This window comes from Lutispora saccharofermentans, from assembly GCF_024363565.1.
Lineage (GTDB): Bacteria > Bacillota > Clostridia > Lutisporales > Lutisporaceae > Lutispora > Lutispora saccharofermentans.
In genome coordinates this window covers 1-55916 of record NZ_JAJEKE010000016.1, presented here as the reverse complement: position 1 = coordinate 55916, position 55916 = coordinate 1, and the positions used below count along the sequence as shown (strand labels likewise).

The following is a 55916-nucleotide window of genomic DNA, read 5'->3' as shown; positions in this document are numbered from 1 at the left end:
GTAAAAGTGTTTACAAGAGAAAACGGCGATGAGCTGCCTCCTGGTGTAAATCAATTGGTGAGGGTTTATATAGCGCAGAAGAGAAAGATCTCCGTCGGAGATAAGATGGCCGGAAGACACGGAAACAAGGGCGTTATATCCAGAATCCTTCCCGAAGAGGATATGCCCTTCCTGCCCAACGGGACGCCTCTGGAGATCGTATTGAATCCTCTTGGAGTGCCATCGCGTATGAATATAGGACAGGTGCTGGAAGTCCATCTTGGTTTGGCTGCCAAGGCCTTGGGATGGAAGATAGCTACTCCTGTATTTGATGGTGCCAATGAGAATGATATAATGGATACTCTGGAAACTGCGAATAAATTCATTCAGGTTAAAAAGCAGCTGAAAGCTATAAAGAATAAAATAAGCTATACGGAAGACGAAGAACCAGGCGACTTCAATATAGATGAAAATGTAGAGATAATCAATGAATATTTGGCTGATCCCGTATTTGAACTGGATAAAAAGCTCAATCACTTTAAAGAAAAGATTAAGGATACCGACTTAAATAATATAAAAGACATGGAGAATTTATTAGGCGGCTTAGAGGATAATCCTCTTGTGGATGTAAATCTTGACAGAACAGGAAAGATCACATTGAGGGACGGCAGAACGGGAGAATACTTTGACAATGATGTTACGGTAGGCTACATGTATATACTCAAGCTCCTTCACCTGGTAGATGATAAGATTCACGCCAGATCCACAGGACCATACTCCCTTGTAACTCAGCAGCCATTAGGCGGAAAAGCCCAATTTGGCGGCCAGCGATTCGGGGAGATGGAGGTTTGGGCATTGGAGGCATACGGTGCGGCTCATACACTGCAAGAAATTCTTACCGTGAAGTCTGATGATGTAGTGGGCAGAGTGAAGACCTACGAATCCATCGTCAAGGGAGAAAATATCCCTGAGCCGGGAGTTCCGGAATCCTTTAAGGTATTGATAAAGGAGCTTCAGAGCCTTGCACTGGATGTAAAGGTGCTTTCTGAAGAAAATGAGGAAATCACAATAAAAGAATCTGTTGATGATGACTTGGAAGACCTCAGCAACGAAATGGAGACCCGCGAAGATGTCGACCTTTCAAATCTTCCCTACAAAGGTGGAGTTGAAGAGGAAAAAGACAATCTATATGATGACTATGATGAAGACGCAGAAGAAGAAGATTTCGAAATAGATTTGGATATAGATGATTTGATAAAGAATGAGACCCAAGAAGAAGAAGAAGAAGAGGAAGATTATTAAAGGAAGGGAGAGAAGAGCCCTTGTTGGAATTAAACAACTTCGAATCATTAAAGATTGGTTTGGCATCCCCGGAGAAAGTAAGGGAATGGTCAAGAGGAGAGGTAAAAAAACCTGAAACCATAAACTATAGAACCTTAAAACCGGAAAAGGAAGGTTTATTCTGCGAAAGGATATTCGGGCCTACCAAGGATTGGGAATGCCATTGCGGCAAGTACAAAAGAATCAGATATAAGGGCATAATCTGCGACAGATGCGGTGTTGAAGTAACAAAAGCTAAGGTGAGGAGAGAGAGGATGGGCCATATCGAGCTGGCTGCTCCTGTATCTCATATCTGGTATTTCAAGGGTATACCCAGCCGTATGGGTTTGTTATTGGATATGTCGCCAAGAGCATTGGAGAAGGTATTGTATTTTGCTTCTTATATTGTGATCGAACCGGGAGATACGGGTCTATCTGTAAAGCAGATACTGAACGAAAAGGAATTCAGAGAAGCTATTGAGAAATATGGCTCCAAATTCAGAGCAGGAATGGGTGCTGAAGCAATAAAAGAGCTTCTTGCCGTTTTGGATCTGGAACAACTGGCTAAAGAATTGAGACATGACCTAAAGGACAGCTCAGGACAAAAAAAGCTCAGAACTGTAAGAAGGCTTGAGGTGGTGGAAGCTTTCAGAAAATCCGGCAATAAGCCTGAGTGGATGATTCTGGATGTGATCCCTGTAATCCCGCCGGATTTAAGGCCAATGGTGCAGCTTGACGGAGGCAGATTTGCCACTTCGGATTTGAATGATCTATATAGAAGGGTTATAAACAGAAATAATAGGTTGAAAAGGCTTCTGGACCTTGGAGCTCCAGATATAATCGTCAGGAACGAGAAAAGAATGCTTCAGGAGGCCGTTGATGCCTTAATCGATAACGGCAGGCGCGGAAGACCTGTCACCGGCCCCGGCAATAGGCCGCTTAAATCCTTGAGCGATATGCTCAAAGGAAAGCAGGGAAGATTCAGGCAGAACCTTTTGGGCAAGCGTGTCGACTATTCCGGACGTTCCGTTATAGTTGTAGGGCCTCATTTGAAGCTCTATCAGTGCGGCCTTCCCAAGGAGATGGCCCTTGAGCTCTTCAAGCCCTTTGTGATGAAGAAGCTTGTAAAGGATGGCCTCGCCCATAATATTAAAAGCGCAAAGCGTATGGTGGAGAGGGTCAAGACAGAGGTATGGGATGTGCTTGAAGAGGTAATAAAAGAGCATCCGGTACTCTTAAACCGTGCACCGACACTCCATAGGCTGGGAATACAAGCCTTTGAACCTGTTTTGGTTGAAGGCAGGGCGCTTAAGCTCCATCCGCTGGTATGCACGGCATACAATGCGGACTTTGACGGAGACCAGATGGCGGTTCACGTTCCGCTATCTGTGGAAGCACAAGCCGAAGCCAGATTTCTGATGCTTTCGGCAAACAATATTTTGGCTCCGAAGGATGGAAGACCTGTAGTAAGCCCGACCCAGGACATGGTAATGGGAATTTACTATTTGACAATACATGTTCCCGGTGAAAAAGGAGAAGGAAAGATATTCTCCGATCTGGACGAGATGGTTATGGCATACCAATTGGATGAAGTAGGACTTCATGCCATGGTTAAAGCAAAGCTTGCCAGAACTATCAATGGAAAGACCGAATACAAGCTCGTTGAGAATACTGTAGGCCGCCTCATATTCAACGATTCCATGCCCCAAGATGTCGGCTTTGTGGATAGAACGGCTGAAGGAAATGAGTTTGTTCTCGAATATGATCCGAAAGATAAGGAAGGCAATCTCATACCGATAGATAAAAAAATGCTGGGCAAAATAGTAGATAAATGCTATAGAAGGCATGGTTCTGCTAAAACTGCCGTGGTGCTTGATGAAATCAAAGCATTTGGCTTCCATTATTCAACTAAGGGAGCAGTAACAATAGGAGTAAGCGATATTGACATACCCGAAGCAAAGAAAAGATTGCTTTCGGAAGCAGATTCTAAGGTTGATAATATTGAAAAGATGTATAGAAGGGGCCTCATATCAAATGAAGAAAGATATGAGCAGGTAATAGAAACCTGGAAGAATACCAAGGAAGAAGTCACTAAAGCCCTGATGGATAATCTTGACAGATTAAACCCCGTATACATGATGGCAAACTCGGGAGCCAGAGGAAGCGTCAACCAGATAAGTCAGCTGGCGGGCATGAGAGGACTTATGGCCGATACATCGGGAAGAATAATAGAGATCCCTATAAAAGCTAACTTCCGTGAAGGCCTTAACGTTTTGGAGTTCTTTACCTCTACCCATGGCGCCAGAAAAGGCTTGGCTGATACCGCTTTAAGAACGGCAGACTCGGGATATCTGACCAGACGTCTTGTTGATGTAAGTCAGGACGTTATAGTAAGGGAAGATGACTGCGGAACTGAAGAAGGTCTATGGGTAAGTGAAATAAAAGACGGCAGCGAGATAATCGAAAAATTGGAAGACAGACTTGCAGGAAGACTTACAATGGCGGATATCGTTCACCCGGAAACAGGTGAAGTTCTGGTTAAGAAAGGCGTCATGATAACCGATGACATGGCTTCAAAAATTGTTAAAACGGGAATAAAGAAGGTTTATATACGCTCGGTATTGACCTGTCACTCCAGATATGGCGTTTGTGCGAAATGCTATGGCATGAATCTGGCTACCGGAGATGCAGTAAATATTGGAGAAGCCGTAGGAATTATCGCCGCACAATCCATCGGCGAGCCGGGTACTCAGCTTACCATGAGAACCTTCCATACAGGCGGTGTTGCAGGAGATGACATAACTCAAGGTCTCCCCAGAGTCGAGGAGCTTTTTGAGGCAAGAAGGCCTAAGGGTCTGGCAACCATATCGGAAATACCCGGCATAGTGAAGGTCAATGACTCAAACAAGAAGAAAAAAGAAGTAATAGTCATCGCAGATGACGGAGATACAAGAACCTATGCAATACCTTACGGTTCAAGGCTTAAAGTCTATGATGGAGACAGGATCGAAGCCGGTGATGAAATAACCGAAGGTTCTGTTAACCCCCATGATATTTTGAAGATAAAAGGCATAGCAGGAGTTCAATCCTACCTGCTTCAGGAGGTTCAGAGGGTTTATAGGCTGCAGGGCGTTGATATAGCCGATAAGCATATAGAGGTAATAGTAAGACAGATGCTCAGAAAGGTAAAGATTGATGATGCGGGAGATACTGATCTGCTGCCCGGAGGCCTGTTTGACATCTTCAAGTTTGAAGAAGAAAACGAAGAGATAGCAAAGCAAGGCGGAGAAAAGGCAACAGGAAAGAGAACCCTGTTGGGTATCACCAAAGCATCTCTGGCTACGGACTCCTTCTTGTCTGCGGCATCCTTCCAGGAGACCACCAGGGTGCTCACGGAAGCAGCTATAAAGGGCAAGATAGATCCATTGGTAGGGCTTAAGGAAAATGTTATAATAGGTAAGCTCATACCTGCGGGAACAGGCATGAAGAGATATAAGGACGCCAATATAGCTTTGCCTGAGGAAGTTTCGGCAGAAAACATTGAGGAAAATGCCGAGGAGCAGCAAAATTTGATTTAACTGCAATCGTTATCAGTTAGCACAACATATTCAACAATGAGTTATTGCACTAAAATCAAAAATTAATATTGACAAAAAAATAAGCGTAATGCTAAAATGAAAAAGTATGCTAAAAAAGCCGTATTCTTTTTAATGATGAGGAGGCGATATGATATGGAAAGGTTGAAGTCCTCGAAGAAAAGGATAATTGGGTTGAAACAAACCATAAAAGCTATAAAAAATGGCAGTGCACATACAGTTTATATTGCAAACGATGTGGAAGAAAGCATAAAAAACAGCATATTAGAAGTATGCAGGGGAAAAGAAGTTGAAATTGTGTACATCGACACGATGAAGAAACTTGGAGAGGCATGCGGTATAGAGGTTAATGCTTCTTGCGCATCTCTATTGAACGACTAAAATATGCCCCTTCAATTGAAGGGGCATATTTTATATAAAAAGGCCTCCGATGGAAGCGTTTTAATAGCAAGGGAGCCTTTATCACACCCATAACGGGAAAGTCTATATTATGGAATTTAGCTTTCCTGTAGGTCAAAAAATATTTAAGGAGGTGTATTTGATGCCTACCATAAACCAGTTGGTTAGAAAGGGCAGACAGCAAGTAACTTACAAATCCACTGCGCCGGCACTAGAGGAGTCCCCGCAGAAGAGAGGAGTATGCACTGTAGTTAAGACAACTACTCCAAAGAAGCCTAACTCTGCTTTAAGAAAGATTGCCAGAGTAAGACTTACGAACGGAATAGAAGTATCAGGTTACATTCCTGGTATAGGTCATAACCTGCAGGAGCACTCTGTCGTGCTTATAAGAGGAGGCAGGGTAAAGGATTTGCCTGGCGTAAGATATCACATCGTCAGGGGAACATTGGATGCTGCCGGAGTTGCCAACAGAAAGCAAGGTAGATCCAAATACGGTGCCAAAAGACCTAAGAAATAATATTGTGCGGATATTATATCACGGCCATGCCGTGTAAATATATATTTTGCGCACAACGGCATCATGTTTTTATACATTGCCGAGTACCGATGAATAATTAAATGTTAAGGAGGGAAGCAAAGTGCCAAGAAAAGGATTTATTCCAAAGAGAGACGTTTTACCTGATCCATTGTACAATGACAAGGTAGTTTCTAAGCTCATAAATAATATTATGCTTGACGGAAAAAAAGGTGCGGCTGAAAAAATTATATATGAAGCTTTTGAAATAATAAGAAACAAGACAGGTAAAGATCCTTTAGAAGTATTTGAAACAGCTATGAACAATATAATGCCTGTTTTAGAAGTTAAAGCCAGAAGAATAGGTGGAGCTACTTATCAGGTACCTATTGAAGTTAGAGCTGACAGACGACAAGCATTGGGGATGAGATGGCTGGTTGACTACTCCAGAAAAAGAGGAGAAAGAACCATGAAAGAAAGATTGGCAGGAGAGATAATGGATGCTGCCAATAACGTAGGCTCCAGTGTTAAGAAGAGAGAAGACACTCATAAGATGGCTGAGGCAAATAAGGCTTTTGCACATTACAGGTGGTAGTTATATTTGATGGAGAATTGTGTAATGCTGAAATATTTGGGAAACATATAAGTGATTCTTGCTATAGGGAGGAGGATTTAAGTGCCTAGGCAATTTCCGTTAGAAAAAACCAGAAACATAGGAATAATGGCCCACATAGATGCAGGAAAGACCACGACCACTGAAAGAATTCTGTACTACACAGGCAGAACTCACAAGGTTGGGGAGACTCATGAAGGCTCTGCTACTATGGATTGGATGGAGCAGGAGCAGGAAAGAGGAATAACGATCACTTCTGCTGCGACTACTGCTCAATGGAAGGGCCACAGAATAAACATTATAGATACGCCGGGGCACGTGGACTTTACTGTTGAGGTAGAAAGGTCACTGCGTGTTCTCGATGGTTCAGTTGCGGTGTTCTGTGCAAAAGGCGGCGTTGAGCCCCAATCTGAAACAGTTTGGCGTCAAGCGGATAAATATAATGTACCCAGGCTTGCTTATATAAATAAAATGGATATCATGGGTGCCGATTTCTTCAGGGTTGTTGAAATGATGAAGGATAGGCTCAAGACCAATGCTGTACCTATACAGATCCCCATTGGAAAGGAAGATACCTTTGTGGGTATCATCGATCTTGTTACCATGAAAGCAGAGATATATAAGGATGACATGGGCAAGGAAATAGAAGAAACCGAGATACCGGAAGATCTCAAAGATATATGCAAGGAATACAGGGATAAGATGATCGAGGCAGCATCAGACAATGATGAAGAACTGATGATGAAATACCTTGAAGGTGAAGAGATAACTGAGGAAGAGATCAAGTCAGCTATAAGAAAAGGCACATTGGCGGTCAAAATGACTCCCGTTCTTTGTGGATCATCCTACAAGAACAAAGGGGTTCAATGGGTTTTGGATGCAGTTGTGGACTATATGCCCTCACCTTTAGATATTCCTGCTATCGAAGGTACTACTATTGAAGGCGATGAAAAGATTGTCAGACATCCTGACGATAATGAACCTTTCTCAGCTCTGGCCTTTAAGATCATGGTTGATCCGTATGTAGGAAAGCTGGCTTTCTTTAGAGTGTATTCAGGAAAGGTAGAATCAGGCTCTTACTTGTATAACTCGACTAAGGGCAAAAAGGAAAGACTGGGCAGAATAGTGCTGATGCACGCAAATCACAGGGAAGAAGTAAAAGAGGTTTATACCGGTGACATTGCAGCTGCAGTCGGCCTCAAGGATACTACTACCGGAGATACTCTTTGCCTGGATGACTCACCTATAATCTTGGAATCAATGCAGTTCCCTGAGCCTGTTATCAATGTGGCAATAGAGCCGAAGACTAAAGCAGGCCAGGATAAGATGGGAATAGCTTTAGCCAAGCTGGCTGAAGAAGATCCGACATTCAGAACCTATACAAATACTGAAACGGGTCAGACGATAATAGCCGGCATGGGAGAATTGCATCTTGAGATAATAGTTGACAGAATGCTGAGGGAATACAAGGTTGAAGCCAATATAGGAAAACCTCAGGTAGCATACAAAGAGACCATAAAGAAAAAGGTTCAGGCAGAAGGCAAATTCGTCAGACAGTCCGGCGGTAAGGGACAATACGGACATGTTTGGCTTGAACTGGAACCGAAAGAACCGGGCACCGGCTTTGAATTTGTCAATAAGATAGTAGGCGGAGTAATACCTAAGGAATATATTCCCGCAGTTCAGGCCGGAGTAGAGGATGCACTGCAGAATGGAATCTTAGGCGGTTACAATGTAATAGACTTAAAGGTGACATTGTATGATGGTTCCTATCATGAAGTGGACTCATCAGAAATGGCCTTTAAGATAGCTGGTTCCATAGGCTTCAAGGAAGGCATGAGAAAAGCCGATCCTGCTTTGTTGGAACCTATAATGAAGGTTGAAGTTACGGTGCCTGAAGACTATATGGGCGACGTAATAGGAGATATTAACTCCAGAAGAGGAAGGATAGAAGGCATGGAAGCCAGGATGGGAGCACAGGTTATCAGAGGCTTTGTACCTTTGGCTGAAATGTTCGGCTATGCTACGGATTTAAGATCCAGGACTCAGGGAAGAGGAGTCTATTCAATGGAAATGAGCCACTTTGAAGAAGTGCCGAAAAATATTGCAGAAAAAGTATTGGCAAAATAGTTGAGACTTAAATCGGATATAAAGGAGGAAAAGTAAAAAATGGCAAAGGCAAAATATGAAAGAACGAAACCCCATGTAAACATAGGAACCATAGGACACGTTGACCATGGAAAGACGACACTGACAGCAGCAATAACCACAGTACTATCAAAATTTGGTGGAGCGACAGCAACAAAATATGATGAAATAGACAAAGCACCGGAAGAAAAAGAAAGAGGAATAACAATAAACACCTCACACGTTGAATACCAGACAGCAACAAGACACTATGCCCACGTTGACTGCCCCGGACACGCTGACTATGTAAAGAACATGATAACAGGAGCAGCTCAGATGGACGGAGCCATACTGGTAGTATCAGCAGCAGACGGACCGATGCCTCAAACAAGAGAGCACATACTCCTATCCAGACAGGTTGGAGTGCCATATATAGTAGTATTCTTGAACAAAGTAGACATGGTAGACGACGCAGAACTTATCGAACTGGTTGAAATGGAAGTAAGAGAACTATTGAACGAATATGAATTCCCCGGAGACGACACACCGATAGTTGCAGGCTCAGCCTTAAAGGCACTGGAATGCGGATGCGGAAGCGAAGAATGCCAATGGTGCGGAGCAATCCATAAGCTGATGGCAGAAGTAGACAACTACATTCCAACACCAGAAAGAGCAACAGACAAACCATTCCTGATGCCTGTGGAAGACGTATTCTCCATAACAGGAAGAGGAACAGTTGCAACAGGAAGAGTAGAAAGAGGAACAGTAAAAGTACAAGACAACGTAGAAATAGTAGGACTGAACGACACACCGAAGACAACAGTAGTAACAGGCGTAGAAATGTTCAGGAAGCTGCTTGACCAGGCACAAGCCGGAGACAACATAGGAGTACTTTTAAGAGGCGTACAAAGGACAGAAATAGAAAGAGGCCAGGTACTGGCAAAACCGGGCTCCATAAAGCCTCACACACACTTTACGGCACAAGTATACGTACTGACCAAAGAAGAAGGAGGAAGACACACTCCATTCTTTAAAGGATACAGACCCCAGTTCTACTTCAGGACGACAGACGTAACAGGCGTAATAGAACTTCCAGAGGGAGTAGAAATGTGCATGCCCGGTGACCACATAACGATGACGATAAAGCTTATAACACCGATAGCTATAGAAGAAGGCTTGAGATTCGCTATAAGAGAAGGCGGAAGAACGGTAGGAGCCGGAGCAGTTGCTTCTATAATAGAATAAAAAAGCATTGATAAAAAGGTCCTGGAGTCCGGCTTAAGCCGGACTCCCGAACCTTGTTAATGTTTTGCAAAAAAATATGCAAAAAGCTAATAATAATTATTGTCAAAGTGACTAAAATAGTTTAAACTATAATAGTTGTCAATACAAGCATGCGATGAAGCAAGAGGTTGCAAGACTATCACTGAACTAACCCGCCCTAAGACCCCCGCTTTAAAAGAAAGGCGGGTCTCAAATGGCGGCTAAGTCCAGTATGGACTCGACTAACATTTTGCTTTGCAAAATGAAGTCTCGTTCAACTTGGGAAATTCTTGCGGAGTAGTGTCTGGATCTTGAATTCGGGCGACTCTACTGCCGGTGTACTTTCGGGGTACACCAAATAAAAAAATAGAACACACCCGGATTAGTGTACGGCAGTAAGCGGTTGTACGTGAGTAAAATAGACGCGTGCGATGAAAAGGAGGGAAATAAAAATGGCAAAACAAAAAATCAGAATCAGATTAAAGGCATTTGATCACAATCTAATCGATCAATCAGCTCAGAAAATTGTTGAAACTGCAAAAAGAACAGGAGCAAAGGTGTCAGGCCCAGTGCCTCTGCCAACTCAAAAAGAAATCATAACTATACTCAGAGCAGTTCATAAGTACAAGGACTCAAGAGAGCAGTTTGAGATGAGAACTCATAAGAGGCTGATTGATATATTAAGCCCTACGCCTAAAACTGTAGACGCTTTGATGAGGTTGGATTTACCTGCCGGCGTAGATATAGAAATCAAACTGTAACGAAGGTTGTCAATTATGATTTAGTATGACCGATACTATCGGTCCTCTGTAAATTATGGAGGTGGAAAGATGAAAAAAGCAATTTTAGGAAAAAAAGTCGGGATGACGCAGATTTTCAGCAAAGAAGGAAAGGCTATCCCAGTAACAGTTATTCAAGCAGGACCTAACGTGGTTGTGCAGAAGAAAACAATGGAGAACGATGGCTACTCATCCATCCAGGTGGGTTACCAGGATAAGGACGAGAAAAAGGTTAATAAGCCTATGAAAGGCCATTTCGCAAAAGCGAAGGTTGCTACAAAGAGATACTTAAGAGAGCTCAGAGTTGAAAACGCGGAATCCTTTGAAATAGGACAGGAAATAAAGGCTGATGTATTTGCTGAAGGAGACAAGGTCGATGTAAGCGGCGTTTCCAAAGGTAAAGGAACAGCAGGAACTATAAAGAGATTTAATGCCCATAGAGGACCTATGAGGCACGGCTCCAAATTCCACAGAGCCCCTGGTTCAATGGGTGCATCTTCAGACCCGTCAAGAACCTTTAAGGGAAAGAAGCTCCCTGGAAGAATGGGTAATGAGAATACTACGGTACAAAACCTTGAAGTTGTAAAAGTAGATGCTGAAAAGAACTATATACTTGTAAAAGGCGGAGTACCCGGGATAAGAGGTTCACTGGTCATGATAAAAGACACAGTGAAGGCATAAAACGGTGAGAAAGGAGGATGTGCTATGCCTAAGGTAGCTTTATATAATATAGGCGGACAGCAGGTCGGCGATATAGAATTAAAAGATAGTATATTTGGTGTAAATGTTAATGTTGAAGCTATGCATCAGGTTGTGAAGATGCTTTTAGCGAATAGAAGACAAGGAACTCAGTCAGCTCTTACAAGAGCAGAAGTGCGCGGCGGCGGAATCAAGCCTTGGAGGCAAAAAGGGACAGGAAGAGCAAGACACGGAAGCATCAGATCACCTCAATGGACTCATGGAGGTATCGTATTTGCTCCAAAGCCAAGATCCTACAGATATACATTGCCTAAGAAAATAAGAAGAATAGCAATGAAATCTGCCTTGAGTTCAAAGGTAAATGATAATAATATAATAGTTTTGGATGAACTGAATTTTGATGCACCAAAGACAAAGCAGGTTGTAACCATGCTTCAGAATTTAAATGTTGATTCAAAAACTTTGATAGTATTATCCGAAAAGAATGAGAGCGTAGAAAAATCCGCAAGAAACATTCCCAATGTAAAGACCTCCTTGGTTAATACATTAAATGTTTACGATATTTTAAACTATGATAAATTCATCATAACAAAATCAGCGGTTGAGAAGGTTGAGGAGGTGTACGTATAATGAATGCCTACGATATCATAAGAAGGCCCGTTATCACAGAAAAGAGCATGGGCGAAATGGCAGATAAAAAATACACCTTTATAGTAGATATCAATGCCAATAAAAATCAGATAAAAAAAGCCGTAGAAGAAGTTTTTAAAGTAAAAGTCGATAAGGTAAATACTATAAGAATGATGGGCAAAATGAAGAGAATGGGCAGATATGAAGGCAGAAGGCCCGGATACAAGAAAGCCATCGTTAAGCTTACCCAGGACAGCAAGGCAATTGAGTTCTTCGAAGGGCTATAATCTGGAGCTCAGGTTTCAGAGCTCAGAACTCAGGATATTAGGGTAGGGCGCTGGAGCCGGTGAAAAGTGAAAGCGGTCGCCGATAATTACCGCTTAAAACAGGAGGAGAAATAATATGGCGATAAAGAAATATAAACCTACTTCTCCCGCCAGAAGATTTATGACGGTTTCAACCTTTGAAGAGATTTCAAAGACAGAGCCGGAAAAATCCTTGGTTGAAATAATCAAGAGCAAGGCAGGGAGAAATAACTACGGAAAGATAACAGTCAGACATCAGGGCGGCGGACATAAAAGAAAATATAGAATAATAGATTTCAAGAGAGATAAAGTGGACATTCCTGCAAAGGTTGCCGCTATAGAATATGATCCGAACAGAACAGCAAATATAGCCTTGTTAAACTATGTTGACGGTGAAAAGAGATATATAATAGCACCCCATGGTTTAAAGGTAGGAGATACTGTAATATCTTCAGAGGATGCAGATATTAAAGTCGGAAATGCATTATCCCTAAAAAACATCCCTGTGGGTACTTTTGTTCATAATATTGAGCTTAAGGCCGGCAAGGGTGGTCAGCTGGTTAGAGCAGCAGGAAACGCAGCCCAGCTTATGGCCAAGGAAGGTAACTATGCTCAGCTTAGACTTCCATCCGGTGAAGTAAGAATGATAAGGATTGAATGCAAGGCAACCATCGGTCAGGTAGGAAATCTTGAGCATGAGATCATAAGCATAGGTAAAGCCGGAAGAAAGAGGCACATGGGAATAAGACCTACGGTAAGAGGTTCCGTAATGAACCCTGTAGACCATCCGCATGGCGGCGGTGAGGGCAAGTCACCGGTAGGAAGACCCGGACCTTTAACTCCTTGGGGCAAACCTGCACTTGGTTATAAGACAAGAAATAAAAAGAAACTGTCCAACAAATTTATTGTTAAGAGAAGAAATGAGAAATAATTCTTGTAGGACATGGGTTGCGAGTTGCGAGTTAGGTTTTTACATAACCCGCAGTCGCAACAAAATAGTTGGGAAGGAGGCAAATTAATGAGTAGATCGATTAAGAAGGGGCCTTTTGTAGAAGAAAAACTATTTAAGAGAATAGTTGAAATGAATAAATCCGGCAAGAAAGTTGTTCTGAAAACATGGTCAAGAAGCTCCACAATATTCCCGGAAATGGTAGGCCATACTATTGCTGTTCATGATGGAAGGAAGCATGTTCCGGTTTATATTGTTGAAGACATGGTGGGACACAAGCTTGGGGAATTCGCGCCTACCAGAACCTTCAGAGGACATGGCAATCATACAGAAAAATCAACTTCACTTAAATAATAATCCTAATACGGAAGGAGGTACATCCCGTGGAAGCAAGAGCAGTTGCTAAATATATAAGAATTTCCTCAAGGAAAGTCAATATAGTAATTGATTTGATCAGAGGGAAAAAAGTGGGTGAAGCTTTTGCCATATTAAAGCATACTCCAAAAGCTGCATCTGTAATACTGGAAAAGCTGTTAAAGTCAGCAGTTGCAAACGCTGAGAACAATCACAACATGGATGTTGATAAGCTATATATTTCTGAGGCCTACGCAACTCAAGGACCTACACTCAAAAGATTTATGGCAAGTGCAAAAGGCCGTGGTGTTAGAATATTGAAGAGGACCAGTCATATAACACTTGTTGTATCAGAAAAAGAATAAAGAAGGAGGGATTCTTAGTGGGCCAAAAGGTAAATCCACACGGACTTAGAGTGGGCATAATAAAGGACTGGGATTCTAAATGGTATGCAAATGATAAGGATTTTTCAGACCTTTTAATAGAAGACAATAAAGTAAGAGAATTTTTAAAGAAAAAGCTGTTTGCTTCAGGCATATCAAAGATAGAGATTGAAAGAACCGCTAACAAGGTTAAGCTTAACATATTCACAGCAAAACCGGGCATGGTTATCGGCAAGGGCGGAGCAGGCATTGAAGCTCTTAGAAAAGAAGTTGAAAAGCTTGTAAACAATAAAAGCGTTTCAATAAATATATCAGAAATAAAAGTACCTGAGCTTGATGCTCAATTGGTAGCAGAAAATATAGCTGCTCAATTAGAGAAGAGAATATCCTTCAGGAGAGCCATGAAGCAGTCAATGCAAAGAACAATGAGAAGCGGTGCAAAGGGAATAAAGGCTATGACTTCAGGAAGACTTGGAGGAGCCGAAATTGCCAGAAGCGAATGGTACAGAGAAGGTACTATACCACTTCAGACATTGAGGGCTGACATTGATTATGGCTTTGCGGAAGCTCACACCACCTACGGAAGAATAGGTGTGAAGGTTTGGATATACAAAGGGGAGGTACTTCCAGAAGCTAAGAAAGTAGTTGAGGAAGGAGGAGTAGAATAATATGTTGATGCCAAAAAGAGTTAAACGTCGTAAGCAAATGAGAGGCAAAATGGCAGGTAAAGCCTTGAGAGGCAATACCATAACATATGGTGAATATGGATTGAAGGCTGTTGAGCCTGCTTGGATCACAAGCAATCAGATAGAAGCTGCCAGAATTGCCATGACAAGATATATAAAAAGAGGCGGTCAGGTTTGGATAAAGATATTCCCTGACAAGCCGGTTACAGAAAAACCTGCTGAAACTCGTATGGGTTCGGGAAAGGGTTCACCAGAATACTGGGTAGCGGTAGTAAAACCGGGAAGAGTATTATTTGAAATTGCGGGTGTATCTGAGGAGGTTGCACGAGAGGCTATGAGACTGGCTATGCATAAACTGCCCGTAAAGTGCAAATTCGTAACCCGTCAGGAAACTGAGGAAGTGGGTGAAGGTAATGAAGGCTAATAAGATCCGAGAAATGTCATCAAACGAACTAGAACAAAAGCTTTTAGAACTCAAAGGTGAACTTTTCAATTTAAGATTTCAAATGGCTACCGGTCAGTTGGAAAACCCTATGAAAGTCAGAGATGTTAAAAAGTCCATTGCACGTGTAAAGACTATTCTCAGGGAAAAGGAACTCAAAGCTGTAGAGAACAAATAGTCGAGAGGAGGTTTAGTCTGTGGAAAGAGGTAACAGAAAGACAAGGACCGGAAAAGTAGTTAGCGATAAGATGGATAAAACAATAGTTGTTGCCATTGAGACGCTGGTGCGACATCCGTTATATAAAAAATCAATAAAGAGAACAACAAAATTTAAAGCTCATGATGAAAACAACGAGTGCAAAATTGGCGATAGAGTTACAATAATGGAAACAAGGCCTTTAAGCAAAGAGAAAAGATGGAGACTTGTTGAGATAATTGAGAGAGCAAAGTAAATTCCGAAAGGAGGGTTTTGAATGATTCAACAAGAATCGCGCTTAAGAGTAGCAGACAATTCGGGCGCAAAGGAACTATTGTGCATTCGCGTAGTAGGCGGTTCATTGAGGAGATATGGAAACATTGGAGATATAATAATTGCTTCTGTTAAAGATGCAACGCCAGGTGGTGTTGTTAAAAAAGGCGAGGTTGTAAAAGCCGTAATAGTTAGAAGCAAGAAGGGTTTAAGAAGACCGGACGGCAGCTATATAAAGTTTGATGAAAATGCAGCCGTTATAATAAAAGATGACAAGCAACCAAAGGGAACCCGTATATTCGGACCTGTTGCAAGGGAGCTTAGGGAAAAAGACTTTATGAAGATCATATCCTTAGCACCTGAAGTGCTCTAAAGGAGGTGGCATTATGGAAGCTAAAAAATTGCATGTAAAAAAGGGAGATACAGTAGTCGTAATCTCCGGTAAAGATAAAGGCAAAAAGGCAAAGGTGCTTGTTGGACTTCCAAAGGACGGCAAGGTGATAGTGGAAGGCGTAAACATGAGCACTAAGCACAAGAAACCATCTCAAAAAGTTCAGCAAGGCGGCATAATACACCAGGAATCACCTATATTTGCTTCCAAAGTTATGCTTTGGTGCGATAAGTGCAAAAAAGGTGTAAGAGCAGGCAAGAGAATATTGCAAGATGGAACAAAAGTAAGATACTGCAAGAGCTGCAGTGACATGTTAGATAAATAAAAGGCTCTGAAAGGAGGTAAAATAATTGGCTAGGCTTAAAGAAAAGTACTTGAATGAAGTAGCTCCTGCTATGATGCAGAAGTTTCAATATAAAAGCGTAATGCAGATCCCAAAGCTTGAAAAGGTTGTTTTGAACATGGGTTTGGGAAATACTAAGGACAATGCAAAGGGTCTTGATGCTGCCGTATCGGAATTAGCTTTGATAGCAGGTCAGAGACCGGTAGTAGTAAAGGCTAAGAAATCAGTTGCTGCTTTTAAAGTTAGAAAAGGTATGAATATCGGTGCTAAAGTAACTTTAAGAGGAGACAGAATGTTTGAATTTGTTGATAAGCTATTCAACGTTTCATTACCCAGAGTAAGAGACTTCAGAGGTTTATCTACAAAATCCTTCGACGGCAGGGGAAATTACGCACTGGGCATAAAAGAACAACTTATTTTCCCGGAAATTGAATATGATAAAGTGGATCAAATCAGAGGAATGGACATAATTTTTGTTACAACTGCAAATACCGATGAAGAGGCAAGAGAACTGCTGAAACTCCTCGGAATGCCTTATGCAATTTAGTGGATAGGAGGGAAAAATGTGGCAAAAAAATCTATGATGTTAAAGCAACAAAGAACTCCGAAGTTCTCTACCAGGGCTTACAATAGATGCAAGATTTGCGGCAGACCCCACGGATACTTAAGAAAATTCGGAATTTGCCGTATATGTTTTAGGGAATTAGCGTACAAAGGACAGATACCAGGAGTGAAAAAAGCCAGCTGGTAAGCGTTATCGTAAAGGAGGTAAGAAATATGGTTATATGCGACCCAATTGCTGATATGCTAACAAGAATAAGGAACGCAAACACTGTAAAACATCACACAGTCGATGTTCCTTTATCAAATATAAAAAAGGCTATGGCCGAGATTCTTTTAGAAGAAGGATATATAAAATCCTTTGAGATAATTGATGATGGCGCACAGGGTATGATCAGAATCACATTAAAGTATACTCCCAACAAAGGCAAAGTTATCACCGGACTCAAGAGAATAAGCAAGCCCGGGTTGAGGGTTTATGCTAAGAGAGATGAAGTTCCCAAGGTATTAGGCGGCTTAGGCATAGCTATAATATCAACTTCAAAGGGAATCATGACTGATAAGAATGCCAGACTGGAAGGTTTGGGCGGAGAAGTACTTTGCTACGTATGGTAGCAGATCTTCATAACAGGAGGTGGAAAAATGTCTAGGATAGGTAAACTACCTGTATCAATTCCTCAGGGAGTTGAAGTTAAAATAGATGCAAAAAATGCATTGACTGTAAAAGGGCCCAAAGGACAGCTTCATAAGAAGCTTAACGAAGACATGATCATAGAAGTTGATAATGGGGTTCTTACAGTAAAAAGGCCGACAGATGAAAAAGAGCATAGAGCCTTGCACGGCTTGACGAGAGCTCTTATCCACAACATGGTGGAGGGAGTAAGCAAGGGCTATGAAAAGACTCTTGAAATAAACGGAGTTGGATATAGAGCAGCAAAGCAAGGCAATAAGCTGACTTTGACTATTGGATATTCACACCCCGTAGAGTTTGTTGATCCGGAAGGTATCACAACAGAAGTACCCGCTCCCAACAAAATAATCATAAAGGGAATTGACAAAGAATTGGTTGGGACACATGCGGCAAACATCAGGGCTGTCAGAGAGCCTGAGCCATATCTTGGGAAGGGTATCAAATACAGCTATGAGCATGTAAGACGCAAGGAAGGCAAAACCGGTAAGAAATAATGGAAAGAGGTGACTCAGATTGATCACAAAAGCCAGTAAAAATGACTTGAGAAAGAAAAGACATTTAAGAGTTAGAACAAAGGTTTTTGGAACTGCTGAAAGACCGAGACTCAATGTATTCAGGAGTCTTAACAATATATATGCACAGATAATAAACGATGATTCAGGTGTTACATTAGTCGCTGCTTCAAGCCTTGACAAAGATGTTAAGGAAAAGTTCGCAAATGGCGGCAATAAGGAAACTGCAAAGGCAGTAGGCGAGTTGGTTGCTAAAAAAGCCATTGAAGCAGGGATTAAGCAGGTCGTATTCGATAGAGGCGGTTATATTTATCATGGTAGAGTTATGGAACTTGCCAGTGCAGCTAGAGAAGCAGGACTTGAATTTTAAAGATAAGGAGGGAATTTAATGCAGCCAATTGATGCCGGCAAGTTAGACCTTAAAGAAAAGGTTGTTGCCATAAACAGAGTTGCTAAGGTTGTTAAAGGCGGAAGAAACTTTCGATTCAGTGCGATTGTTGTAGTCGGAGACGGAAACGGCTATGTAGGCGTGGGAACTGGAAAATCGATAGAAATTCCGGATGCAATAAAAAAAGGCATAGAAGATGCTAAAAAGAATATGATAAAGGTGCCTATTGTAGGAACTACAATTCCTCATGAAGTGATAGGAAAATCAGGCTCAGGAAGAGTGCTTTTAATGCCTGCTGCTGAAGGTACCGGAGTTATAGCAGGCGGACCAGTAAGGTCGGTTCTGGAATTGGCGGGTATCAGGGATATAAGAACAAAATCCTTGAGATCCAATAACCCTAGAAATATGGTCAACGCAACAATAGAAGGCCTCTCATCCCTCAAGACAGCAGAAGAAGTTGCTGAACTGCGCGGGAAAACAGTTGAAGAGATACTAGGTTAGGGGGGAAGTACCTTGGCTAAAATAAGAATAAAGCTGGTTAAGAGCATAATCGGCAGAAAAAAAGATCAGATAGATACAGTAAAAGCATTAGGCTTGAAAAAATTGAACAGCATAGTTGAACAAGATGATACTCCTCAGATAAGAGGGATGATAAGCAAGGTATCATTCTTGTTGGAAGTTGAGGAAATATAGTAAAGGAGGTGTAAACAGCCATGAAATTACATGAACTAAAACCTGCTGAAGGTTCTACAAGAGAAAGAAAAAGAAGAGGCAGAGGCACAGCCAGCGGTCAAGGAAAAACCGGCGGCAGAGGACAAAAAGGGCAAGGCTCTCGTTCAGGCGGCGGTGTAAGAATAGGTTTTGAAGGCGGCCAGATGCCTTTGTATAGAAGACTTCCTAAAGTAGGATTTACCAATATATTCAGAAAAGAATATGCTATAGTTAATGTAAGCGATCTAGATGTTTTTGAGAGCGGAGCTGTAGTCACTCCTGAAGACTTAAAAGCAGTTGGATTGGTTAAAGCAGAAAAAAGCGGGATCAAAATATTAGGAAATGGCGACTTAAACAAACAGCTAACAGTTAAGGCTCATAAGTTTAGTAAGACTGCAGAGGAGAAGATAACAGCATCAGGAGGAAAGGTAGAGGTGATTTAAGGTGTTCAATACTATTAGAAATGCATGGAAAATACCGGATCTCAGGAAAAGGATGATATTCACCCTTTTAATGCTTGTAGTATTCAGATTAGGAAGCTTTATCCCTGTACCCGGGATGAATACGGAAGCTCTAGCCAGTCTGATTGAATCAGGCGGATTACTGGGCTTCTTTGATGTGATTTCTGGTGGAGCATTTAAGAATTTTGCAATATTTGCAATGAACATAACACCATATATTAACGCCTCTATTATAATGCAGTTGTTGACTATCGCTATACCAAGCCTCGAAGCTCTTGCAAAAGAGGGAGAAGAGGGAAGAAAGAAAATAGCACAATATACAAGATACGGAACTGTTGTATTAGCATTGATACAGGCAACGGCCTTAAGTATAGGATTAAAGGGATATCTCCTTAAAACAGATTTCATGTCTGTTACTTTAGTTGCTTTATCACTTACTGCTGGAACAGCTTTCTTGATGTGGTTGGGAGAACTCATAACAGAAAAGGGAGTAGGAAACGGTATATCCCTTATAATATTTGCAGGTATTGTATCCAGAATCCCTGTTGGCGCAAACCAGATATTTCAGCTATACAAGGCCAAAACAGCTTCAATATTTGAGATCATAGGCTTTGTAATATTAGCTATAATCATTATCATGGGTGTTGTCATGATACAGGAAGGCCAGAGAAGAATACCAGTGCAATATGCAAAAAGAGTAGTCGGAAGGAAAATGTATGGTGGGCAGAGCTCACATATTCCTCTTAAAGTAAATCAGGCAGGAGTTATACCAGTAATATTTGCAATGTCAATAATTGAATTCCCGAAGCAGATCGTAGGATTCTTCCCCGGCAGCGGAGCATATGCTTTCTTTAACAAATATTTCGCATGGGGCACATGGCTTCATGGAATACTATACGCGTTGCTGATTATTGGTTTCACTTACTTCTATACTGCAGTAACCTTTAATCCCGTAGAAGTATCCAACAATATAAAGAAATACGGTGGTTTTATACCCGGCATCAGACCTGGAAAACCTACTTCAGACTTTATACAAAGATCATTGTCCAGAATAACATTGGTTGGTGCCATTTTCTTAGCTTTAATAGCGATATTGCCCATATTCATAATGGCATTTACCAATATAAAAATATTCTTTGGAAGTACTTCATTGCTTATAGTTGTGAGTGTCGCCATGGAAACTGTTAAACAAATTGAAGCTCAGATGATAATGAGAAATTATCAAGGTTTCTTGAAGTAATTTGCAGATTGGAGATGTATGTAAATGAGAATTGTATTATTGGGACCTCCTGGAGCCGGAAAAGGTACACAGGCTGTAAAATTGGTAGAAAAATACAATATACCCCATATATCTACAGGCGACATATTTAGAAAAAACTTAAAGGAAAAAACAGAATTAGGTTTAAAAGCAAAAGAATATATGGATAAGGGTCTTCTGGTTCCGGATGAATTGGTGGTTGACATTGTGAAAGACAGACTGGTGGAGGAGGACTGCGCTAAAGGGTTCCTTTTAGACGGTTTTCCGAGGACCGTTGACCAGGCGGATGCTTTGGAAACAGAATTAAGCAAGCTTGGCATAAAGCTGGACGGGGTCATCAATATTGAAGTTGAAGACGAAGTTCTCATAGGCAGGCTCACCGGAAGACTGGTATGCAGAAAGTGCGGAGCCACCTACCATTCAAAGTTTAACAAGCCAAAAGCTGAAAATGTCTGTGATTTGTGTGGAGGAGAGCTTTACACCAGAGATGACGATAAAGAAGAAACTGTTAAGAATAGACTTTTAGTATACAAAAATCAGACACAACCTCTCATAGACTATTATACGAAAAAAGGCATGCTGAAAACCATAGACGGCGAAGCAGATACCGATACTGTATTTGCAGAAATATGCAAAGCTTTGGAGTAAGCCTATGTATATTAAGTCAGATAGAGAAATTGAAATCATGAGGTCGGCAGGAAGAATAGTTGCCGAAGTTCTTGAAAAGATGAAAGAGGTAATCCAACCTGGAATTACTACTAAAGAGATAGATCAGCTGGCAGAGGAGCATATTAAGAAAAGCGGAGGAATACCCGCCTTTCTGGGATACAATGGTTATCCTGCCAGTGTGTGCGCTTCAGTTAATGAAGAGGTAGTACATGGAATACCTGGCCATAGGGTTTTACGTGACGGAGACATTATTGGAATAGATGTTGGAGCATTCTATAATGGCTACTGCGGAGATGCCGCCAGAACCTTTGAAGTCGGAAACTGCTCTGAAAAAGCCAAGAGACTTATAAAAGTTGCCGAAGAAAGCTTTTTCGCAGGAATAGAATATGCCCAGGAGGGCAACAGGCTTCAGGATATATCCCACGCTATACAAGTACATGTTGAGTCCAACGGATTTTCAGTTGTAAGATCCCTTGTAGGCCACGGGATCGGCAAAAATATGCATGAGGATCCTCAAGTACCTAATTACGGCCTGCCTAAAAGAGGGCCTAGACTAACAGCCGGATTGACATTGGCTATTGAACCTATGATAAATGAAGGAAAGTTTCATGTGAGAACTCTTTCTGACGGATGGACAGTGGTCACATCAGACGGAAGTCTTTCAGCACATTACGAGAACACAATAGTCATAACTGCCAATGGGCCTGAAATATTGACAAAGCTATAGTTGGGGTGATTGCAATGAAGAATATGCAGCCGGGTCAGATAGTCTATTCAACTGCAGGAAGAGATGAAGGAAGAAAATTCATCGTTCTCAGTATAATAGATGACAACTATGTCTATATTTCAGATGGGGACTTGAGAAAGGTGGATAAACCTAAGAAAAAGAAGTTTAAACACCTTAAGTCAACCGGTATTATAGCCGATTTAATAAAGGAAAAGCTACTTTCTAATATAAAAGTTGAAGACTGCGAAATTAAAAAATATTTAGCTCTTTTAAGTAAAAAGGAACAGGAGGTCTGATTACCTTATGTCAAAACAAGACGTAATTGAAGTTGAAGGCAAAGTTCTAGAAGCCTTGCCAAATGCGAACTTTCTGGTAGAACTGGAGAATAAGCATAGAATTTTAGCTCATATATCAGGAAAATTAAGAATGAATTTTATCAGAATATTACCCGGAGATAAAGTAACAGTTGAACTATCGCCCTATGATCTGACCAGGGGCAGAATCACATGGCGCGGTAAATGATCGAGGAGGGTTTAAAATGAAGGTTAGACCATCGGTAAAACCTATATGCGAAAAGTGCAAAGTAATAAAAAGAAAAGGCAGAGTTATGATAATCTGCGAAAACCCCAAGCACAAGCAGAAACAAGGTTAAAATCCTCCTGAGGGAGCGGCTGCATCTTTTAGGTGCCCTCAGCGGATTTTCATATATTAGATTTAACATACAGTTGGAGGTGTAGAGATTAATGGCAAGAATCGCCGGTGTTGACTTACCGAGGGAAAAGAGAGTAGAAATAGGCCTCACTTATATATATGGAATTGGTAGAAAAACATCAAACAAGGTTTTAGCTGAAGCCGGTGTTAACCCCGACACAAGGGTTAAAGACCTTACTGAAGCTGAAGTAGGAAGATTGAGAGAAGCAATAGATAAAAACCATAAGGTTGAAGGCGACTTAAAGAGAGAGGTTTCACTAGCCATAAAAAGACTTGTTGAAATCGGTTGCTTTAGAGGCGTTCGTCATAGAAAAGGTTTGCCTGTAAGAGGACAAAGAACTAAGACGAATGCAAGAACAAGAAAAGGTCCGAAGAGGACAGTCGGAGTAAGAAGAAAGAAGTAAAATGATTTCCTAAGAAAAGGAGGTATAATTTAATGGTTGCAAAGCCAAAGGCAAAAAGGACAAGAAAAAGAAGAGAACGTAAAAATGTTGAAAAAGGAGCAGCCCATATCCAGTCAACATTCAACAATACAATAGTTACCCTCACTGATGCAACAGGTAACGCCCTTTCATGGTCCAGTGCGGGATCTCTAGGATTCAGAGGCTCGAAAAAGAGTACACCATTTGCTGCTCAAATGGCTGCGGAGGTGGCTGCCAAAGGAGCTATGGAACATGGATTGAAATCCATTGAAGTTTATGTTAAGGGACCTGGATCAGGCAGAGAAGCGGCTATCAGGTCATTGCAGGCTGCAGGACTTGAAGTAAGCATGATAAAGGATGTTACTCCCATACCACATAACGGCTGCAGACCGCCAAAACGTAGAAGAGTTTAATAAACAGGAGGTGTGACGATTGGCTAGATATACCGATGCAGTATGTAGATTATGCAGAAGAGAAGGCATGAAGCTTTATCTCAAAGGCGACAGATGCTACACTGACAAATGCTCTATAGCCAGGAGAAATTATGCTCCGGGTCAGCATGGTCAGAGCAGGAAAAAGATGTCCAACTACGGACTTCAATTAAGAGAGAAGCAAAAAGTAAGAAGAATATATGGAATTTTAGAAAACCAGTTCAGATTATACTTTGAAAAAGCTGAAAGAATAAAAGGGGTAACCGGTGAAAACCTCTTGAGACTCCTTGAACAGAGGCTTGACAATGTAGTTTTCAGAATGGGTTTTGGAGATTCAAGAAACGAAGCAAGACAGCTTGTAAGACATGGACATTTCACTGTAAATGGCAAAAAGGTTGACATTCCGTCTTATCAAATAGAGTTAAATGACTTGATTGCAGTAAAAGCCGGCAGCAAAAGTTCAGATAAATTCAAGGAGCTTGCAGAAGCAGCTGCAGCAAAGACAGCTCCTCAATGGTTATCCGTCAATGCAGAAATGATGGAAGCAAGGGTAATATCACTTCCGGTAAGGGAAGACATAGATATGCCTATAGAAGAGCACCTGATTGTTGAGTTATATTCTAAGTAATGGAATTAGAATCAGTTACCCTCGCAAAAATATAAGTATGGTTAATATAAGGAGGGTTTTAATAGGATGATAGAGATAGAAAAGCCGAAAATCGAGTGCGTAGAAATGTCGGAAGACTCAAAGTATGGCAAATTTGTGGTGGAACCTTTGGAAAGAGGGAACGGGACTACCCTTGGAAATTCCTTGAGGAGAATACTTCTTTCCTCTCTTCCCGGTGCCGCAGTTACACAGGTAAAGATTGATACTGTACTGCATGAATTTTCTACTATTCCCGGTGTTGCTGAAGATGTTGTCGAGATAATACTCAACATCAAAAATCTTGCATTAAAAATGCATGGAGACAGCAGCAAGGTCATAAAGATTGATGCTCAAGGGGAAGGCATAGTAACAGCTGCTGATATTACTGCCGATCCGGATATTGAGATAATAAATCCTGATCTGTATATAGCTACACTGGGCGAAGGCTCAAGGCTATATATGGAAATGACCGTAGAAAAGGGCAGGGGCTATACTACGGCTGAAAGGAACAAACAGGCTAACCAACCTATTGGGGTGATACCTATAGACTCCATTTTTACTCCGGTCAGGAAGGTAAACTACAGCGTAGAAAATACCCGTGTAGGCAACAGAACAGATTATGACAAGCTGACCCTTGAGATTTGGACAAACGGAGCGATCAGTCCGGATGAAGCAGCCAGCTTAGGAGCAAAGATACTGAGCGAGCATTTAAATCTCTTTATTACTCTTACCGATCATGTAGGGGATGTTGAAATACTGGTGGAAAAAGAAGAAGACAAGCGTGACAAGGTATTGGAAATGACCATCGAGGAATTGGATCTTTCCGTCAGATCTTTCAACTGCTTAAAGAGAGCCGGAATAAATACTGTAGAAGAGCTCACCCAAAGGACTGAAGAAGATATGATGAAGGTAAGGAATTTGGGTAAGAAATCTCTTGAAGAAGTTCAGCAAAAACTAGAGGCACTAGGTTTAAGCTTAAAACCAAGCGACGATTAAGCGATAAGGAGGTATAGTCATGGCAGGATACAGGAAGCTTGGACGTACTAGCGATCAAAGAAAAGCAATGCTCAGAAATCTTGTTACCGCCCTTTTAGAGCATGATAAAATCATGACTACGGCTACAAGAGCGAAAGAAACTCAGAGCATAGCTGAGAAGATGATCACCCTTGGCAAAAGAGGCGATCTTCATGCTAAACGTCAAGCATTATCATATATAACTAAAGAAGATGTAGTTAAGAAACTGTTTGACGAAATTGCACCAAAATATAAGGAAAAGAACGGCGGATACACCAGAATACTAAAGGTGGCTCCAAGACGTGGAGACGGTGTTGAAGTAGTACTATTGGAATTAGTATAATTACATTGGGGCTGGGGATTAAGTCTATGCTTAGTCCCATGTTTTTTATGGATGTATTATGTTGTTCTAACTGATAACGATTGCGGAAGCTCCGAGACTAAGAGTTTGTAAGCTTGTATAGGGTTGCGTCAAAACTCGCTTCGGCTCAAACAGTTGACGCAACTTGTTCTATACTTCGCTAACAAACTCTAAGCTCCTTCACGATGCACTCTTTTATCAGTTAAAACAACTAAGATTCATAAACTGCTAAAAAGAGTTATTACAGTAGAACTTCAGAATACTGTTAATATTAAAGAGGGTATCTTAAATATGATAAAAACTGAGAATGTAACATTTAAATATTCAAATCATGAAGGCAGCGATTTTTTTGCTTTAAAGGGGATAAATATTGAGGTAAAGGAAGGCGAATTTATCGCCGTATTGGGCCATAACGGCTCTGGTAAATCTACCTTTGCCAAGCATTTGAATGCTTTGTTATTGCCCTTTGAGGGAGCAGTATACATAAGCGGAATGGATACAAGAGATGAAAAGAATTTATGGAATATAAGACAAACTGCAGGCATGGTATTTCAAAATCCTGATAATCAAATCGTTGCAACAATAGTTGAAGAGGATGTGGCATTCGGCCCCGAGAACCTGGGCGTAGATCCCAAGGATATAAGAAAAAGAGTGGACGAGGCTCTCCTTACTGTTGATATGTTTGAATACAGGAAGCACAGCCCTCACCTTTTATCAGGGGGGCAGAAGCAGAGGATTGCTATAGCAGGCATACTTGCGATGAAACCCCGATGCATAATACTTGACGAACCTACTGCTATGCTTGATCCATCAGGCCGCAAGGAAGTTATTGAAACCATAAAAAAACTGAACAAAGAAGAAAATATTACAATAGTATTGATAACTCACTATATGGATGAAGCCGTAAATGCTGATAGAATATATGTTATGGAAGAAGGCCAGGTAGTGATGCAAGGAACGCCTAAGGAAGTTTTTTCAAAGGTTGAAGAAATAAAAGCCATAGGTCTTGATGTTCCTCAAGTCACTGAGCTTGCTCATATGCTGATCGATGAAGGGATCAATTTACCCTCTGATATTTTAACCGTTGAGGAAATGGTGGTGGAACTATGCCGATTAAAGTAGAAAACTTAGTGCATATATACATGAAAGACACGGTGTTTCAACACATTGCTCTGGATAATGTATCTTTTACCATTGAAGACGGTGATTTTATCGGCCTTATCGGCCATACAGGCTCGGGAAAGTCTACATTGATTCAACATCTGAACGGTTTGTTAAAACCCACCTCAGGAAAAATATATATTGATGATATTGATATCAATTCTAAGGAAACATCTCTAAAGGTTATAAGGCAGAAAGTAGGCTTGGTATTTCAATATCCGGAGCATCAGCTTTTTGAAGAAACCGTTTATAAAGATGTAGCTTTCGGGCCTATAAATCTGAAATTAAGTGAAGATGAAGTTTTAGAGAGAGTCAAAGCTTCTCTCGGATTGGTCGGCTTGAAATACGATGAGGTCAAGGACAAATCGCCCTTTGATCTTAGCGGCGGGCAAAAGAGAAGGGTGGCAATAGCCGGTGTATTAGCTATGAAGCCTAAGGTGCTGATACTTGACGAACCTACTGCCGGCTTGGACCCAAGAGGCAGAGACGAAATACTGAACCAGATAAAATTGCTTCACAAAAAAGAGAAAATAACCATCATACTCGTATCCCACAGCATGGAAGACATCGCTAAACTGGTTGATAAAATTCTGGTCATGAATAAAGGCAAGATTCAGTTTTTGGATACTCCCCGGAAGGTATTTAAGGAAGCGGAGACATTGGAGAGGATCGGCCTCGGAGTGCCGCAGGTATCAAATCTTATCAGGGAGCTCAGAAAAAAAGGCTTCCCGATAGAAGACTGCATCTCCGTGGAAGAAGCCAAGACTGCAATTATTAATGTGATTAGAGGTAAGAAAGATGCTTAAGGATATAACAATAGGACAATATATACCTGGAGACACTCCGGTCCACAACTTGGACCCGAGAGTAAAGATCATAATAACCTTTGCATTTATTGCCGCACTGTTTTTTATAGATAAGTTTTTCGGATATCTGTTTGTTTTAGCATTTATGGTGATGTCCGTAGCTCTTTCCAAGATACCTGTAAAGCTTCTCTTTAAAGGGCTTAAGCCTCTTATAGCAATAATACTTTTGACTGTCGCCTTAAATATTTTTATGACAGAAGGGGAAGTTATTTATAGCATATGGAAGCTCAAGATCACCAAGGAGGGCCTGATACAAGCCGGATTCATGGCTTTAAGGCTCATATTCCTCATAACAGGGGCTTCATTGCTTACTCTGACTACCTCTCCCATATCCCTGACGGACGGCATAGAAAAGCTGCTGAATCCTTTAAAGATAATCGGAGTGCCTGCTCATGAACTGGCAATGATGATGACCATCGCCTTGAGATTCATTCCTACGCTTTTGGAGGAAACGGATAAGATAATGAAGGCTCAGATGGCCAGAGGTGCGGACTTTGAAACAGGCAACATCGTAAGCCGTGCAAAAGCTATGGTTCCTCTACTGGTGCCGCTTTTTATAAGTGCCTTCAGGAGGGCTGACGAACTGGCATTAGCTATGGAAGCGCGATGCTATAGAGGCGGAGAAAACAGGACCAGAATGAAACAGCTGATCCTTGAATTCCGGGATTTTGCGGCGATATGTATCACAATAGTTTTTTTTGCTGCAATACTCTGGAGCAGATATTTGGTAAGATGAGAAATATTAGAATAATTGTTGAGTATGATGGAACAAACTATAAAGGATGGCAAATGCAAAAGAATGCTCCTTCCATTCAGGAAGAGATACAAAATGCCATTTTGAAAATAACCGGTGAAAATGTGAATCTCATTGGAGCAGGCCGGACTGATGCAGGCGTTCACGCCAGAGGGCAGACCGCTAATTTCATCACAAACAGCAGAATTCCTTCTGAAAAGTTTGCATGGGCCCTTAATTCAGTTCTGAAAGATGACATCGTAATAAAAGAATCCGCTGAAGCAGCAGAAAGCTTTCACTCAAGATATGATGCCAAATCCAAGATATACAGCTATGTTATACACAGAGGGCTCTTTCCCCCTGCTATAATGAGAAGCTATGTATACCATGTGAATTGCGGCAGGCATATGAACATGCAGGAAATGAAAAAGGCAGCGGCACATTTTGTAGGCACCCATGATTTTAAGTCATGCATGTCTGCAGGCAGCACTGTAGTAAACACAGTCAGAACAATCTACAGCATAGAAGTGCAGGAAGACGGCGATTATATAAAAATTTCTTACCATGGCAATGGATTTCTATATAATATGGTAAGAATAATAACCGGAACCATGCTTTATGCAAGCATCGGGAAAATAAAAACAGAAGATATTCCGGATATTATTAAAAAAGGCAGCAGAGAGCTGGCCGGAATCACAGTACCCGCCCATGGGCTTTGTTTGGAAAAAGTATACTATGACTAAGCATAATCGACAATTATATATTGACACACTTGGTGCATTGTATTAGAATATTAGTGTTGCGAATTTTGATCCACTGCCCCGGATCTGGGTATCGACAACATTTAATTATAGACAGATATTACTGAAGCTTTGAAGGCTTTTAAGTTTCTAAGTGGGATTCGAAACTAACGCTTATTGAAGCTTGACGTTAATTTTTAAATATGTTCAATAAGTGCAGATATAATGTAATGTATTTGCAGTCGTAACTACGATACAGGGTTACGAGGATTGAAAAAAACTATTGCAAGGAGGTATAGGGATGAAGTCATTTATGGCAAAAGCCGAAGATGTTCAAAGAAAATGGTATGTTATAGATGCAGAAGGCAAAGTCCTTGGAAGATTAGCCAGTGAAGTTGCAAAAATTTTAAGAGGCAAGCATAAGCCTATATATACACCCCACGTTGATACTGGAGATTTTGTAATCATAATAAATGCAGAAAAGATTGTTCTTACAGGCAATAAGTTAGACCAGAAGATGTACAGAAAGCATTCACTTTATCCGGGAGGCTTGAAAGAGACTCCTTATAGAAAAATAATGGCCAACACACCTGAAAGGGCCATTGAAGCAGCAGTAAAAGGAATGCTTCCTCATAATAGCCTGGGCAGAAAAATGTTCAGCAAATTAAAAGTATATAAGGGTTCGGAACATGAACATCAGGCTCAGAAGCCTGAAGTGCTCGAACTCAATATATAATGTAGGAAGGAGGAAGTAGTTGTGGCGAAAGTTCAATATTACGGAACAGGCAGAAGAAAACACGCTGTTGCCAGAGTAAGACTAGTACCTGGAGATGGGAAAATAACCATAAATGGTAGAGATATTGACAATTATTTCGGGATGGAAACCCTTAAGCTTATAACAAGACAACCATTGGTTTTAACAAATACAGTAGGAAGATTTGATGTGCTCACAACTGTTGTCGGAGGAGGCTATACCGGTCAGGCCGGCGCAATAAGACACGGCATATCAAGAGCTTTGCTGGAAGCTGACAAGGAATTAAGACCTGTACTGAAGAAGGCCGGCTTCCTGACGAGAGACCCAAGAATGAAGGAAAGAAAGAAATACGGCTTAAAGAAAGCCAGAAGAGCACCACAATTTAGCAAGAGATAATCTTATCAAAATGGAAAATGTCAAAAACCCAGAAACAACAACGGTTTCTGGGTTTTATTTTGCTTAGCAGGCTTTTCCTATATCAATTGTGATTCAGTCTTCCTTCCGGCATGTTTGCTATCAATTGCATAGCAAGAATTGCACCGCATTGCATCCCGATTTCCATATAGACATCCTGTATAGTGCCGGAATAATTGTAAACCTTGCTTGTTATCTTTTCGCAGTCATCCCTTTCGGGAAATTTCTTTTCTATCATCTCAATAGCAGATTTACTGGCATCTTCTATCCGCTGTTTATAAGATTTATTGCTAATTTCAACGCATTCGACGCCATGCAGTAAAAATTCACGGATGTGCTGTATATCCAGCCTGTCAAAGATTTCAGTGATATAGCTCATGCCAGCACCTCCGAACTTTTCAAAAGCCAAACGCAGCCCTTCATATTCTGCTGATAAACAAGCTTGTTTAATTCTTCTTGGTTAGTCATAATAATACTTCCTTTCAAAATTTGTACAGCTTATCTTGAAAGAAATCACAACCCATGCTATAATATTTAGGCTGGAGCCGTCTTTTAGATAGCTGCCGGCTGGGAAGTGGCGTGTTTCTTTCCTGGAGAGCGCCACTTCCGTCTATTTTTTGTTGAGGCCGTCATGAAACTTATGGATACCTCTCCTTACAATCTCGGCTTTTGATACATTTATTTCTTTGGCACATTCGTTAAGTTTTTTTGCTGTATCATTATCAAGTCTTACTTTAAGAGATATATCCTTGGGGTTATCAGTTGGACGCCCTATTTTTTTATTCCCCAAACCAATCACCTCACTTAGTGGGGTCACTAATACTATAACTTACAGACGCCGCTAAGTCAATGGTAATTTGAAAATTCTAATTTTTAAACAGATAACGACTACTCATAAAAGCGTATTCAGTATTTATGAGGACTTTTCCATAAGATACGCATAAGATGCAAAACAAAGGAAAAGGGACCCGCAGCATATATGGAAATATATGCTTTCGGAGGGTAGTGTTGATATGATATAATTATAAGAGAATTATAATTATTCAGGCAGGGTTTGCATAAGCAGCGCAAAGCTGCTGGATAATATATTCTGGCCCAGGTAGGGTTATAAACTCCATTCGAGTTAAGAATAATTTTAACACAATGATGAATAAGCTTAAATAAAAGCTGATTTCATAAATTTTACACGAGTACAGATACTACTTTTGATTATTTAAATAAGGAGATGAATTTACATGGCAAAAGATTTTTATACTGCCGTGAAAGAAAGAAGAACCATATATGGGATAAGCAAAGAATCGCCAATTTCTGATGAGAGGCTTCAAGAGGTAATAAGGGAAGCCGTCTTACACAGTCCTTCGGCTTTTAACTCCCAAAGTGAAAGGGTTATTTTATTGCTGGGAGATAGCCATAACAAGCTGTGGGATATAACCATGGAAGCCCTGAGAAAGATTGTACCTGAAAATAAGTTCGCATCTACGGAAGCAAAAATAAATTCATTCCGAGCCGGCCACGGTTCAGTATTGTATTTCATTGATTCCAGTATAGTTCAATCACTGCAGCAGCAATTCCCAAGCTATAAGGATAACTTTCCTATTTGGTCCCAGCAATCCTGCGGCATGCTTCAGTATGTGATATGGACTTCATTGGAACTTGAAGGCTTAGGAGCATCATTGCAGCATTATAATGAGCTTATTGAGGGTGAGGTAAAGAAGCAATGGAATATTCCGAATAACTGGAAGCTCATCGCTCAGATGCCTTTTGGCAAGCCCACAGCACCTGCCGGTGATAAGGAGTTCATGCCGCTGGAAGATCGTGTTAAAGTGTTTAATAGACAAATTTAATATTAGCGGGGTAATCAGATGAGGTCAACAGAATATAGAAATGTTAGCTTGCCGAGGCTCAACAATCTAAAGCCGAGCATAGAATCCACAGCTTTAAAGCTTATGGAGGAAGCGGGAGAGCTGGCGCAGCTAATAGGCAAATACAGAGGATTAAACGGTGAAGAATGTAGAATGGAAGAATCGGTTGTCATTGACAGGATTGCCGAAGAATTATTGGATGTGGCACAAGTAGCTGTTTCAATGATGTATGTTCTGGAGGAGAACTACAATATCGACCTGGATGAAAAGCTTAAACAGCATATAGAGAAGCTTATGGGAAAGGGGTATATAAAATAACGGAGCATAATATATTTTGTTTACATCACTCATATTATTATATATAATGATATGAATAGCTGACAGAGTAGGTACTGTGCGTTAAGTGTTAGACGGATGGGAAGTTGCCGCTAAACGAAAGGTATGACCTGCGGTACAGTATCGCGTCCGCTGTCACATAGAGAAGAACAAACCCTTCTTTAGTGTGACCTGTCGAGCTAAAGAAGGAGGTAATATTATGAATAAGGCAGAAAGAAGACTGAGCACATCGTCCATGGCAGTCGGAGGATTGCTCGCCGGCATGAGCATTATTCTCACCAGATTCTTTGCTGTTTATCTGGTAGGGGGCTCTGTCAGGCTAAGCTTCGGGGATATCCCCATTTTATTAGCAGGTACGCTTTTAGGTCCTGTCATAGGGGGGCTCACCGGAGCAATTGCAGATCTTGCAGGTATGCTCATATTTGGCGGAGGAGGTTTCCTTTACTTCCCGGGGTTTACCTTAAGTGCAATGCTCACGGGAGTGATTCCAGGCTTAATATTTTACAGGACCAAATCCAATTATAGCCTTTGGAAGATTGTATTGACCATTATGATCACATCTTTATTGGTATCTTTGGGATTAGGTACCTTATGGCTTACAATACTTTTGAAGAAAGGATTTTTGGTGCTGCTGCCTGCCAGAATAATAGCAAGAGCGATTATGGCGCCAATAGAAGTCGCCGTGCTATATCTCATACTATCGAGAATAAGGTTCAGATAATAAAGCAATAGAGGGACAAAAGGATGCCGGGGATGGTTCTTTTTGTCCCTTTGCATACCAAACAGCAGAAGGAGGATTCCTATGAAAAATATCCTTGCTATATATGGCAGTCATCGAAGAGGGCAAAATAGCGATACTCTATTGGACACCTTGCTTAAGGGCATGGAAGCGGAGGCCACATCCGTAAAAAAGCTATATGTTGCAGCGCTGAAGATCAAGCCTTGCCTGGCTTGCGACCACTGCTACAAGGATGCAAAATGCATAATCAAGGATGATATGCAATCCATATATGAAGATTTTGAAAGAGCAGATATAGTGATAACTGCCACTCCTATATACTTTAATACTGTATCATCCGGTCTGAAAACATTAATAGACCGATGTCAATCTATTTGGTCCGGCAAATATATACTGGGCAAAAGCCCTATAAGCCGGAAGAAAAGGCTGGGACATGTAATATGTACTGCAGGCTCGACAATGGCAGATGAAGATTTTGACTGTACTATTAAGGTCCTCGATATGTTTTATAAATGCATTAATGCAGAGCTGACAGGAAAAACCCTGGTGGCTGATACAGACAAGCTCCATGTAAAGGATAATAAGGACTTGCTGGATGCTATGCTGGATAAGGGCAGAGATATATTGGAGGGGTTCTGATGCATTATGCGGCAATATTCAGAGTTCAGAAGCAGTTGCCCATTATATAAATATTTCAGAAGGCAGGGGGTTTGGTATGAGCAACTATTCAGACTTGAAATGGATTGAAAACACAGAAGCGAGAAACAAGCAAGGGAAAAAGGCGAAGGTAGATTTCATATCCAGAGATGTTGTATCCGGTGTAAGAGCTTTTCACAAGAGCTTTCCTCAATATGCAGCAACACCTTTGCATGATTTATCAAATTTGTCGAAAGAATTAAACGCGGCAAATATTTGGATTAAGGATGAATCTTATAGATTTGGCCTCAATGCCTTTAAGGTACTAGGAGGATCCTACGCAATAGGCAGATATATATGTGACAGAACCAATATGGGTTTGGAGAATTTGACATATAGCAATTTAGTATCGGAAGATACAAAAACAAAGCTGGGAGATACCGTTTTTATCACCGCAACCGATGGAAATCACGGTAGGGGAGTTGCCTGGGCAGCGAGAGAGATGGGACATAGATCGGTGGTATTCATGCCTAAGGGCTCTGCGGAGATGAGGCTCGAAAACATCAGAAAGGAAGGCGCAGAAGCTTCTATAACTGAGTACAATTATGACGATGCTGTGAGATTGGCAAACGAATATGCCCTCAAAAATAACGGAGTGATGATCCAGGATACGGCCTGGGATGGCTATGAAAAAATTCCCCGGTGGATCATGCAAGGCTATGCAACAATAGCAGATGAGGTTGAGGAGCAGCTTAGGGCATTAGGCTATGGAGAACCTACTCATGTATTCCTCCAGGCCGGAGTAGGCTCTTTTGCCGCATCAATGCTTGGATATTTTGCGGGCAAATATGGAGACGACAGATTCATATCTGCCGTTTTGGAGCCTGATAAGGCGGATTGCTTATATAGATCTATGGTTATAAATGATGGAAAGCCCCATGCTGTAACAGGCCATATGGATACCATCATGGCAGGCCTGGCATGCGGTGAGCCCAATACAATAGGCTGGGAGATATTGAGAGATTATGCGGATATGTTCATATCCTGTCCGGATTATGTTGCTGCAAGAGGGATGAGGATATTGGCAAATCCCATAAAAAGCGATCCCAGGATAATATCCGGGGAGTCCGGTGCTGTGGGAGCAGGCTTGATAAGCCTGATAATGCAAAAACCTGAATACAAGGAGCTCAAAGACAAGCTGAAGCTGGACAAAGCTTCAAGGATTCTGATTATCAGCACCGAGGGTGATACGGATATAGAAGGCTACAGAAAAGTAGTGTGGGACGGATATTATCCGCAGAAATTAGAATTAAAAGGCTAAGAGCAAATCTACTCGCTCTTAGCCTTTTTACAATATTCTTGTCCTGACATATCATCAACATTCCCAATTAAGGTTACTTGTCGATACTATATGAGAAGCTTCCCATCCTTATAGATCAATTCACCGTCAGCATAAATCTCTCCGCCGTCCTTCATATCGCATATCATATCCCAGTGGAGACTGGACGCATTCTTGCTCCCGCATTCCGGCATTCCTGCTCCCACTGCTATATGTATGGTACCGCCGATCTTCTCATCAAACAATATATTCTTGGTAAACTTTTTAATATCATAGTTGGTGCCTATGGCAAATTCGCCCACAAATTTAGCACCCTCGTCTATATCCAGCATCTGGAGCAAGTAATCGTCACCTTTTGCTGCCTTTGCATCCACTACTTTTCCATCCTTAAAGGTCAAAGTTATATCTTGTACTTCCCTTCCGCCATATATGGCAGGATATGTATACCTGATATAACCATTTACCGAATCCTCTACCGGCGAAGTAAATATTTCACCATCGGGGAAGTTTACCCTGCCATCGCAGTTTTCCCAGGTCCTGCCCTTTGTGCTGAGCTTCAAATGGGTATCCTTTGCGATTATTTCAAAATCCGATTTCGTATTCAATATTTTGACAAGCCTTTCCTGCTCCTCATGGATCTTGGCCCAATGAGCTGCAGGGTCGTCGGAATCCATATGACCGGCTTCATAAACAAAATCTTCGTATTCGGATAATGACATTTCGGCATCCATGGCGCTCCCATTGGTCGGATACTGAGTGCCGCACCATCTCAAGGCGCCGCTTCCCATCCTATCCATATAGATTTTGTTGTATTCAGTCATAGCCTGGGATCTCAGCTTCATCCTGGCCGGATCTACGTTGGATAGCGATTTTGTATTATCCTCGCCCCATATGGTCAGATAGGCATCCACATTTTTAATAAGATCAACGGCATAAGGCGCTATATAGGATAACTGCTCATCATTCCCATATTTAAGGAGTATTTCCCTGTCGTCTTCCAGGCTGTTAAAAATCATAGGATGCGCACCGACGAGAAGAGCTTCCTTATAGACTTCTCTTACCAGGGGAGCGCATATAATTTTTGACTGAATCATTACGGTTTCTCCTTTTTTCAGTCTCAGGCTGTAATGCACCAATAATTTTGCTAATCTGCTGATTCTAATATCTCCCAAACTAACCCCTCCTCAGAATATATATAATAAATATTATAGCATAATGAATTTTATATGAATATGACATACTTATTATTTATACCTTATTATATAAGTGTTTTTGGAGGTGGTATATTGAGGCTTATTATAGTAGATAGGAGGCTTCTGATAAAATTGGGAGCCGGAATTTTAGGACTGGTGCTGCTTTTCCTTTCTTCTACCTTTATTTGCACCAATGCAATGAATGCCTATAGGATTCCTATGAAAAATAGAGTGATAATGATCGATCCCGGGCACGGAGGCATAGATCCGGGAGCGGTAGGCAGAACAGGAGCAGTGGAAGATGATATAAACCTCCAAATAGCCTTGAAGCTCAGAAAGCTTATTGAACAGTCAGGCGGAATCGGTTTGATGATCAGGGAGGATGACAGCGGTCTATATGGCGACGGCAAAACTAGGATAAGGGATAAAAGAAATGATGACCTGAGAGAGCGGCATAAAATGATAAATGAATCCGGAGCCGATATATTCATCAGCATACATTTGAATTCCTTTCCCCAATCCCAATATTACGGAGCACAATGCTTTTATATGGCGGGTAATGAAGAGGACAAGAAATTAGCCGAGCTCATCCAGAACGAGATGATAGATGTCATTCAAAATGGAAATACGAGACAGGCTAAAAGCATAAATACACTGTATATATTGAAAAATAACAAGATGCCAGGGGTTTTGGTAGAATGCGGTTTTCTTTCAAATCCCCGGGAAGAGAAGCAGCTTCAGGAGGATAAGTTCCAGGAGAAGGTTGCCTGGGGAATTTTTATGGGTATCATGAAATATTTCGAAGGCAAAAGATGATATTAAGCTATCATAAAATATAGCGAAGCATGCAAAGCTAAGATAATATTTGTTTTCTTAGTTTTGTTTTTTGCTATTGTATAATGACACATAGAAAAGCGGATTTATAGCCTGATAAAGCTGTTGTAAATAAATAACTTGATGAGGATAGGAGAGATTTATCTATGCTATGCGTCAAGTTGTAAGAGAAAGCTAAAGAATACGATATAGATGAAACATTTAAACACTAATAAGACGTATTCACGAAAATTCATGGGAAATCAGGGAAATTAGCGATAAAACCCGCTTCCTATTAAAGTTGCTGTTATTGAATTATTAATGTAGAATTATTTATGCATCAATTTATATTCTTTTTTAAAATGCATAGGGAAGTATAAATTTTCTTAATTTGCACTTTCCCTTTAATTATTTGCACAAAGTTTTCTTTGGTTATCAAAATTTGTTAACGGAAGACTTTGTTCTAAATAAATGCTATAATTATTAATATTATCGATTTCCCAAAATTATATTATCGGGTACTTTGGAGGGAACCTAATGCGTATTATAATAATCGGAGCAGGAAAGGTAGGCTACAATCTTGCTTTGAATCTTTCTAAGGAGGACCATGATGTTACTATAGTAGATAACGATCAAGAGGCCTTGCAGAAAGCAGAAGAAAACTTGGACGTGTTGTGCATCAAGGGAAATGGTGTGAGCACCAATATACTGATGGAAGCCGGTATCAAAGAGATGGATCTTTTGATTGCGGTAACGAACAGTGATGAGGTAAACATGGTTTGCTGCCTGACCGGCAAAAAGCTGGGTGCAGTCAGCACTATAGCGAGGATAAGAGATCCTGAATATGCCCGTGAATTGACCATGCTCAAGGAAGAAGTAGGGATAGACATGGTGATAAATCCCGAGCATGCTGCTGCAGAAGAGATAGCCAGAAGCCTCACCTTCCCTTCGGCGGCAAATGTGGAAAGCTTTGCAAAAGGCAGAGTGAAGATGATCGAAGTGAAGATCACAGAGGATATGCCTATTGCAGGCGTAAAGCTAAAGGATTTGTCAAACAAAAATTTGCATCCTATTTTGATAGGGGCAGTCGTCAGAAATGGCGAGGTCATTGTGCCAAATGGAGATTTTGAGATACAGGTGGATGACAATATATATATTCTGGGTAATCCTTCAGGTATTATGAACTTTTTCAAAGGCTGGAGCCAAAGCCATACTAAGATAAGGAATGTTATGATAGTTGGTGCCGGCAGGATAGCATATTACTTGACAAAAATGCTTTATGAAATGGGCATTAAGGTTAAGATCATTGAGATAAACAGGGAGAAATGCGACGAATTTGCGGATTTGCTTCCCAACACACTTGTTATAAACGGCGACGGAACTGATGAGGAGGTACTCCTGTCTGAAAACATCGGAGAAATGGATGTATTCATATCCTTGACGGGAATGGATGAGGAGAACCTGATTTCGGCTTTGATTGCCAAGCAGAATGGAGCAAAGTGGGTTATTTCAAAAATAAGCAGGATAAACTATATGGGCGTGGTGACCAAGCTGGGTATAGACAGCGTCATATGCCCCAAAATCACAACCACCAATCAGATCTTAAAATATGTGAGAGGCAACTCCATAGAAACTCTATACAGGATAGTTGAAGGACAAGCCGAAATATTGGAATTTATACCAAAACAGGGCAGCAAGATGTTGAATATACCTCTTAAAAAGCTGAAGCTTCCCAAGGACGTGATTGTTGCTACTATAGTGAGGAAGAACCAAATCGTCATACCCCACGGGGATGATGTAATATGTAAAGATGACAGGGTAATAATCATAATAAAAAATAGAAAAATAGAAGATCTGGATGAGCTTGTCGGGGGCTTCATAGGAGGGATTCAAAGTGAACTTCAAAATGGTATTAAAAAGCTTGGGGATATTATTAATATGTGAAGCTATCGCTATAACACCCTCTCTTGCAGTTTCGGGCATATATAATGACGGGGCAATGAAATCTTTTGCCTATACGCTTCTGATGCTCATAGCAGCCGGGCTTGCACTGATAAATCTAAAGCCTCAAAGCAAAAGCATATATGCAAGGGATGGCTTTGCCATCGTAGGTTTTGGCTGGGTATTGGTGTCGTTTTTCGGTTCTTTGCCTTTTTATTTGAGCGGCTCCATACCATCGCTGGTAGATAGTTTTTTTGAAGCGGTTTCAGGCTTCACTACTACCGGTGCAAGCATTCTCACGGAGGTGGAAAGCCTTCCAAAAAGTATTTTGTTCTGGAGAAGCTTTACTCATTGGGTAGGGGGGATGGGAGTTCTGGTACTCACATTAGCCATACTTCCATCGGTAGGTGCCGGAACGCTCCAGATAATGAAGGCCGAAAGCCCCGGACCAAATCCGGGAAAGCTGGTTCCCAGAGTTGGCAAGACCGCTAAAATATTATATGGGATATATTTTGTTATAACTGTGGTCCAAATAATATTTTTAATAATAGCCGGAATGCCGGTGTTTGATGCTTGCATTCACACCTTTGGCACTGTCGGCACCGGTGGCTTTTCCAGCAAAAATATCAGCGTAGGTGCTTACAACAACGTATTTGCAGAAGTCATAATAACCGTATTCATGCTGATGTGCGGAGCTAACTTTTCTCTGTATTATCAGGTCATAAAGGGAAACTTTAAGGCCTTGTTCAAGGATGGGGAATTCAGGTTCTATATAGGGGTAGTTTCTCTATCAATAATACTCATAACTATAGACCTGTATGGAAATATTTTTTCATCTGTAGGGGAATCCCTGAGACATTCTTCCTTCCAGGTAGCATCAATAATAACCACTACAGGCTACAGCTCCACAGATTTTGATAAATGGCCCATATTCTCCAAGCTGATCTTATTCTTTTTGATGTTCATAGGAGGATGTGCCGGCTCCACTGGGGGAGGAATAAAGAACATAAGGATACTATTGCTCATTAAAGCCATGAAAACCGAGCTCATGCAGATAATCCATCCAAGGGCAGTATACCCTGTGAGGATTGGCGGTAGAGCTGTTGACGAAAGGACGCTATCGGAAATAAAAAGCTTCTTTTTTGCTTATATTTTTATTTTTGTGGCGGCTTCCCTTATAGTATCTCTTGATGATTTTGATATCGTTACTACCTTGTCCTCTGTAGCGGCGACATTGGGCAATATAGGTCCGGGATTTGCTGTTGTAGGACCTATGGGCAACTTCTCAGCTATGTCGGTGCTGAGCAAAATGACCCTTTCTTTTGCAATGCTGATAGGAAGGCTGGAAATCTATCCTATACTGCTCCTAGCTATGCCAGGCTTCTGGAAAAAGGTCAGCATATAAGTTTTATATTAAAGTCTCTGAATCTTTGCGATTCAGAGACTTATTTTTTGTGCGCCCAGCATGGGCGCAATCTAACGGGTGAAAGTCCCGAGTGCGGGTTAATAGTGCCAAGCACATAGCCAAGAGCAAGGGTGCCCATTGTGAAGTGGAATCTGAAGGAAGCTTAAGGCAAAATTCTGGTCTGACGAACAGAAACTACATCAGGCATATATATGCTGGGTAAGATTGCAAAACAAATTAAAGCCCAAAACTATTCGGAAGCATATGGTGTAAATGTAGCAGATATATGGAAGGAAAGATTGCGCTCTTACCTGGGGAGGTCTCACGGACGTATGGAAACAGAGTATGGAATACGGTTGAAATAAGATTTATCGTGAGAAGTCAGCAGATGCCATAGTACTACATGCAGCTAACGGTATGTAGGAAGGGCTGAACTTTAGGAGATGATAGTAAATGAATGTTACTGATAAAGAAATAAAGTGTTGCCAACCTCAAATTGAGGGCTTACTGCAAAGGGATAGCTCGGAAAGCGAAGTGTATGCAGGAGTGCACGATTCTTTAAGGATAACTGAAAACAACATCACCAATGCAAGCGAGTCGAGAGAAGGATTGCTTGAGGAAATATTAGATAGGAACAATTTAAATAATGCATTTAAAAAGGTGAAAGCGAACAAAGGCAGTGCAGGTGTTGATGGGATGGACTTCGAGAAATACGAAGAAAATCTCAAAGATAACCTGTACAAACTGTGGAACCGAATGAGTTCTGGAAGCTACTTTCCTAAGGCAGTCAAGGCAGTAGAAATTCCAAAGAAGAATGGTGGAACTAGAAGATTGGGGATTCCCACCATTGATGACACAATCGCACAGATGACCGCAAAACTATTGGTTGAGCCTATTCTGGAGCCACTCTTCCATGAAGGCTCCTATGGGTACAGACCCAATAAGTCTGCAATAGATGCTATAGGAATGGCAAGGCAGAGATGTTGGAAATACGACTATGTCATAGATTTGGATATTAAAGGACTGTTCGATAACATTGATCACCAATTGCTGATGAAGGCAGTGCGAAAACATGTGAAGGAACAGTGGATTCTGCTGTACATTGGGAGATGGCTGAAAGCGCCATTTCAAACGGAAAAAGGAGAGATAATTCTTAGAACTGCTGGCACACCACAAGGTGGAGTTATTAGTCCAATACTAGCGAATCTGTTCATGCACTATGCTTTTGACCTGTGGATGGCAAGGAACTACAGTCACATTCCGTTTGAAAGATATGCGGATGATGCGGTGGTGCACTGCAGGACAGAACAAGAGGCAAAGCAACTTTTTGCAGACATTGATTCAAGGTTAAAAGATTGCAAATTAGAATTACATCCTATGAAAACAAAAATTGTATATTGCCAAGATAAAGATAGACAGAAGGAATATCCCAATACTGAATTTGATTTTCTTGGATACACCTTTCGGAAAGTGCTGATAAAAGACCGTCTTGGCAGACTGCAAATGAATTTTATTGCATCAGTAAGCAAGAAGGCTGAACAGACACTAAAGGACAAAGTGAAAACCTTGGAGATACACAAGAGAACAGGCAGCAAGATTGACATGATAGCCGAGGTACTGAATCCCATCCTGCGAGGATGGATGAATTATTTTGGCAAGTTCAATCGTTCGGCAATGAAACGCACGCTAGACTGCGTGCAAAGACGCCTGATAAAGTGGGCTATGTGCAAGTACAAGAATTTCCGCGGACACCGTCGAAGAGCCGAAGAATGGCTATGCCAAGTTAGAAAAAGAGAACCCAACATGTTTGCACATTGGGCTCTCTAGGGATACTGTATGAGCGAATGATAAGAGCCGTATGAACTGAGAGGCTCACGTACGGTTCCGTGAGAGCATTGAGGTGAAACTCCTCTTTGCTACTCGACTGGAAGGTCGGGAATTAAAATAATTAATTCCCTCCTATCCGATTAGTATAAATTTTCCGTATTTATGGAGACTATTACTAGATTTATTGAGGTAAGCTTTGGGATGGTGAGCTTTATATGCAGAAGAAGCCTTGGAATATATTTATATATAAGGATAAGCCTAAAAAAGATAAATTCGAGCTGCTGGAAACCAGGGAAGATGACAGAGGTGCAGATAAGAGTGAGCACAATGGTGATGATGAAGATTCGTTCATCTATTCGATGCTTGAGAAAAATCTTGAAAGGCTTAAGAAGGATTTTAAAATACCAATGAACAGCGATATAACGGTGAGAAAGCTCAAAATATGCGGGAGCATAGACGCCTTCCTTATTTTCGTGGATGGCTTGGTCAATAGAAAGCTCCTGAATGAAGTGATCCTGAAGAACCTTATGACAGGGACCAGAGGTTTGGACCCTGAGGAAGCTGATTTGATTGATATGTTGATCAATAAAGTTGTTAATGTCAATGATGTTGCTAAAGAAAATCGGTTTGAAAAGATTGAAAATGATATACTAAGCGGCTTTTGCGCTCTCTTTCTAGAAGGCTTTGATTCTTGTGTCTTATTGCAAGTGGAAGGTTATGAAAAGCGAGGCATAGAAAAACCGGAAAATGAAATAGTGGTGAGAGGATCTCATGAAAGCTTCGTTGAGGATTTGCCCACAAACCTTTCTATTGTGAGAAGGTTATTTAAAAATAGAAATCTTATAGTAGAAACTATGATTGTGGGAGCGGAAAGCAATCTAAAATGCGCAGTCATATATCAGGATGGAGTTGTGAATCCTGAGCTTCCGAAAGAAGTAAAAAAGAGAATCGATAAAGTAAAGTCACAAGCTATATTGAGCAGCGGGATGCTGGAGCAGTATATCGAGGATAATAGATGGATGCTCTTTCCGCAGATAATCAGCACAGAAAGACCTGACAGGGCCATATCCTTCCTTTTGGAAGGAAAGGTCCTTGTAATACTGGATGGTTCGCCTTTTGCTTGTGCAATGCCTATAACCTTCTTTACTCTTTATCATACTTCCGCAGATAATAATCTTCGCTGGTATTATGGAAGCTTTGTCAGCATTATAAGGATGGCAGGGATCTTGATAGCTGTATTTTTGTCAAGCTTTTATATTGCGCTGGTATTGTTCAGCCAGGAGATGATATCCTCTGAGCTTTTGGCATCGATAGCCTCTGCCAGGGAGGGAGTGCCTTTTCCTACGATTGTGGAGCTGATTGTGATGGAATTGGCCTTTGAGCTTGTCAGAGAAGCTGCACTAAGGGTACCGGGAGTTATCAGCCAGACCCTGGGTATTGTAGGAGCTTTGATATTGGGGCAGGCTGCCGTACAGGCAGGCTTGGTGAGTCCCATTCTCATAATAATCGTTGCAGCAACAGGGATAGGCAGCTTTACTATACCGGACTACCCTCTGTCTATGGCTATAAGGATAAGCAGGTTTTTCTTCATTGCTTTAGCATATATGGCAGGCTTTTATGGTATTTCCATAGGAATGTTTATGTTTTTTGCGCTGATGTGCAGCATGAAGTCCTTCGGAGTCCCATTTTTAGCGCCTGTGACTCCAAAGCTCAGAAACAGCCCCGATGTAATTCTTGCAAAACCTATAAAATATATGAAATACAGACCTGATGAACTAAATGCTCTAAAAAAGAAAAAGAAGAATTAATAAGATCTGGCTGGATTTGAGGTGATCATGATGGAGGAAGGCAAAATAGGAAATATTGAGATGCTTTGCATCATTGTTAATGCAATGGCATGTAAAGCGTTTTTTACCAGCATTGCAGCGGTCGTGCAAAAGGTGGGCACTGCAGGCTGGTATATGACGCTGATATCCATGTCAGTTAGCTTGATAGTTTTCGGGCTGATGCTTCAATTGGTCAAAGCCTATCCGGGGAAGAACATTATGGAGATATTTGATGAAGCATTGGGCAAAAGGGTGGGGTCAGTGCTTAACCTTATATTTTGTTTAATTTTGCTTTTATCTATAAGTATCACACTGAGAGAATTTACTGACGCTACCAAGGTATATCTTCTTCATGAGACTCCCCCTGGCTTTATAGTAGGATCATTTATCATAGCCATAGTCCTTGTCAGTTTTCTGGGCCTCGAGAGCTTAGGGAGAGTGGCAAAGCTTTTTTCCTATCCTCTGATTTCGACCTTTATCATTGTAATATTATTGTCATCCAAGAGCTTTCAAGCACATAGATTATATCCCTTATTAGGCTACGGAGCAGGCACAACGTTGAAAAACGGGCTTATAAGAAGCTCGGACTATGGTGAGATAATACTTTTGGGCATTTTTGCAAAAGCATTAAATAGTACCACGGACTTCAAAAGTGTAGGCCGCAGGGGTATTGTAATATCCGGTGCAATTATTTCAACCGTATTGTTTTCCACCATACTGTCCTTTCCTTACTTTATAGCAGGTGAGCTTATGGACCCTTTATATATAATGGCCTCTCTGATTGACTATGGAAGGTTCTTTCAGAGGATAGAAGTAGTCTTTATATTTACCTGGAACTTGAGTACATTGATAGGTTTGACTGCTGTATTCTATGGTGCTGTGTCCTGCTATACCCATGTTTTTGATATGAATGATAAAAAACCTATTATTGTTTCTTTTGCATTTATAGTTTATATCCTCGCGCTTATTGTGCCTACTGTGTCCATAATGCTGGATTATGTAGTGCCTAATCTCAGACAGCTTGGCTGGATAGGCTTTTATACACCTATCTTGATTGCATGGCCTATATGGTTCTTTTTTAAAAGGAGTAAGCAAGCGTATGCTAAAAAAAATTAGTCTTATATCTATTTTATTTTTCATAGCGATTTTCTCATCCTCCTGTTTTGATGCCCATGAGGTTGATGATTATGCTTATGTCACTACCATAGGTATAGATAAAGGTGTAGCGGATAAATGGCGCTTCAGCTTTCAAATCAGCGATATGAGATCCAGCAGCAAGCCGCAGGGATTGAGTGAACAGGGGAAAACAGACTATGTTACTTTAACGATAGATGCACCGGCTTTTTTTAAGGCTACAAATGTGCTGGATACATCATTGGCAAGAATGCTGAACTTCAGACATACCAAATATCTTATAATATCCAGGGAGGTTGCGGAACGGGGTGAGTTCGGAGATGTTATGGGTCCAATAATACGCTTCAGAGAAATACGAAGAAATGTGAATGTAATAGTATCGGAGGGCACTGCGGAAAGCTTTATCGATAATCTCAAGCCCGCCGTGGGTTTGTCCATGCCTAAGATGCAGGAAGGCTTCATGGAAATCTCTAAGCAAACCGGGTTCTCTCCCCAAATTAAGCTCAACGATTTTTACAGCTCTTTAAAGTCCACCTATAGACAGCCTATTGCAATCATGGCTGGAGTCAATGATTTCAGCCATTTGCCCAAAAATGACGGAGGGGGAGACGCTGAACAGGTTTTCATAGGAGAAAGGTATGCGGGTGAGCTGCCGCGAAAGGGAGGGAACCATATCGAGCTTTTTGGGACAGCTTTATTTGATGGAGACAAGATGGTCCACAAGCTGGATGGTTATGAGACAAGGGTTATGCTGATGCTGCGGGGAGAATTTGAAAGAGGAGTTTTTTCCCATCATGACCCTCTAAGGCCTGACCTGGATGTGGCCGTTGATCTGAGCCAGCACAACGAGCCCAAGGTCAAGGTAGCGTTTGATGAAGGCAAACCTGTTATTTATGTAAATATAAGATTGGATGGGACTATACTCGCCATTCAAAGCAGAATCAACTATGAGAAAACGGATATGATCGGATATCTCGAAGGCTTGATTGAGACCACTATAAAGCAGGAAGCAGATGCCCTCATAGAGAAGGCTAAAGAATTAAATGTAGATTTTCTTAACTTCGGCAATTATGTGGTGAAACGCTTTTCGACCATACAAGAATGGGAAAAATACAATTGGCTTGAGAAATTTAAAGATATTAAGGCAGTTGTAACGGTGGATGCAAAGATAAGAAGGACAGGAACAATGATAAAGAGCTCACCGGTTCTGCAAAAAGGAGGCGGAGAATGATTAAGAAGTATTCCTTGCTATTATTCCTGCTGCCTTCAATATATGTGGGCAGCTATGCTTATATCTGCTTGAAAAAGGGTGAAAAAAAAGCAGCAGCAGGTGCCTTTATAGCTACTGCTGCGCCTTTAATATTAGCTGTAATAATGTTTTTGAGTGAATAGCCCTTAAAGCTCAATCAGCTCATATTCCCTTGTGCCCATGCCCAATTCTTCACCGTAGGAAAGCTGCATCTCTCCCTTTGTATCAGGATGCATGGCCTTAAACTTATCTTCGCCGCTTTCCATGCCGCAGCCGCAGTCGCCGATTTCGCTATGAGCATTGCCGCGCTGTTTGTTGACCAGATCATAGCTGGCCTGGTCGATTGCCACTGGATCAAAGGAAGCTAAAATGCCTATATCCGGCACTATGGGAGCATCGCTCCAGGGTACGCAGTCGCATAGAGGCGTTACATTCATAATAAAATTCATGAAAGCTATTTTATTCTTTTTTGCTGCCCATGCGCCATAGGCATATTCGGTCATTCGCTCAATAAATGCGTCCATGGCAGTCCCCCACTGAGGCCTTATCACATTATAGATGCACATGGATACACATTCTCCGCAGCCTATGCATTTCTCATCCTGTATGTATGCTGCTCCGTCAGCCATCACTATAGCATCGGCAGGGCAGTTCTTAATGCACATCCTGCATGCTTTGCAGTCCTTGCCTACTTTGGGTTTGGCTGTTGAATGCTGCTGCTGCTTGCCTGCTGCCGGTGCACAGCCCATGGCCATGTTCTTTATCGCGCCTCCGAAGCCTGCCGTCTCATGGCCCTTGAAATGGGACAGCACCATCATTGAGTCGGCATAATAAACGGCAGATGAAATCTTTACAGTATCAAAATGCTTTTTGCTGATCTGTACATCTACGGAATCCTTGCTGTAAATTCCGTCTGATATGACCAGAGGCGCATTTACTACAGCATAAGCAAAACCGTTTTCTACCGCAGTAACAAGATGATCAATCCCGTTGGCCCTGCTGCCCTTGTACAAGGTATTGGAATCTGTGAGAAAAGGCTTGCCTCCGCTTTGCTTTATTTTGTCAACTACTTGCCTGGCATATATGGGATTGATGAAAGCGTTGTTTCCTCTTTCTCCAAAATGGATTTTGATGGCTGTCAGCTTTTCGGGAGCAACTATTTCACTGAATCCTGCTTTATCAAAAAGCTTAGCCACCTTTTTTGATATGCTTTCAGAAGGCTTTCCGGCTCTCATATTAAAAAAATAAACCTTTGATTTCAAATATATCCCTCCGTATGTGTGTTTTATAAAAAATGCGAAGCATTTTTCGGTTACGTGTTGCGTAGCCTGGGGTCACTTCCATGTGGCCTTGTTACGGGTTTCGAGTATTATAGCAGGGCTTCGGGGTATTTACTCAGTGTTAATCCGTGTAAGATTCCGTGAAAATCCGTGCTCCCTGCCTCCCCGTGTTTTCCATAACCTATACAACATTATACTATTTGTTAGACCAATATTAAATATACAGGCTGCCTAATATTGAAGGCAGACCTGCCAATTGGTATAATTATTTTAATCTGTTGTGCTAACTGATAACAAGTATAAAGCTTCGAGACTAAGACTTTGTAAGCTTGCATAGGGCTGCATCAAAACTAACAAACTCTAAGCATCTTCGCGAAATACTCTTTTATCAGCCAGCACAACGAGTTAATTTATTAAAAAAATGAAATGAGGAACATATATGATGGATTTTTATAAAGAGGCGCTCGGACACAAAGAGTTATTGGTGAATATGAGGAGGGACCTTCATAGAGAACCGGAGCTGGGCTTTGAGGAATATAAAACCTCTGAAAAGATCAAAAAATTCCTTGACAGCATAGGGGTAGAATATCAAAGCATTGCTAAGACAGGAGTAAAAGCCGTCATAAGGGGAAAGGGAGATAAAATTGTAGCATTGAGGGCAGATATGGACGCCTTGCCTATCCAGGACAAGAAAGAATGCCCATACAGCTCACAAATAGGAGGCAGAATGCATGCCTGCGGGCATGATGCCCATGTGACGGTGCTTTTGGGGGCCGCTATGATCTTAAAGATCATGGAGAAGGAGCTCAAAGGCAATGTGGTGCTGATGTTTGAGCCTGCAGAGGAGACTGTTGGAGGGGCCAGATACATGATAGAAGAAGGGGTGCTGGAGAATCCTCATGTTGATGCGGTGATAGGGCTCCATGTGGATGAAAGCCTGAAAAGCGGCACTATAGGTTTGAAACCGGGTGTAGTTCATGCTGCCTCCAATCCCTTTGCGGTAAAAATAAAGGGGAAGGGCGCCCATGGAGCCCATCCGGATATGGGAATAGACCCGGTCACCATAAGTTGCAATGTTATAAATGCGCTGCAGACATTGATAAGCCGTGAAACTTCTCCTACTGAACCGGCGGCGCTGACAGTCGGGTCTATACATGGAGGCACTGCAGAGAATATCATACCCGATGAAGTGGAGATCAAAGGGACTATGAGAACCTTGAGCAAGGAGCACAGAGAACGGCTGAAGGTCAGGTTCAAAGAGGTTGTGGAAGGGGTTTCATCCTCTATGAGGGGAATTGCTGAGATCAGCATGATAGATGGCTATCCATGCCTTTATAATGACGACTCCATGCTTGAATTCGTCCGCGAAACGGCTTCAGGGCTGATAGGAGGCAGCAATATTGCCGACATTGTCAACCCAAGCCTCGGCGTAGAAAGCTTCGCTTACTTCTCTATGTCAAGGCCTTCTGTTTTCTACTTTCTCGGCTGCGGAAACAAAGATAAGGGAATAATCCATCCTGCTCACAACAGCCTGTTTGATATCGATGAGGATTGTTTGCCTGTAGGTGCCGCACTGCAAGCTGCATTGGCATACGGTTTTTTAAATAATAATAAGTAATCTCACGCTATATATTTACAGGAAAGAGGAAATACTATACAATGTAAATGCAAATAATTTGCAAATAGGAGGTATAGTATGAGAAAAACCATTTTATTCGTATCCTTGATTTTAGCATTGACGTTCTCAGCAGCAGCTTGCAGAGATGCTTCCAACGCCGCAGAAAACAGCGGCACAGAGAAGTTAAAGATATTTACAAGCTTTTATCCTATGCATTTCATAGCCAAAGAAATAGCTCAGGACAAGGCGGAGATCATGAACATGATACCTGCCGGAGTGGAACCTCACGACTGGGAACCAACCCTGAAGATCATGGCCCAGCTCCAGGAAAGCGATATCTTTATATATAACGGAGCGGGCATGGAGCGTTGGGCTGACCGAGTGATCAAAAATCTGGATTTGAAAAAGACAAAGGTTGTTGAAGCAAGCAAAGGCATAGAACTGATAAGAGGGGAAGATGAAGAGGATGGTGAAGCCCATGGACATGATGAAAATGATAATGATCCTCATGTATGGGTAAGCCCCGTAAATCTGAAGAAGGAAGCGGCCAATGTATTGGATGCCCTGATAGAGAAAGACGGCAAAAACGAAGCCTTTTATAAAGAAAACTATGATAAGCTTTCAAAAAAGCTTGATAAGCTGGATAGCGATATCAGAGAAGCCGCCAAAGGCTTTAAGGAAAATACTATTGTGACTTCCCACGAGGCCTTCGGATACTTTGCCAAAGAATATGGCTTGAGTCAAGTCCCCATAAGGGGAATTTCACCTCAGCAGGAGCCGAGTCCGGCAAAGCTGGCCGAAATAGTTAAGCTCTGCAGGGATAAAGATATCAAATATGTTTTTGTTGAGAAGTTTGTCAGCCCCAAATATTCTGAGACCATAGCCAGAGAGATCAAAGGCGAGGTGCTGACTTTAAATGCGGCCCACGGCTTGACGGAGGAAGAAGAAAAGTCGGGCATGGATTATGTATCCATCATGTATGATAATCTGAAGAATCTTGAAAAAGCTTTAGGCGGAAATAAGTAAAGGAAAGATGATATAAATGAATGTAAAGGAATTTTTTGACGGCATGGCTTTGAAATGGGACAAAATATGCACTCATGACGGCAGTAAATTGAGAAGGATCATGGAACTGTCGGCTGTGAAAAAAGGAGCAAAAATTCTTGATGTAGGCACGGGGACAGGCGCATTGATAGGCTGTCTCCTGGAGCTTGCCCCATCAAAGATAACTGCGCTGGATATTTCGGATAAAATGATAGAAGAGGCCAAAAATAAATATGATGATGACAGGGTAGAGTTTATTGTTTCGGATATAATGGATTATAAGGGAGACGGCTTTGACTATATATTTCTTTTTTCCGTTTATCCTCATTTTTTTGATAAGGACTCCCTGTTCAAGCACTTGTACGGCTTGATGAATGCAGGGGGAAAAATAATCATAGCCCATTCGAAATGCAAGGAAAAAATAAATGAAATCCATCAAAGAAATGCTCAAATAAAAAATGATATTCTGCCTTCAGGGGAAATAACTGCCGGCATAATGTCCCGGTATTTTAAAGCGGAGCTTGTCATTGACAATGAAGAGCTGTACTTCATATCCGGTATAAAAGAAGCCTGATGAATAATGAGGAATTAGCCGGATATTGATACAGCCAATATGCTATTGGAGTCAGTCATAGGATAAAAATTAGTAATAAAAATACAGGGGGTCTTATGATAAAAATAGGTGTGATTTCTGATACCCATATACCAAGAAGGGCAAAAGCACTGCCTGCTTTCGTGTTTGAAGCCTTTCGCGGCGTGGACCTCATCTTGCATGCAGGCGATTTGCTGTCCGAGGATGTTGTCACAGACTTGGAAACCATAGCTCCCGTATATGCAGTAGCAGGAAATAACGACAGCTTCGGTATATACGAGAAATATGGCGATAGGAGAATAGTAGAAGTGGGAAATAAAAAAATAGGACTTACTCACGGCTATGGCCATAACAAAACCTGTTTGAATGCTTATGCGGAATTTTTAAAGGATGATGTGGACTGCATAGTATTTGGGCATAGCCATGTGCCTTATAATGAAATTATGGAGCGCGTATTGCTCTTCAACCCGGGATCCCCTACAGACAGGAGATTTCAGCCAAAGTTTTCACTGGGCATTCTTTATGTCGATACTTCTATAAAAGGCGAAATACTATATTTTGATTAGGCTCAAATAAATGAATATACCATGTAGCCCCCTAATATATATAATATAGAACTTTTAGGGGGTGAAAAGATTGAGAAGAAAACTTTATATTATATTGGTTGTTTTATTATGCATCGCTTTGACAGGCTGCAGCAATCCATTGGCCTCTCTGAGGGAATTTTTCAACAAGAAAACAGCAATAGATATAAAGCCGCCAGAAGACGAGATTAAAGAAACAGACGATTTGAGCGAGGTATCGTCGGAACAGCCGGAAAATACAAGAGCCACCGTTTTATATTATAAAGATGCTGAAAATCTTTTAGTACCTGTCATGAGATACATACCAAAGGGCGATATGGGATTGGCGAAGGCTGCAATAAAGGGCATCATATACAGCCAGGAGCTGGCTGAGGATATAAAGCCTATAGGCCTGTCTCCGACGCTGCCCCAGGGCACCAAAATCAATGGTGCAGTAATAAAAGACGATGGCTTGGCCATATTGGATATGTCCAAGGAATTTTTAGGCTTCGGCAGTGCGGAAGGAGAAGAAATAGGGGTAAAGGCTCTGGTATATACCTTGACTGAGTTCTCCAATATTAAATCGGTGCAGATAAGGATTGACGGGAAGCAAATCGATGAAATGCCCTTCGGGACAAAAATCGGAGAAGACCTAAAGCGTTCGGAAATCAATTTGATAAAGCCAGAAAAATTAGGTGATAAATTATCCAAGGTTATGGTATACTATCAAAAGAAGGGCACCGGGCGTTATTCATATTTTGCACCTTTGACAAAGCTGGTTTCAGGATATACGAATAGCGCTGAAGCCGCATTGAATGTGCTCCTCGAAGGGCCGGACCCAAAAACCGGACTCAAGAATCCCTTCCCCGAAGGGACTAAGCTTCTTGGAGTAGAAGTAAATGATGAGGTTGCTTATGTAAACTTTTCTGAGGAAATACTCAATGTATCGGCCTTAGCAGAAGAAAGAGCAATAGTAAAAGCTGTAACACTCACACTAAGGGAATTCCCGGCTATAAAAAAAGTCAGGCTGTTTGTGAACGGTCAAACCGTAGAAAATACAGAAAGCATCGGTTCAAATGAATATCTGGACGTACCTGTGTTTGTGAACTTTTATGAATAGCAATCGATATCCACTTGGGTTAACTCAAGTGGGTTTTATTTGAAGCAATAATCAAAAGATGTTTGAAAGGATGAAGGAAATGGGGAGAATAGATGGTAGAGCACTGAATCAGCTCAGACCTGTTAAGATCACACGAAATTACCTGAAGCATGCTGAAGGCTCTGTACTTATTGAGATGGGAGATACAAAGGTGATATGCACCGCCAGTGTGGAAGAAAAGGTGCCGCCTTTCATGAAGGGCCAGGGCAGAGGTTGGGTGACCGGAGAATACGGCATGCTTCCCCGTTCTACCGAAGTCAGAAAGCCAAGAGATTCAACCAGGGGCAAGATAGACGGAAGGACTATGGAAATACAAAGACTTATAGGCAGAGCTTTGAGATCTGTAGTAAATCTGGAGGCATTAGGGGAGATTACCATTTTTATAGACTGCGATGTTATACAAGCAGACGGAGGCACCAGGACGGCTTCTATAACAGGGGCTTTTGTGGCGTTGGTAGATGCTTTGAATAAGCTTAAAGCTCAGGGGAAAATATCAAGGATACCCTTGGATAGCTTTGTAGCCGCAGTCAGTGTAGGAATAAAGGAAAGCAATATCCTGCTGGATCTAAACTATGCGGAAGATTCTACATGTCAGGTGGATATGAACATAATAATGACGGAGAAAGGTCATCTGGTTGAGATACAGGGCACAGGTGAGGAAAAGCCCTTTACAAAAGAAGAAATGGATCAAATGCTAAGACTGGGGGAACAAGGCATAAAAGAATTGATAAGGATACAGAAGGAAAGCCTTGGAGAACTGTCTGGCATAATAGGAGATGAAGGTAATGGAAGTAATAGCAGCAACAAATAATCAGCACAAACTGGAAGAAATAAGGGCTATATTGAAGGATGTGGGCTATGAGGTGCTTTCCTTGGATCAGGTAGGTATAAATATAGACATAGAGGAAAATGGGAGCACCTTTAAGGAAAATGCTTTGATAAAGGCCAGAGCCATATGGAAGCTAACGGGCAGACCGAGCATTGCAGATGACTCCGGCCTTGAGGTATTTGCCCTAAAGGGTGAACCGGGAGTTTACTCTGCGAGATACGCAGGTGTGGAAGGCGGCAAAAAAGACGCGGCCAATAACAAGAAGCTTCTGGAGAATATGAGAAGCATCCCCCAAAATGAGAGACAAGCCCGATTTGTGAGCTCTATAGCTCTTGTTTTGTCAGATGAAGAGGAAATAGTGACAGAAGGCTATATAAATGGAAGTATAGGCTTCGAGGGAAAAGGAGAAAATGGATTCGGATACGATCCGCTTTTCATAATCTCAGGATTGGACAAAACTATGGCTGAATTGACTTCAACGGAAAAGAACAAAATAAGCCATAGAGCAAATGCATTGGAAGGATTAAAGAACATTTTGATTCAAAAGAAGGCATAAATATCGCATAAATTGAACAACAACGCAGAAACTAAAAGATAGAGTAAAGAAAATCACATGATAGGGTGAATTTAAATATTGACTGTGGAAGGAATTTCTTTTATACTTAGATAAGTTTCCGCTATAACCAACCCTTTGGAAACAGTTAAAAATTGTTGTTGACAGAGCCTAAATCAGATGCTATAATCTATAAATGTCGGTAACAATTAAATAACATGCGGGTGTAGTTCAATGGTAGAACGTCAGCCTTCCAAGCTGATCGCGAGGGTCCGATTCCCTTCACCCGCTCCAAATTGCGCCTGTAGCTCAGTTGGATAGAGCAACGGACTTCTAATCCGTGTGCCAGGGGTTCGACTCCCTTCAGGCGCACCATTTATATTATGGTGGGTATAGCTCAGTTGGTTAGAGCGCCAGATTGTGGCTCTGGAGGCCGTCGGTTCAACTCCGACTATCCACCCCAAAATGACATCCTGGGGTGTAGCCAAGGGGTAAGGCACCAGACTTTGACTCTGGCATTCCGTTGGTTCGAATCCAGCCACCCCAGCCAAATTTATGACTGTTGGCTGTATAAATATAGCGACCAGGAAATGATCACAGAAAACTGAACATGCGGGATTGGCGGAATTGGCAGACGCGCTAGACTTAGGATCTAGTGTCAACGACGTGGGGGTTCAAGTCCCTTATCCCGCACCAACTAAAAACAAAGAATGAGTAAAAGAAATTTTTTGTATAAGCGGATAAGTAGATAGGACTTGAACGGGAGGAACAAGAAAATGCGGCCCTTGGAAGCATTTTTCCGACCCGGCGTGATAGCGAGCCAAAGCGAGCGGAGCAAGTCCCTTATCCCGCACCAAATACTTAGCTTTTAATGGAGTATGCGGGTGTAACTCAGTGGTAGAGTGTCACCTTGCCAAGGTGAAAGTCGCGAGTTCGAATCTCGTCACCCGCTCCATTTATTTTTGTTTTTGTAAAAAGGCTTCTAGTGAAGCATAAAAATGCGCCCATAGCTCAGTTGGATAGAGTCGCTGACTTCGAATCAGTTGGCCGGGGGTTCGAGTCCCTCTGGGCGCACCATAACCCTTGAAAATGCTGTGTTTGTATAAATTATTTTTTATGGCGAAAAATAATTTAGCCAATTTTTAACCCTTGTGAAATATTAATACATAAAATTAACCCTATCGATTCAAGATAGGGTTTTTGTTTAACGATATTTAATTGAATATGCCATTCCTCTGGTCTTCAAAACCAGCGTGGAGAATGTCTTTACTTTGACGATATTTAATTGAATATGCTATTTAAGCATTCCACTTCTTTTGCCTTTATATCTTCTAACACATGAGTATATATTTCAAAACCATTCAAATTACCGAAATATAAGCGGGAAATATCACTGTTTTGAGTATTCTCAGTCACAGACAAATCGTTAGGAGGATGTCTCCGACACGGGCATCCACAATTCCATATGGGTAGCATCTGGTGAACTGTCATAATACATTTCGGGAG

The 55916-nt window shown here is 41.5% G+C and carries 70 protein-coding genes, 7 tRNA genes and 1 riboswitch (1 of these 78 running past the window's edge); of the genes, 73 read left to right on the top strand and 4 right to left on the bottom strand.

Annotation, left to right across the window (positions count from 1 at the left end; genetic code table 11):
• The 45 genes from rpoB to rpsI all read left to right on the top strand — a co-directional run.
• Positions 1-1281, top strand: partial view of a DNA-directed RNA polymerase subunit beta gene (rpoB, locus tag LJD61_RS15570; protein ID WP_255228469.1) — the 3' end only. It extends 2709 nt beyond the left edge of the window; the window shows 1281 of its 3990 coding nt (coding positions 2710-3990); the start codon falls outside the window, past its left edge; its stop codon occupies positions 1279-1281.
• A 20-nt stretch (positions 1282-1301) separates the two neighbouring features.
• Entirely contained in the window at positions 1302-4877 is a 3576-nt protein-coding gene (rpoC, locus tag LJD61_RS15565) for a DNA-directed RNA polymerase subunit beta' (protein WP_255228468.1), read from the top strand.
• Between the two features lie 153 nt (positions 4878-5030).
• Complete coding sequence (locus tag LJD61_RS15560; RefSeq protein WP_255228467.1) at positions 5031-5276, top strand: ribosomal L7Ae/L30e/S12e/Gadd45 family protein; 246 nt, start codon at positions 5031-5033, stop codon at positions 5274-5276.
• Positions 5277-5436: 160 nt separating this feature from the next.
• On the top strand, positions 5437-5811 hold the full coding sequence (gene rpsL, locus LJD61_RS15555; protein WP_255228466.1) for a 30S ribosomal protein S12: 375 nt from the start codon (positions 5437-5439) through the stop codon (positions 5809-5811).
• A 121-nt stretch (positions 5812-5932) separates the two neighbouring features.
• Positions 5933-6403: a 30S ribosomal protein S7 gene (gene rpsG / locus LJD61_RS15550; protein ID WP_255228465.1), complete on the top strand. Its 471-nt coding sequence runs from the start codon at positions 5933-5935 to the stop codon at positions 6401-6403.
• A gap of 81 nt (positions 6404-6484) precedes the next feature.
• Positions 6485-8551 carry an elongation factor G gene (gene fusA / locus LJD61_RS15545; protein WP_255228464.1) on the top strand — a complete coding sequence of 689 codons (2067 nt, stop codon included), beginning with the start codon at positions 6485-6487 and terminating at the stop codon, positions 8549-8551.
• 39 nt (positions 8552-8590) lie between these two features.
• Complete coding sequence (gene tuf / locus LJD61_RS15540) at positions 8591-9793, top strand: elongation factor Tu (RefSeq protein WP_255228463.1); 1203 nt, start codon at positions 8591-8593, stop codon at positions 9791-9793.
• 470 nt (positions 9794-10263) lie between these two features.
• Entirely contained in the window at positions 10264-10572 is a 309-nt protein-coding gene (gene rpsJ / locus LJD61_RS15535) for a 30S ribosomal protein S10 (protein ID WP_255228462.1), read from the top strand.
• A 69-nt stretch (positions 10573-10641) separates the two neighbouring features.
• The gene (gene rplC, locus LJD61_RS15530) at positions 10642-11271 is read left to right on the top strand and encodes a 50S ribosomal protein L3 (RefSeq protein WP_255228461.1); all 630 of its coding nucleotides are present in this window, start codon (positions 10642-10644) and stop codon (positions 11269-11271) included.
• Between the two features lie 24 nt (positions 11272-11295).
• Positions 11296-11919, top strand: coding sequence for a 50S ribosomal protein L4 (gene rplD, locus LJD61_RS15525; RefSeq protein WP_255228460.1), 624 nt, complete (start codon positions 11296-11298; stop codon positions 11917-11919).
• The gene (gene rplW / locus LJD61_RS15520; RefSeq protein ID WP_255228459.1) at positions 11919-12206 is read left to right on the top strand and encodes a 50S ribosomal protein L23; all 288 of its coding nucleotides are present in this window, start codon (positions 11919-11921) and stop codon (positions 12204-12206) included. The genes rplD and rplW overlap by 1 nt, the downstream gene beginning before the upstream one ends.
• Before the next feature lie 115 nt (positions 12207-12321).
• The gene (rplB, locus tag LJD61_RS15515; protein WP_255228458.1) at positions 12322-13155 is read left to right on the top strand and encodes a 50S ribosomal protein L2; all 834 of its coding nucleotides are present in this window, start codon (positions 12322-12324) and stop codon (positions 13153-13155) included.
• Positions 13156-13242: 87 nt separating this feature from the next.
• Positions 13243-13527 carry a 30S ribosomal protein S19 gene (gene rpsS / locus LJD61_RS15510; protein ID WP_255228457.1) on the top strand — a complete coding sequence of 95 codons (285 nt, stop codon included), beginning with the start codon at positions 13243-13245 and terminating at the stop codon, positions 13525-13527.
• Positions 13528-13556: 29 nt separating this feature from the next.
• The gene (rplV, locus tag LJD61_RS15505; protein ID WP_255228456.1) at positions 13557-13892 is read left to right on the top strand and encodes a 50S ribosomal protein L22; all 336 of its coding nucleotides are present in this window, start codon (positions 13557-13559) and stop codon (positions 13890-13892) included.
• A gap of 17 nt (positions 13893-13909) precedes the next feature.
• Entirely contained in the window at positions 13910-14578 is a 669-nt protein-coding gene (gene rpsC / locus LJD61_RS15500) for a 30S ribosomal protein S3 (protein WP_255228455.1), read from the top strand.
• A 1-nt stretch (position 14579) separates the two neighbouring features.
• Positions 14580-15020 carry a 50S ribosomal protein L16 gene (gene rplP / locus LJD61_RS15495; protein ID WP_255228454.1) on the top strand — a complete coding sequence of 147 codons (441 nt, stop codon included), beginning with the start codon at positions 14580-14582 and terminating at the stop codon, positions 15018-15020.
• Positions 15010-15216, top strand: coding sequence for a 50S ribosomal protein L29 (gene rpmC, locus LJD61_RS15490; RefSeq protein WP_255228453.1), 207 nt, complete (start codon positions 15010-15012; stop codon positions 15214-15216). The genes rplP and rpmC overlap by 11 nt, the downstream gene beginning before the upstream one ends.
• A gap of 19 nt (positions 15217-15235) precedes the next feature.
• A complete protein-coding gene (rpsQ, locus tag LJD61_RS15485; RefSeq protein ID WP_255228452.1) occupies positions 15236-15490 on the top strand; it encodes a 30S ribosomal protein S17 in 255 nt (84 codons plus the stop codon).
• A gap of 21 nt (positions 15491-15511) precedes the next feature.
• On the top strand, positions 15512-15880 hold the full coding sequence (rplN, locus tag LJD61_RS15480) for a 50S ribosomal protein L14 (RefSeq protein ID WP_255228451.1): 369 nt from the start codon (positions 15512-15514) through the stop codon (positions 15878-15880).
• Positions 15881-15893: 13 nt separating this feature from the next.
• On the top strand, positions 15894-16223 hold the full coding sequence (rplX, locus tag LJD61_RS15475; protein ID WP_255228450.1) for a 50S ribosomal protein L24: 330 nt from the start codon (positions 15894-15896) through the stop codon (positions 16221-16223).
• Between the two features lie 25 nt (positions 16224-16248).
• A complete protein-coding gene (gene rplE / locus LJD61_RS15470) occupies positions 16249-16788 on the top strand; it encodes a 50S ribosomal protein L5 (protein WP_255228449.1) in 540 nt (179 codons plus the stop codon).
• 18 nt (positions 16789-16806) lie between these two features.
• Positions 16807-16992, top strand: a complete 186-nt coding sequence (locus LJD61_RS15465; protein WP_255228448.1) for a type Z 30S ribosomal protein S14 — start codon at positions 16807-16809, stop codon at positions 16990-16992.
• 26 nt (positions 16993-17018) lie between these two features.
• Positions 17019-17417: a 30S ribosomal protein S8 gene (rpsH, locus tag LJD61_RS15460; protein ID WP_255228447.1), complete on the top strand. Its 399-nt coding sequence runs from the start codon at positions 17019-17021 to the stop codon at positions 17415-17417.
• A gap of 27 nt (positions 17418-17444) precedes the next feature.
• Positions 17445-17987: a 50S ribosomal protein L6 gene (rplF, locus tag LJD61_RS15455; protein ID WP_255228446.1), complete on the top strand. Its 543-nt coding sequence runs from the start codon at positions 17445-17447 to the stop codon at positions 17985-17987.
• A 19-nt stretch (positions 17988-18006) separates the two neighbouring features.
• Positions 18007-18375 carry a 50S ribosomal protein L18 gene (gene rplR, locus LJD61_RS15450; protein WP_255228445.1) on the top strand — a complete coding sequence of 123 codons (369 nt, stop codon included), beginning with the start codon at positions 18007-18009 and terminating at the stop codon, positions 18373-18375.
• An 18-nt stretch (positions 18376-18393) separates the two neighbouring features.
• Positions 18394-18894: a 30S ribosomal protein S5 gene (gene rpsE, locus LJD61_RS15445; protein ID WP_255228444.1), complete on the top strand. Its 501-nt coding sequence runs from the start codon at positions 18394-18396 to the stop codon at positions 18892-18894.
• Between the two features lie 12 nt (positions 18895-18906).
• A complete protein-coding gene (gene rpmD, locus LJD61_RS15440) occupies positions 18907-19086 on the top strand; it encodes a 50S ribosomal protein L30 (RefSeq protein WP_255228443.1) in 180 nt (59 codons plus the stop codon).
• Between the two features lie 20 nt (positions 19087-19106).
• Complete coding sequence (gene rplO, locus LJD61_RS15435; protein WP_255228442.1) at positions 19107-19547, top strand: 50S ribosomal protein L15; 441 nt, start codon at positions 19107-19109, stop codon at positions 19545-19547.
• A gap of 1 nt (position 19548) precedes the next feature.
• Positions 19549-20805, top strand: coding sequence for a preprotein translocase subunit SecY (gene secY, locus LJD61_RS15430; RefSeq protein ID WP_255228441.1), 1257 nt, complete (start codon positions 19549-19551; stop codon positions 20803-20805).
• A gap of 24 nt (positions 20806-20829) precedes the next feature.
• Positions 20830-21471, top strand: coding sequence for an adenylate kinase (locus LJD61_RS15425; protein ID WP_255228440.1), 642 nt, complete (start codon positions 20830-20832; stop codon positions 21469-21471).
• Positions 21472-21475: 4 nt separating this feature from the next.
• Positions 21476-22219 carry a type I methionyl aminopeptidase gene (gene map, locus LJD61_RS15420; protein ID WP_255228439.1) on the top strand — a complete coding sequence of 248 codons (744 nt, stop codon included), beginning with the start codon at positions 21476-21478 and terminating at the stop codon, positions 22217-22219.
• A 14-nt stretch (positions 22220-22233) separates the two neighbouring features.
• Positions 22234-22515 (top strand): KOW domain-containing RNA-binding protein, encoded by a 282-nt coding sequence (locus LJD61_RS15415; RefSeq protein WP_255228438.1) that lies wholly within the window; start codon positions 22234-22236, stop codon positions 22513-22515.
• Positions 22516-22522: 7 nt separating this feature from the next.
• Positions 22523-22741: a translation initiation factor IF-1 gene (infA, locus tag LJD61_RS15410; RefSeq protein WP_255228437.1), complete on the top strand. Its 219-nt coding sequence runs from the start codon at positions 22523-22525 to the stop codon at positions 22739-22741.
• A 16-nt stretch (positions 22742-22757) separates the two neighbouring features.
• Positions 22758-22871 carry a 50S ribosomal protein L36 gene (rpmJ, locus tag LJD61_RS15405; RefSeq protein WP_015617468.1) on the top strand — a complete coding sequence of 38 codons (114 nt, stop codon included), beginning with the start codon at positions 22758-22760 and terminating at the stop codon, positions 22869-22871.
• A gap of 91 nt (positions 22872-22962) precedes the next feature.
• Positions 22963-23334, top strand: coding sequence for a 30S ribosomal protein S13 (rpsM, locus tag LJD61_RS15400; RefSeq protein WP_255228436.1), 372 nt, complete (start codon positions 22963-22965; stop codon positions 23332-23334).
• Positions 23335-23366: 32 nt separating this feature from the next.
• A complete protein-coding gene (gene rpsK / locus LJD61_RS15395; RefSeq protein WP_255228435.1) occupies positions 23367-23765 on the top strand; it encodes a 30S ribosomal protein S11 in 399 nt (132 codons plus the stop codon).
• A 19-nt stretch (positions 23766-23784) separates the two neighbouring features.
• On the top strand, positions 23785-24411 hold the full coding sequence (gene rpsD / locus LJD61_RS15390) for a 30S ribosomal protein S4 (protein ID WP_255228434.1): 627 nt from the start codon (positions 23785-23787) through the stop codon (positions 24409-24411).
• 66 nt (positions 24412-24477) lie between these two features.
• Positions 24478-25425: a DNA-directed RNA polymerase subunit alpha gene (locus LJD61_RS15385; RefSeq protein WP_255228433.1), complete on the top strand. Its 948-nt coding sequence runs from the start codon at positions 24478-24480 to the stop codon at positions 25423-25425.
• Positions 25426-25444: 19 nt separating this feature from the next.
• Positions 25445-25786, top strand: coding sequence for a 50S ribosomal protein L17 (rplQ, locus tag LJD61_RS15380; protein WP_255228432.1), 342 nt, complete (start codon positions 25445-25447; stop codon positions 25784-25786).
• Positions 25787-26095: 309 nt separating this feature from the next.
• Positions 26096-26926 (top strand): energy-coupling factor transporter ATPase, encoded by an 831-nt coding sequence (locus LJD61_RS15375; RefSeq protein WP_255228431.1) that lies wholly within the window; start codon positions 26096-26098, stop codon positions 26924-26926.
• Positions 26911-27771 carry an energy-coupling factor transporter ATPase gene (locus tag LJD61_RS15370; protein WP_255228430.1) on the top strand — a complete coding sequence of 287 codons (861 nt, stop codon included), beginning with the start codon at positions 26911-26913 and terminating at the stop codon, positions 27769-27771. Before LJD61_RS15375 ends, LJD61_RS15370 begins: the two co-directional genes overlap by 16 nt.
• Entirely contained in the window at positions 27764-28567 is an 804-nt protein-coding gene (locus LJD61_RS15365; protein ID WP_255228429.1) for an energy-coupling factor transporter transmembrane component T family protein, read from the top strand. The genes LJD61_RS15370 and LJD61_RS15365 overlap by 8 nt, the downstream gene beginning before the upstream one ends.
• Entirely contained in the window at positions 28564-29307 is a 744-nt protein-coding gene (gene truA, locus LJD61_RS15360) for a tRNA pseudouridine(38-40) synthase TruA (RefSeq protein WP_255228428.1), read from the top strand. The genes LJD61_RS15365 and truA overlap by 4 nt, the downstream gene beginning before the upstream one ends.
• Positions 29308-29605: 298 nt before the next feature.
• Positions 29606-30040 (top strand): 50S ribosomal protein L13, encoded by a 435-nt coding sequence (gene rplM / locus LJD61_RS15355; protein ID WP_255228427.1) that lies wholly within the window; start codon positions 29606-29608, stop codon positions 30038-30040.
• Positions 30041-30061: 21 nt separating this feature from the next.
• Complete coding sequence (gene rpsI, locus LJD61_RS15350) at positions 30062-30454, top strand: 30S ribosomal protein S9 (RefSeq protein WP_255228426.1); 393 nt, start codon at positions 30062-30064, stop codon at positions 30452-30454.
• 82 nt (positions 30455-30536) lie between these two features.
• Here the strand turns inward: rpsI and LJD61_RS15345 are convergent, their stop codons facing one another.
• Entirely contained in the window at positions 30537-30851 is a 315-nt protein-coding gene (locus LJD61_RS15345) for a hypothetical protein (RefSeq protein WP_255228425.1), read from the bottom strand.
• Positions 30852-31082: 231 nt separating this feature from the next.
• Positions 31083-31271, bottom strand: a complete 189-nt coding sequence (locus LJD61_RS15340; RefSeq protein WP_255228513.1) for a ribbon-helix-helix domain-containing protein — start codon at positions 31269-31271, stop codon at positions 31083-31085.
• A 436-nt stretch (positions 31272-31707) separates the two neighbouring features.
• Between LJD61_RS15340 and LJD61_RS15335 the strand changes: the two genes are divergently transcribed.
• From LJD61_RS15335 to dpaL, 5 genes are all read left to right on the top strand, one after another.
• A complete protein-coding gene (locus LJD61_RS15335) occupies positions 31708-32316 on the top strand; it encodes a nitroreductase family protein (RefSeq protein WP_255228424.1) in 609 nt (202 codons plus the stop codon).
• Positions 32317-32334: 18 nt separating this feature from the next.
• Entirely contained in the window at positions 32335-32652 is a 318-nt protein-coding gene (locus LJD61_RS15330; protein WP_255228423.1) for a MazG-like family protein, read from the top strand.
• 61 nt (positions 32653-32713) lie between these two features.
• Positions 32714-32807: riboswitch (THF riboswitch) on the top strand.
• 62 nt (positions 32808-32869) lie between these two features.
• Entirely contained in the window at positions 32870-33391 is a 522-nt protein-coding gene (locus LJD61_RS15325; protein ID WP_255228422.1) for a folate family ECF transporter S component, read from the top strand.
• An 81-nt stretch (positions 33392-33472) separates the two neighbouring features.
• Positions 33473-34048, top strand: coding sequence for a flavodoxin family protein (locus tag LJD61_RS15320; protein WP_255228421.1), 576 nt, complete (start codon positions 33473-33475; stop codon positions 34046-34048).
• Positions 34049-34124: 76 nt separating this feature from the next.
• Positions 34125-35366 (top strand): diaminopropionate ammonia-lyase, encoded by a 1242-nt coding sequence (gene dpaL, locus LJD61_RS15315; RefSeq protein ID WP_255228420.1) that lies wholly within the window; start codon positions 34125-34127, stop codon positions 35364-35366.
• A gap of 86 nt (positions 35367-35452) precedes the next feature.
• Here the strand turns inward: dpaL and LJD61_RS15310 are convergent, their stop codons facing one another.
• On the bottom strand, positions 35453-36556 hold the full coding sequence (locus LJD61_RS15310) for an aminopeptidase (RefSeq protein WP_255228419.1): 1104 nt from the start codon (positions 36554-36556) through the stop codon (positions 35453-35455).
• A gap of 114 nt (positions 36557-36670) precedes the next feature.
• Here LJD61_RS15310 and cwlD point away from each other — a divergent pair, with 114 nt between their 5' ends.
• The 9 genes from cwlD to LJD61_RS15265 all read left to right on the top strand — a co-directional run bounded on the left by cwlD (position 36671) and on the right by LJD61_RS15265 (position 46915).
• Positions 36671-37393 carry an N-acetylmuramoyl-L-alanine amidase CwlD gene (cwlD, locus tag LJD61_RS15305; protein WP_255228418.1) on the top strand — a complete coding sequence of 241 codons (723 nt, stop codon included), beginning with the start codon at positions 36671-36673 and terminating at the stop codon, positions 37391-37393.
• 534 nt (positions 37394-37927) lie between these two features.
• A complete protein-coding gene (trkA, locus tag LJD61_RS15300) occupies positions 37928-39334 on the top strand; it encodes a Trk system potassium transporter TrkA (protein WP_255228417.1) in 1407 nt (468 codons plus the stop codon).
• The gene (locus LJD61_RS15295) at positions 39285-40736 is read left to right on the top strand and encodes a TrkH family potassium uptake protein (RefSeq protein ID WP_255228416.1); all 1452 of its coding nucleotides are present in this window, start codon (positions 39285-39287) and stop codon (positions 40734-40736) included. Before trkA ends, LJD61_RS15295 begins: the two co-directional genes overlap by 50 nt.
• Positions 40737-40948: 212 nt before the next feature.
• Positions 40949-41101: a hypothetical protein gene (locus LJD61_RS15290; RefSeq protein ID WP_255228415.1), complete on the top strand. Its 153-nt coding sequence runs from the start codon at positions 40949-40951 to the stop codon at positions 41099-41101.
• 88 nt (positions 41102-41189) lie between these two features.
• Positions 41190-42563, top strand: a complete 1374-nt coding sequence (gene ltrA, locus LJD61_RS15285; protein WP_255228414.1) for a group II intron reverse transcriptase/maturase — start codon at positions 41190-41192, stop codon at positions 42561-42563.
• A gap of 215 nt (positions 42564-42778) precedes the next feature.
• On the top strand, positions 42779-44371 hold the full coding sequence (locus tag LJD61_RS15280) for a spore germination protein (protein WP_255228413.1): 1593 nt from the start codon (positions 42779-42781) through the stop codon (positions 44369-44371).
• A 30-nt stretch (positions 44372-44401) separates the two neighbouring features.
• Positions 44402-45505, top strand: coding sequence for a GerAB/ArcD/ProY family transporter (locus LJD61_RS15275; RefSeq protein WP_255228412.1), 1104 nt, complete (start codon positions 44402-44404; stop codon positions 45503-45505).
• Positions 45489-46754, top strand: coding sequence for a Ger(x)C family spore germination protein (locus tag LJD61_RS15270; protein ID WP_255228411.1), 1266 nt, complete (start codon positions 45489-45491; stop codon positions 46752-46754). The genes LJD61_RS15275 and LJD61_RS15270 overlap by 17 nt, the downstream gene beginning before the upstream one ends.
• Complete coding sequence (locus LJD61_RS15265) at positions 46751-46915, top strand: hypothetical protein (protein WP_255228410.1); 165 nt, start codon at positions 46751-46753, stop codon at positions 46913-46915. Before LJD61_RS15270 ends, LJD61_RS15265 begins: the two co-directional genes overlap by 4 nt.
• 3 nt (positions 46916-46918) lie before the next feature.
• Here the strand turns inward: LJD61_RS15265 and LJD61_RS15260 are convergent, their stop codons facing one another.
• On the bottom strand, positions 46919-48034 hold the full coding sequence (locus LJD61_RS15260) for a DUF362 domain-containing protein (RefSeq protein WP_255228409.1): 1116 nt from the start codon (positions 48032-48034) through the stop codon (positions 46919-46921).
• A 460-nt stretch (positions 48035-48494) separates the two neighbouring features.
• On the opposite strand from LJD61_RS15260, the gene LJD61_RS15255 reads away from it, so the two are divergent.
• The 14 genes from LJD61_RS15255 to LJD61_RS15190 all read left to right on the top strand — a co-directional run bounded on the left by LJD61_RS15255 (position 48495) and on the right by LJD61_RS15190 (position 55487).
• Positions 48495-49670 carry a M20 metallopeptidase family protein gene (locus LJD61_RS15255; protein ID WP_255228512.1) on the top strand — a complete coding sequence of 392 codons (1176 nt, stop codon included), beginning with the start codon at positions 48495-48497 and terminating at the stop codon, positions 49668-49670.
• A gap of 78 nt (positions 49671-49748) precedes the next feature.
• A complete protein-coding gene (locus LJD61_RS15250) occupies positions 49749-50696 on the top strand; it encodes a metal ABC transporter substrate-binding protein (RefSeq protein ID WP_255228408.1) in 948 nt (315 codons plus the stop codon).
• 16 nt (positions 50697-50712) lie between these two features.
• Positions 50713-51288 (top strand): class I SAM-dependent methyltransferase, encoded by a 576-nt coding sequence (locus LJD61_RS15245; RefSeq protein ID WP_255228407.1) that lies wholly within the window; start codon positions 50713-50715, stop codon positions 51286-51288.
• A 95-nt stretch (positions 51289-51383) separates the two neighbouring features.
• On the top strand, positions 51384-51872 hold the full coding sequence (locus tag LJD61_RS15240) for a metallophosphoesterase family protein (protein ID WP_303740788.1): 489 nt from the start codon (positions 51384-51386) through the stop codon (positions 51870-51872).
• A 70-nt stretch (positions 51873-51942) separates the two neighbouring features.
• Entirely contained in the window at positions 51943-52989 is a 1047-nt protein-coding gene (locus tag LJD61_RS15235; RefSeq protein WP_255228406.1) for a GerMN domain-containing protein, read from the top strand.
• A gap of 79 nt (positions 52990-53068) precedes the next feature.
• Entirely contained in the window at positions 53069-53839 is a 771-nt protein-coding gene (gene rph, locus LJD61_RS15230) for a ribonuclease PH (RefSeq protein ID WP_255228405.1), read from the top strand.
• A complete protein-coding gene (locus LJD61_RS15225; protein WP_255228404.1) occupies positions 53814-54413 on the top strand; it encodes an XTP/dITP diphosphatase in 600 nt (199 codons plus the stop codon). Before rph ends, LJD61_RS15225 begins: the two co-directional genes overlap by 26 nt.
• 217 nt (positions 54414-54630) lie before the next feature.
• A tRNA-Gly gene (locus tag LJD61_RS15220) sits at positions 54631-54704 on the top strand.
• Between the two features lie 4 nt (positions 54705-54708).
• Positions 54709-54785 (top strand) — tRNA-Arg (locus LJD61_RS15215).
• A gap of 11 nt (positions 54786-54796) precedes the next feature.
• Positions 54797-54873: transfer RNA gene (locus LJD61_RS15210), tRNA-His, on the top strand.
• An 11-nt stretch (positions 54874-54884) separates the two neighbouring features.
• Positions 54885-54960, top strand: a tRNA-Gln gene (locus tag LJD61_RS15205).
• Between the two features lie 62 nt (positions 54961-55022).
• Positions 55023-55106: transfer RNA gene (locus tag LJD61_RS15200), tRNA-Leu, on the top strand.
• A 184-nt stretch (positions 55107-55290) separates the two neighbouring features.
• A tRNA-Gly gene (locus tag LJD61_RS15195) sits at positions 55291-55365 on the top strand.
• A gap of 45 nt (positions 55366-55410) precedes the next feature.
• Positions 55411-55487, top strand: a tRNA-Arg gene (locus tag LJD61_RS15190).
• Positions 55488-55916: the final 429 nt, after the last annotated feature.

Excerpts from the sequence above, each read along its gene's own strand:
- rpmC (WP_255228453.1), top strand. The coding sequence starts at position 15,010 with ATGAAGGCTAATAAGATCCGAGAAATGTCATCAAACGAACTAGAACAA.
- tuf (WP_255228463.1), top strand. The coding sequence starts at position 8,591 with ATGGCAAAGGCAAAATATGAAAGAACGAAACCCCATGTAAACATAGGA.
- rpsL (WP_255228466.1), top strand. The coding sequence starts at position 5,437 with ATGCCTACCATAAACCAGTTGGTTAGAAAGGGCAGACAGCAAGTAACT.
- LJD61_RS15425 (WP_255228440.1), top strand. The coding sequence starts at position 20,830 with ATGAGAATTGTATTATTGGGACCTCCTGGAGCCGGAAAAGGTACACAG.
- rplD (WP_255228460.1), top strand. The coding sequence starts at position 11,296 with ATGCCTAAGGTAGCTTTATATAATATAGGCGGACAGCAGGTCGGCGAT.
- LJD61_RS15280 (WP_255228413.1), top strand. The coding sequence starts at position 42,779 with ATGCAGAAGAAGCCTTGGAATATATTTATATATAAGGATAAGCCTAAA.
- rplM (WP_255228427.1), top strand. The coding sequence starts at position 29,606 with ATGAAGTCATTTATGGCAAAAGCCGAAGATGTTCAAAGAAAATGGTAT.
- rpsK (WP_255228435.1), top strand. The coding sequence starts at position 23,367 with ATGGTTGCAAAGCCAAAGGCAAAAAGGACAAGAAAAAGAAGAGAACGT.
- LJD61_RS15245 (WP_255228407.1), top strand. The coding sequence starts at position 50,713 with ATGAATGTAAAGGAATTTTTTGACGGCATGGCTTTGAAATGGGACAAA.
- LJD61_RS15330 (WP_255228423.1), top strand. The coding sequence starts at position 32,335 with ATGAGGTCAACAGAATATAGAAATGTTAGCTTGCCGAGGCTCAACAAT.
- rph (WP_255228405.1), top strand. The coding sequence starts at position 53,069 with ATGGGGAGAATAGATGGTAGAGCACTGAATCAGCTCAGACCTGTTAAG.
- LJD61_RS15270 (WP_255228411.1), top strand. The coding sequence starts at position 45,489 with ATGCTAAAAAAAATTAGTCTTATATCTATTTTATTTTTCATAGCGATT.
- rpmJ (WP_015617468.1), top strand. The coding sequence starts at position 22,758 with ATGAAGGTTAGACCATCGGTAAAACCTATATGCGAAAAGTGCAAAGTA.
- LJD61_RS15290 (WP_255228415.1), top strand. The coding sequence starts at position 40,949 with ATGCTGGGTAAGATTGCAAAACAAATTAAAGCCCAAAACTATTCGGAA.
- LJD61_RS15365 (WP_255228429.1), top strand. The coding sequence starts at position 27,764 with ATGCTTAAGGATATAACAATAGGACAATATATACCTGGAGACACTCCG.
- rplQ (WP_255228432.1), top strand. The coding sequence starts at position 25,445 with ATGGCAGGATACAGGAAGCTTGGACGTACTAGCGATCAAAGAAAAGCA.
- infA (WP_255228437.1), top strand. The coding sequence starts at position 22,523 with ATGTCAAAACAAGACGTAATTGAAGTTGAAGGCAAAGTTCTAGAAGCC.
- rplP (WP_255228454.1), top strand. The coding sequence starts at position 14,580 with ATGTTGATGCCAAAAAGAGTTAAACGTCGTAAGCAAATGAGAGGCAAA.
- rplX (WP_255228450.1), top strand. The coding sequence starts at position 15,894 with ATGGAAGCTAAAAAATTGCATGTAAAAAAGGGAGATACAGTAGTCGTA.
- truA (WP_255228428.1), top strand. The coding sequence starts at position 28,564 with ATGAGAAATATTAGAATAATTGTTGAGTATGATGGAACAAACTATAAA.
- LJD61_RS15325 (WP_255228422.1), top strand. The coding sequence starts at position 32,870 with ATGAATAAGGCAGAAAGAAGACTGAGCACATCGTCCATGGCAGTCGGA.
- rpsH (WP_255228447.1), top strand. The coding sequence starts at position 17,019 with ATGGTTATATGCGACCCAATTGCTGATATGCTAACAAGAATAAGGAAC.
- ltrA (WP_255228414.1), top strand. The coding sequence starts at position 41,190 with ATGAATGTTACTGATAAAGAAATAAAGTGTTGCCAACCTCAAATTGAG.
- dpaL (WP_255228420.1), top strand. The coding sequence starts at position 34,125 with ATGAGCAACTATTCAGACTTGAAATGGATTGAAAACACAGAAGCGAGA.
- LJD61_RS15225 (WP_255228404.1), top strand. The coding sequence starts at position 53,814 with ATGGAAGTAATAGCAGCAACAAATAATCAGCACAAACTGGAAGAAATA.
- LJD61_RS15560 (WP_255228467.1), top strand. The coding sequence starts at position 5,031 with ATGGAAAGGTTGAAGTCCTCGAAGAAAAGGATAATTGGGTTGAAACAA.
- rpsS (WP_255228457.1), top strand. The coding sequence starts at position 13,243 with ATGAGTAGATCGATTAAGAAGGGGCCTTTTGTAGAAGAAAAACTATTT.
- trkA (WP_255228417.1), top strand. The coding sequence starts at position 37,928 with ATGCGTATTATAATAATCGGAGCAGGAAAGGTAGGCTACAATCTTGCT.
- LJD61_RS15415 (WP_255228438.1), top strand. The coding sequence starts at position 22,234 with ATGAAGAATATGCAGCCGGGTCAGATAGTCTATTCAACTGCAGGAAGA.
- LJD61_RS15385 (WP_255228433.1), top strand. The coding sequence starts at position 24,478 with ATGATAGAGATAGAAAAGCCGAAAATCGAGTGCGTAGAAATGTCGGAA.
- LJD61_RS15370 (WP_255228430.1), top strand. The coding sequence starts at position 26,911 with ATGCCGATTAAAGTAGAAAACTTAGTGCATATATACATGAAAGACACG.
- rplW (WP_255228459.1), top strand. The coding sequence starts at position 11,919 with ATGAATGCCTACGATATCATAAGAAGGCCCGTTATCACAGAAAAGAGC.
- LJD61_RS15320 (WP_255228421.1), top strand. The coding sequence starts at position 33,473 with ATGAAAAATATCCTTGCTATATATGGCAGTCATCGAAGAGGGCAAAAT.
- LJD61_RS15240 (WP_303740788.1), top strand. The coding sequence starts at position 51,384 with ATGATAAAAATAGGTGTGATTTCTGATACCCATATACCAAGAAGGGCA.
- rpsJ (WP_255228462.1), top strand. The coding sequence starts at position 10,264 with ATGGCAAAACAAAAAATCAGAATCAGATTAAAGGCATTTGATCACAAT.
- LJD61_RS15250 (WP_255228408.1), top strand. The coding sequence starts at position 49,749 with ATGAGAAAAACCATTTTATTCGTATCCTTGATTTTAGCATTGACGTTC.
- rplO (WP_255228442.1), top strand. The coding sequence starts at position 19,107 with ATGAAATTACATGAACTAAAACCTGCTGAAGGTTCTACAAGAGAAAGA.
- rpsM (WP_255228436.1), top strand. The coding sequence starts at position 22,963 with ATGGCAAGAATCGCCGGTGTTGACTTACCGAGGGAAAAGAGAGTAGAA.
- LJD61_RS15265 (WP_255228410.1), top strand. The coding sequence starts at position 46,751 with ATGATTAAGAAGTATTCCTTGCTATTATTCCTGCTGCCTTCAATATAT.
- rpsE (WP_255228444.1), top strand. The coding sequence starts at position 18,394 with ATGCAGCCAATTGATGCCGGCAAGTTAGACCTTAAAGAAAAGGTTGTT.
- LJD61_RS15345 (WP_255228425.1), bottom strand. The coding sequence starts at position 30,851 with ATGAGCTATATCACTGAAATCTTTGACAGGCTGGATATACAGCACATC.
- rplC (WP_255228461.1), top strand. The coding sequence starts at position 10,642 with ATGAAAAAAGCAATTTTAGGAAAAAAAGTCGGGATGACGCAGATTTTC.
- LJD61_RS15335 (WP_255228424.1), top strand. The coding sequence starts at position 31,708 with ATGGCAAAAGATTTTTATACTGCCGTGAAAGAAAGAAGAACCATATAT.
- rplF (WP_255228446.1), top strand. The coding sequence starts at position 17,445 with ATGTCTAGGATAGGTAAACTACCTGTATCAATTCCTCAGGGAGTTGAA.
- rplB (WP_255228458.1), top strand. The coding sequence starts at position 12,322 with ATGGCGATAAAGAAATATAAACCTACTTCTCCCGCCAGAAGATTTATG.
- LJD61_RS15275 (WP_255228412.1), top strand. The coding sequence starts at position 44,402 with ATGGAGGAAGGCAAAATAGGAAATATTGAGATGCTTTGCATCATTGTT.
- rplN (WP_255228451.1), top strand. The coding sequence starts at position 15,512 with ATGATTCAACAAGAATCGCGCTTAAGAGTAGCAGACAATTCGGGCGCA.
- LJD61_RS15375 (WP_255228431.1), top strand. The coding sequence starts at position 26,096 with ATGATAAAAACTGAGAATGTAACATTTAAATATTCAAATCATGAAGGC.
- map (WP_255228439.1), top strand. The coding sequence starts at position 21,476 with ATGTATATTAAGTCAGATAGAGAAATTGAAATCATGAGGTCGGCAGGA.
- LJD61_RS15255 (WP_255228512.1), top strand. The coding sequence starts at position 48,495 with ATGGATTTTTATAAAGAGGCGCTCGGACACAAAGAGTTATTGGTGAAT.